The sequence below is a fragment of the Streptomyces acidiscabies genome (assembly GCF_020010905.1).
Lineage (GTDB): Bacteria > Actinomycetota > Actinomycetes > Streptomycetales > Streptomycetaceae > Streptomyces > Streptomyces acidiscabies.
On sequence record NZ_JAGJBY010000002.1, the window covers coordinates 1267004 to 1322493 of the forward strand.

Below are 55490 nucleotides of genomic sequence, written 5' to 3' on the forward strand. Positions count from 1 at the left end.
TCGTGATCTTCCGGCTGGCCCAGTTCTCCGACAGCACCAGCCTCATCGACGAGTAACTCGCGGGCTGAACAGGAAGGTTGACAGACAGCCATGGCAACAGGTGACGCTCTTTCCACCCACGTCTTCGGCGTACAGCTCGGCGGCTATCTCGTGGAGTCCATCCAGGAGATCAGCGGGCTGACCGTCGAGGAAGAGGTCGTCGAGGTCCGCCAGGTCAGTGCCGAGGGCAAGCAGATCATCCGCAAGCAGCCGGGTGCCCGGCAGGCCGGCGAGATCACGATCACCCGAGGGCTCGACCAGAGCAGCGAGTTCACTTCGTGGATCAAGGAGACGCTCAACAACGGAGCCGTCAACTCCGCGCGGCAGAACCTGACGATCGAGATCAAGGACACCGAGGGCAACACGGTCCGCCGTATCCAGCTCATGCAGGGCTGGGCGTCCAAGTGGGAGGGTCCCTCCCTCAAGGCGGGCGAGTCGGCCGCGGCCACCGAGTCCGTGACGATCGTGTTCGAGGAGATCATCGTCGAATGAGGCGACGTACGGTCACGGCCGGGAACCTGGAGGAGATCCTCCAGGCGACCGCGCCTGCGGCAGGTCAGACGCAGCCGCACTCGCACTCGCCGGAGCAGGCCGCCGTGCCCGCTCCGGCGCCGGTCCGGGCTGCCGCTCAAGACACCGGTCTGCGCACCGAGTTCGAGTTCGAGCTGCCTCGTGGGTACGTCGATGAGGCGGGCACCGTCCATCGGTACGGCGTGATGCGGCTCGCCACCGCCCGCGACGAGCTGCGTCCGCAGATCGACCTGCGGGTCAAGGAGAACCCGGCGTATCTCAGCGTCGTGCTGCTCAGCCAGGTCATCACCCGGCTCGGCACGATCAGTGATGTGCACGCGGGCGTCGTCGAGCGTATGTACGCCACCGATGTCGCCTTCCTCCAGGACTTCTACCGGCGCATCAACAGCGAGGGGCACACCCGCGCGGCCGTCACCTGTCCGCACTGCGAGGGCGGCTTCGAGGTCGACCTCTCGGGTGGGCGCCTGGGGGAATCGTGACGTACGCGCTTCCCCGGCTCCGGGAGGAGATCGCGTACGTCGCCTATCACTTCCACTGGCAGCGCGAGGAGATTCTCGATCTGACGCATGATGAGCGGCGGCAGTGGGTTGCTGAGATCGCTCGGATCAACACGCGTGTCAATGAAGGCGGTTGAGTAGATGGGGTGGCGGGACTGGCTGGGGCGCCGGGCCGTTGCGCAGGGATCGTCCGGCGTCGAAGGGTCTGATGCGGGGGGCTCCGCTGAGGGCTCAGCCGTGGGGGGCGGTGAAGCTGCGGCGGGTGGGTCTGTGCTGCCCGGGGACTGGGATGGGGGGTGGCGGCGTACCTCGCCGCCTTTGCTCACTGTTTCTCGGGCGCCGCTTGGGGTTAGTGATGGGCTGACGTTTCGGTCTGGGTTGGCTTCTTGGCAGGATCCGTCCTTTGATTCTGGGCTGGGGCATTCTGTGTTGCCTTCTGCGCCGGGGGGGTTGGTGCGGGGGGTTGCTCGGGTGGGTGGGCCTCGGTCTGCGCCGGTTGAGGGTGGGCCCCTGTTGTTGCGGGCTGTGCAGCGAGCTGAGGGGGAGGTTGGGTCTGAGGGGGGTTCTGTTGTGGGGGCCTCTGGGGCTCCGGTTGTGCAGCGGGTTCAAGAGAGTGTGCATTCCGGCCGGGCGGGGGTGGGGGCTGGGGCTGTTCGCGGGGCGGCGGGTGGGGTTTCGGTTCCGGTGGTGCGGCGGGTTGCTGTGGTTCCGGGTGCGGGTGGTTCGGGGGCGGGGGCTCGTGATGGGGGTGGGGACTCGGGAGTGGGGCCGGCTGCCGGTGGGGCTCCTGTTCAAGTGCGGGCTGCTGGGGCCTCGTTGACTGTGGCTCGGCGGGTTGGGGGGCCTGTGCGGCGGGTGGCTGCTGTTGTTCGGGCGGGTGCGGGTGCGGGTGCGGGTGCGGGTGCGGGAGAGGGCTTGGGTTCGAGTCCGGGCTCGGGGTCTGTGGCGTTGGGTTCTGCGACTTCGGTGCCTTCCTCCGAGCGGGCCGTGCAACGCGCTGCCTCGCGTGAACTGGGTTCGCTGGGGGCGCCGTTGGGGGAGTTGCCTGCCAATGCCATACCCCTGACGCCGGATGCGCCTTTGAGTGGCGGAAGGGGTGAGGGCGGGAGCGGTCCGGGTCTGCCTGTTGTGCAGCGGCAAGCGGAGGGTGTGGCTTCCCACGAGGGGGGTTCCGGTGACTCTCCTGTGGTGCGTGGGGATTCGGGGGTTCGGGCTCGGGGTGGGTTGGGGGCTCCTATGAGTTCGTTGCCTGCTAGTGCTGAGGTGCCTGGGGTTCAGCGGAGTGCGGGGCGTGGGGGAGCTGTTGGGGCTGGGGCTGCGCCGTTGCTTGGGGAAGGTGGGGTTCAGCGTCGGCTTGCGGGGGGTGTGGAGGCTTCGGGTGGGGGGTCGGTGGCGGATGCGGCGCCGTTGGTTGTGCCGTTGCGGGGGGCTGGGGACAGTGGTGGTCGTGGGGCGGGGGTGGAGGGTCGTGCTGCCGTGCCAGGGGAAGGGCGTTCTGGGGTGGCGGGGGAGTCTCGTACTGCCGTGCCGGGTACGCCTGTTGTTGCTCGGGCGGTTGAGGGGGCGGGGCGTGAGTCGTCGCGGGCGGCGGGTTCGGGGGCCGTTGTCGGTGGGTCGGGTGCGGGTGATGAGGGTGGGGTGCGTTCGTCGTCTTCTCGGAGTGGGGGAGGGACGGTTGCGCGGGGCGGGGGCGCCGGGGACGGGACGGGTGTTGTGCAGCGTGCTCCGGCTTCGGGGAGTGGTGCGCCGTCCGGTGGTCAAGCTTCGGGGAGTGGTGCGCCGTCCGGTCATCAATCTTCCGGGAGTGGTGCGCCGTCCGGGCGTCCAGATTCGGGTGGTGGTGTTCAGGCTGGGCGTCAACTTCCGCAGGGGAGTGGGGAGTCCGGGATTGTTGTGACTCCGGTCGAGGTGGGGTCCGGGTCTGCCGGGGTCCATGCGCCGGGGGGTTCTGGTGCTCCCGGGCCGGTTGTTGTTGCTCGGGCTTCGGGTGAGGGTGACTCCGGTGGTGGTGTCGTTCAGCGGGCTGAGGCATCGACTGGGGCTGGGCAGAGTGGTGTTCGCGGTTCGGCGGGTGCCGACAGTGGCTCGGGCTCCAAAGGAACTCGTGCTCAAGGTGCGGTTGTTGTTCCGGCTGCTCCGGGGGATGCCGGGGATGCTGGACCCGGTGGTCCGGGGCCCGTTGTTGTTGCTCGGGCCTTGGCCGACGGTAGTGGTTCGCAGGGGGCGACAGCCTCAACTGCGTCTGTTCGTAACTCCGGTGAGGGGTCCGTCGTCGTTCCGGCCGCCAGTCCTGTCGCTTCCGGTGGGGGCGGTGCTCCTGGGCCTGTGGTTGTTGCTCGGGCTCTTGCTGACGGGCCCGGGGCGCAGGATGCGTACGGTTCGGCTGGCGCCCGGAGTGCTGCCAAGCCCGGGGTTCGCCGTACCCCGACGCCGGGGGCCCCAACTCCCGTCGTCGTAGCCCGATCCGTGACCGACAACTCTGTCATCAAGGACTCCGGGCACCGGCAATCCCGAGGCCCCGTCGGGCCGTTGGTCGTCAATCGTGCGCCCGCTGATCTCACGTCCCGCGCTCTGCCCCTGCTTCCTTCCCGGCCCCTCGCCCTCAACACCCTTACCGCACAAGGCATGGCGCCCTCTGCTGCTCCGGCTTCCAGTCGTCGTCCTGTTGTCGCCGCGCGTTGGGCCAACGCCACCGGGAGTGAACCGGCGTCCGTGCAGCGGGCCCAGGGGGCGGCGGCGCCGGGTGCGCGGTCGGGGTCGGGGTCGGGGTCGGGGGCTTCAGGCTCGTACGTACAACGAGCCCCCGCTTCCGCGCCGTCCGCTTCCGCGCCGTCCGCTTCCGCATCGCCTGCTTCTGCCTCCCCCACCTTCGCGTCGCCCGCTTCCACGCCTCGCGCTCCTGCCTCGCCCGTTTTCACTTCGCCCGCTTCCACGCCGCCTGCTTCCGCGTCGTCCGCCTCCGCGTCGCCCGCTTCGACGCCGGGCGCTCCTGCCTCGCCCGTCTTCACTTCGCCTGCTTCCGCGCCGTCCGCTTCCGCGCCGTCCGCTTCCGCGCCGTCCGCTTCCGCGCCGTCCGCTTCCGCGCCGTCCGCTTCCGCGCCGTCCGCTTCCGCGCCGTCCGCTTCCGCGCCGCCTGCTTCCGCCTCGCTCGCCTTCGCGTCGCCCGCTTCCGCGCCGTCTGCCTTCACTTCACCCGCCCCAACCCCTCGCGGGCCCGCCCCAGTTCAGCGTGTCCCCGTCGTCCGGCCCGCCCCTCCCCAGCAGGAGCCCGCTCCCCGGATCGTGCCCGCGCGGCCCCTTCCCGCCGTCGCGCCGCAGGTGGACGCCGCGCCTGCGGTCGTGCCTCCGCCCGTTCCCGTTGTTGCGCGGACCGTCTCCGCCAAGGCTCCCGCCGTGCAGCGGGACGCGGCTGCGGTGAAGGCGCCGGCGCCTCGGGCCGATGTGCAGCGGAGCCCCGCGAAGGAGGCCGGTGGTGCCGCTGCCGCGCACGGTAAGGGCGGGGCCGGTGATCCCGATCTCGACGATCTCGCCCGGCGGCTCATCGATCCCGTGTCCCGGCTGCTGCGTACCGAGTTGCGGCGCGGGCGGGACCGTACGGGGCGCCCTTATGACGGTCGCCGCTGAGGCATGGAACGGATGACGGACGGATGACGGACAGCATTTTCGCGACGAGTGTGTACTTCCGGCTCGCGATCGGCGGCAATGATCTGGGCGCGTTCCACACGTGTTCGGGCATGGGCGCCGAGGTCGAGATGGAGACGTACGCCGAGGGCGGGAACAACGACTTCACCTGGCAGCTCCCCGGCCGGGTCACGTGGACGAACATCACGCTGACCCGGCCGGTGACCGCCGACACCGCGAAGATCGCGCGGTGGCTGGACGAGACGCTGCGGCGGGTCGAGCCCAAGGACGGTGAAATCGTCGCCCTGCGGCCCGACTTGAGCAAGATCATCAGCTGGCAGGTGTTCGGGATCGTGCCCGTGCGCTGGCAGGGGCCGTCCTTCGACCCGGCTGATTCGTCGGCGGCCGTCGAGACGCTGGAGATCGCCCACCAAGGGCTCCGGCCCTCCTGAATCGCACAACCACCCTAGAAAGAAAGGAGGTTCGGCATGGCTTCCGCCCGATCCAGCCGCGTCAGGGCCCAGTTGACGCTGAAGGAACCACCGTCGGCCGTCGGTGCCAAGCCCGGCGGGACCATCGCGCGCCTGGACCTCCAGTTCAACCCCTCGACGCTGCAACTGAGCAAGTCCACCGAGTGGCGCCGTACGCCGTCCCGGATGGCCGGGCAGTCCGCGCTGCCGGAGTTCGTCGGAAGTGGCCCGCGTACGTTGAGCCTTGAGGTGTTCCTCGACGCGACCGCCAAGCACGACAAGTCCGTCGAGCAGGCCGTCGAGAAGCTGATGAAGGCGTGCGTGCCGACGCCGACGAGCCTCGGGCGCAAGAAGCCCGCGAGCCCCTGGGTGCGGTTCGAGTGGGGCTCGGCGCGCACGACGTCGTTCGACGGGGTGCTGTCGAGCCTCTCCGTCTCGTACACCCTCTTCGACGTGGACGGCACGCCCCTGCGGGCGACCTGTTCGCTCACGATCGAGGAGGCGTCCGTCGACCCGGCGGGCCAGAACCCGACGTCCGGCTCCCGAACTGCCCGCTCCACGCACACCGTTGTCGCCGGTGACAGCCTCGCCATGCTGGCCTGGCGGGAGTACGGCGACGCGACGGCGTGGCGGGCCATCGCCGAGGCGAACGGGATCGACGACCCGATGGCCCTCGTCCCCGGCACCGAACTCGTGGTGCCGGGACTGCGGGACACGGGCGCGGAGGAGGAACAGTGAGCGGACCAGGATCGGGCGAGCGTGGCGGACGGGCCTTCGCCGCCGACCCCGTCATCGAGACCCCCGGCGAACTGCCGCCCACCTGGGCCGCGCAGGTGGTGAGTTGTGTCGTCGACGAGAACGTCGGCCTGCCCGACGCCGCCGTCATCACCGTCCGCGACCCCGACCACGAGTTCCTCACCGCGACCAACATCACCATCGGTACGCCGCTGAAGGTGTCCGTCGTCACCGTCTCCGGGCAGGCCCGCGAGCGGCTCTTCAACGGCGAGGTGACCGCGCTGGAGATCGACCGGGACAGCACCGGGTCGTTCACCGTCGTGCGCGCCTACTCCAAGGAGCACCGGCTCCAACGCGGCCGTAAAGTCGTCGCGTTCAGGAACATGACCGCCTCGGCGATCGTCCGGAAGGTCGCCGCGAGCGCCGGGCTGGCCGTCGGGACGGTCCAGGCCGCGCCGATCACCTACAAGCAGCTCTCCCAGGCGAACGTCTCCGACTGGGACTTCCTCCAGTTCCTCGCGGCCGAGAGCGGTTGCCAAGTCCGGGTGGACGACAAGGGGTTGCTCCAGTTCACCAAGCCGAAGAAGGCGTCCGCCGCACCCGCGCCGTCCACCTCGGCCGTCAACAACCCGCTGGTCCTGGAGTACCCCCGCAACCTGTTCACGCTGCGGGCCGCCCTGTCGACGGCCGACGGCGCCTCCCAGGTCGAGGTGCGGGGGTGGGACGTCACCAACAAGAAACCCCTGGTGTCCCCGAAGCCCTCGGTCGTCAGCGACACCGTGCTCCCGGGTCTCGCGCCGTCCTCCGCCGCGAAGTTCGGCACGGCGAAGCTGACGGTCACCGACACTCCGTACCGAACTCTGGCCGAGACCAAGGCAGTTGCCGACGCCGTCGCCGATCACGTCAGCGCCGGGTTCGCGGAGCTGGAGGTCGTCGCCGAGGGCAACCCCCTGCTGCGGGTGGGCAAGCCGGTCGCGCTCGGCAACGTCGGCAAGGCGTTCTCCGGCAAGTACACGCCGTCGGCGGTCCAGCACGTCATCGAACCGCACGGCGGCTACCGGACGACCGTCTGGGTCAGCACCAGCCCCGACCGCTCCCTCAGCGGCCTCGTCACCGGCGCGAACGCGCCCTCGCGGGGGCCGCGCATGCCGGGGCTCGCGATCGGGGTCGTCACCGACGTGCGCGATCCGGCGGGCGGCGAGCGGGGCGCCGTCCGGCTCAAGTTCCCCTGGCTGGACGACACTTACGTCACCGACTGGGTGCGCACCGTGCAGTGGGGCGGCAAGGGCGGGGGCGGCGTGGTGAGCCCCGAGGTCAACGACGAGGTGCTCGTCGGCTTCGAACAGGGGCTGCTCGACAGCCCTTATGTCATCGGGGGGTTGTACAACGGGGTCGACCAACCCTCCCCGCACGACGTCCCGTTGGTCGACAAGTCGAGCGGGAAGGTCAACCGGCGTTCCGTGGTGTCCCGTTCGGGGCATCGGGTCGAACTCCTCGACGCGCGGGCGCCCGGACCCTCGGGGCTCCGGCTGCGTACCGCCGACGAGCGGCTCGAAGTCTTCCTCGACGACCGGCGCAACCGGATCGAGCTGACCGTGTACGCGCGCGGGAAACGGAAGTTGACGTCCGTCGTCCTCGACGACAAGGGCATCACCCTCGACGCCGGGCGCGGCGACGTGAACGTGTCCGGGCGGAACGTGGACATCAAGGGCCAGCTCGGCGTGAAGATCGACGGACGGAACGTGAGCGTCAACGGCACCACGGGCGTCACCATCGACGGCGGTCTGCTCGGCGTCCTCAAGGCGAAGCTGATCCGGATCAACTGACCTGTGCTGAAGGAGAGTTCTATGCCGGCCGCAGCCCGTACCGGTGACCCCACCGACCACGGCGGGGTGATCGCCACACCGCCGCCCGCCGCCGCGCGGTCCGTGGTGACCGTCCTCATCGGCGGCCGTCCCGCAGCCGTCGTCGGCAGCCTGCACACGTGCGCGATGCCGCCGCACCTGGCGCTGGGCCCGGCGAACGTGGTCATCCCCAACCCGGCCGGGCTGACCTCGGGCGTCGTCCTCATCGGCGGGCTGCCCGCCGCGAAGGCCCGCGACAAGACGGCGTGCGGGGCGACGATCGTGATGGGTGCGATGAACGTGCTGATCGGGGGCGTGTGATGAACGAGCGCTTCATAGGCCGGGGTTGGGCCTTCCCCCTCCGCGTCGGTCCCACCGGCGGCATCGCCCTGGTCGAGAAGGACCAGGAGATCGAGGAGGCCATCCGCCTCGTCCTCGGCACCGCCCCCGGCGAACGCCCCATGCGCCCCGAATTCGGCTGCGGCATCCACGAGTACGTCTTCGCCCCCGGCGACGGCGCCACCGCCGGCCGCATCGCCCAGCAGGTCCGCGAGGCCCTGGAACGCTGGGAGCCGCGCATCGCCGTGGACGAGGTCGTCGTCGCCTACGACGCCGTCGAGGCCGGCACCCTCTACATCGACGTGCACTACTCCATACGCTCCACCAACGACCGGCGCAACCTGGTCTTCCCCTTCTACACGATCCCCTCCGAGGAGGGGGCCGAGGAAATGGTCGCCGACTGATGGCCCTCCCCTCCCCGAACCTGGACGACCGGCGTTTCCAGCAACTCGTCGACGAGGCGAAGCGGTACGTCCAGCAGCGCGCGCCCGAGTGGACCGACCACAACGTCTCCGACCCCGGGGTCACCCTCATCGAGACGTTCGCCTACCTGGTCGACCAGCTCCTGTACCGCCTCAACCGCGTCCCGGACAAGAACTACACAGCGTTCCTGGACCTGTTGGACATCCGCCTCTTCCCGCCGACGGCCGCCTCCGCCGACGTCGACTTCTGGCTGTCCGCCCCCCAGCCCGAGACGGTCACCCTCCCCGCCGGCACCGAGGTCACCACCGCGCTCGGCGAGACCTCCACCAGTGACGACTCCGTCGTCTTCACGACCGTCGACGAACTCCGCATCATCCCCAGCGAGTTGATCCGGCTCGTCACCGCGCCGCGCACCGGCGAGCAGACCGACCGGACCCGCACGCTCGCCGAGGGCGGCGACGTACCCGCCTTCCAGGCCGCGCCCGAACCCGGTGACGCGCTGCTGTTCGGCCTCCCAACCGCCGTTCCCCGCTGCATCGTTGCCGTCAATCTCGACAGCCGCGTCGAAGGCATCGGCGTCGACCCCCGTCAGCCTCCGCTCGTCTGGGAGGCCTGGGACGGGGCCCGTTGGCAGGCGTGCGAGACCGGGTCCGACACGACCGGCGGGCTCAACCGGCCCGGCGAGGTCGTCGTCCACGTGCCCGCCGGGCACACCGCCTCCGTCATCGGGGGGACCCGGGCGGGGTGGCTCCGGTGCCGGGTCACCGAGGCCGAGCCCGGGCAGCCGTTCTACTCCGAGTCGCCAACTGTCCGTGAGGCGACCGTCTTTACCGTCGGCGGGACCATGGCCGTCGAGCATGCCGAGACCGTTCTCGACGTACCCCTCGGCACGTCCGAAGGCGTCGCCGGGCAGTCCTTCCGGCTCGACCGGCCGCCCATTCTGCTCGACCGGTCGTTGCCCGAGGTCGAGGTGTCCTCCGCCGAAGGGTGGCAACGCTGGGACGTCGTCGAGCACTTCGGGAGTTCCGGGCCCTCCGATCGGCATGTCCGGGTCGACGCCACCAGCGGGGAGTTCACCTTTCCGCCGGTCCTCCGGGAAGCGGACGGGACGCTTCGGCAGTGCGGGGCCGTACCGTCAAAAGGCGCTCAGATCAGGGTGGTTCGCTATCGCACGGGTGGCGGGCCCGCCGGGAACGTCGCCCGGGGTGCCATCTCCGTCCTGCGCAGTTCCGTTCCGTACGTCGCCCGAGTCATCAACCGTGAGGCCGCGCTCGGGGGCGTCGCCGGGGAGACCCTCGACAACGCGAAACTCCGTGCGCCTCGGGCGTTGCGGATGCAGGAGCGGGCCGTGACCGCCGAGGACTACGAGATCCTCGCCCGGCAGGCCGCGCCCTCCGTACGCCGGGTCCGATGCCTCCCCGTCGCCGGAGAGGTCGGTTCCGTACGGGTGCTGGTCGTTCCCGACGCCGTCGCGGACGAGGGGGACGACCGGCTCCGGTTCGAGCAACTCATCCCGTCCGAGCAGGTGTTGACGTCGATCACCCGGACGCTCGACGAACGGCGCCTGATAGGTACGCGGTTGGTGGTCGAGCCGCCTGTGTACCAGGGCGTGACGGTCGTGGCTCGGTTCGCCGCGCCCGCGTCGGAGATCGACCGGGTTCGCGAGGACGCGCTCGACGCGTTGTTCCGATACCTCAATCCCCTCAACGGCGGTCCCGACGGCACGGGTTGGCCGTTCGGGCGTCCCGTCCAGTACGGGGAGATCTTCGGGGTTCTCCAGCAGGCCACGGGGAACGTGCTGGTGGAGGATGTGCGGTTGTTCGCGGCTGACCCGATCACGGGGCGGCGGGGGACACCTACGGATCGGATCGACGTGGGGGCGGGGGCGTTGGTGTTCTCGTATCAACACCAGGTGGTTGTCACGGAGTTGGAGTTGGGGGTCGGGGGATGAGCGTGCGGTGGGTATGGGTTGAGGCTGGGGCGGAGGTCCCGAGATGAGTAACCGTGCCGCCGTACCCGGACTCCCCAGCCGGTACCCCATCGGTGAGCAACTCCCCGCCCTCTACGCCGAAGACGACTTCGCGCAGCGCTTCACCGCCGGGCTCGACACCGTCCTCGCGCCCGTCTTCGCGACCCTCGACAACCTTCCCGCGTACCTCGATCCCCGCGTCGCCCCCGCCGACTTCGTCGACTGGCTCGCGTCCTGGGTCGGGGCCGAGGACGATCCCCGCTGGCCGGTCGCCCTCCGCCGCGAGGCGGTTGCCCGCGCCGTCGAACTCCACCGGTGGCGGGGGACGGCGCGCGGTCTGGTCGAGGCGTTGCGGCTCGCCCTCGGCGTGGACGCGGTGGTGACCGAAGCGGGCGGTGCGGTCTGGTCGTCGTCCCCCGGCGCCGAGCTCCCGCCTCCCGCCGGCTCCCCCCTCGTCCGCGTCTGGCCCGACCGGGCCCCGTCCGTCGACGCCGCCCGCGTCCACGAGATCGTCCGGGCGATGTGCCCGGTCCACACCCTCTGCCGGGTCGAGATCCTCTCCGGCCCACCCAGCGACGAAGGAAGGTGACGCCGTGCGTGCGTGTCCCGCGTGCGGGGCGTCCAACGGGCCGACGGATGATTTCTGCGGCAACTGTGGGACGTACTTGGGCTGGTCGGAAGGTACGGATACGGGGAGGGTGGGGCGAGGGGGGTCGAGTGACGCCGACTTGGACGCGCTGACGCCGGACGAGCCTGGGGGGAGTGAGGCGACGGAGGGGTCGGGCACGGGCGTGCCTGGTTCGAGCGGGTCGGGTGCGGGTGTGCCTGGTTCGAGTGGGTCGGGAAGCGGCGAGGCTGGTTCGGGCGGCTCGGCTTCGGCTACGTCCGGGACGGGGGGCTCGGCTGCGGTCACGTCTGGTTCGGGCGCGGGTGTAGCCGGTCCTGGCAGGTCGGCCGAGAGTGCGTCCGGTTCAGGCGTGGGCGGATCCGGTTCGGTCGGGTCCGGCTCGGGTGGGTCGGCTGGCGGAGCGTCTCGTTCGGGTGGGTCGGGTTCGACCACGTCCGGGGTGGACGGGGCAGCTGCGGTTACGTCTGGTTCGGGCGGGGCGGGCGCTGGCCTGTCCGGTTCGAGTGGGTCGGCTGGCGGCACGTCCGGCGTGAGCGGATCGGCTGCGGCCACGTCCGGTTCGGCCGAGGGCGGGTCCGGTCCTGGCAGGTCGGTTCCGGGTACGTCCGGTCCGGGTACGTCGGCTGCGGGCTCGCCGAGTTCGGATACGTCGGCTTCGAGCGCGGAGGCTCAAGGAGCACCGGCGTCGTTGGCCACGACCCCTTCGGATACGGCGGCTTCCGGGTCGTCGGCATCGGGCGCACCTGCTTCGGGTACGGCGACTTCGGCGTCGTCCGCGTCGGGTACGCCTGTTTCGGGATCGCCGGCGTCAGGCGCGCCCGCTTCGAGCACGGCGACTTCGGGACCGTCGGCGTCAGGCGCGCCCGCTTCGGGTACGGCGACTTCGGCGTCGGGTACGCCTGTTTCGGGATCGCCGGCGTCAGGCGCACCCTCTTCGAGCCCGGCGCCTCCGGGATCGTCGGCATCAGGCGCGACCCCTTCGAGCCCGGCGCCTTCAGGGCCGTCGGCAACAGGCGTGCCGGCTTCGGAGACGTCCGCTTCAGGTGCGTCGGCGTCGAGCACCCCACCCTCGGAGACCCCGGACAACCCCACCCCGAGCGCGCCGGACCCAGCCGTACCGCCCTCGACCACCTCACCCCGTACCTCCTCCCTGCGAGCCCGCCTCACCTCCCGCACCCGAACCGGAGCAACGGGCCGGACGACACCCCCCACCCCTCCGGTACCTCTCACCCCTCCAGTACCCCCCACCCCTCCGTCACCCCCCTCCACCGAAGCGCAGACACCACCCCCCACCCCCCAACTCCCGCAGTCCCCACCACCCCTGCGCCCCACTGCCCCCCGCCCCAACCCGGTAGGCCCCCGAACCCCCACCACCCCCGCCTCCGAACCCCCCGCCCCCATCCAACCGGTGCTCCCGGCCAAAGCCACCACCCCCCGCCCCACAGTCCGCCCGGTCCCCGCCGAGGACGAGATAACCGGCCCCCCCTGCCCCGTCTGCGGCACCCCCAACCCCCCAGGCCGCCGCTTCTGCCGCCGCTGCGCAACCCAGCTCACCGCGACCGAGCGCCCCGCCGCCCTCCCGTGGTGGCGCACGGTCTGGCCCTTCCGCCCCCGCCGGGTACGAGCCAGCTCGGGCCGACTGACCCGGTTCCTCGTCATCCTGGCCGTGATCCTCGCCCTCTGCGCGGCGGTCGTCTTCTTCCTCCCCGCAGGCCGAGCCCTCTTCGAAGACACCCGGGACAAACTCAGCTCGGCGCCACCCATCACCCCGGTGGACATCAAGGCGTCCACCCAAACCCCGAACCATCCCCCGACAAATACCTCGGACGGAATCAGCAACAACTTCTGGGGTGCCGCCCCCGGAGCCACGATCACCTACACCTTCCGCGCCCCCTTCCGCCTGGTGGAAACGATCATCACGAACGGCGCAAGCGATACCCCCAAGGAATACAACGCCCAGGCCCGAGCCCTGGAAATAACCCTGGAAGCAACAACCTCCTCCGGTGAGAAGAAGACCAAAAAAATAACCCTCAACGACAAACCGGGCGACCAAAAATTCCACACGCAAGTCAGCGACGTAAAAACCATCACCCTCACCCTGAACTCCCCCACAGGCCTGACCAAGGGCCGCCAACTGGCCCTGGCAGAAGTGGAGTTCTTCAAACGAGGCTGAGATCGCCCGCTTCTCATCACCCACCGCTTCGCGACCTGAGGTACTTAGGTACCATGTTCCTGAGGTGATGACCATGACGACCACTGCGAAGACCGCGCGGCAGGCCCCCCTGAAGGTGGACCCTGAGACGGACCAGCTGATCAGCCAGGGTGCCCACTTCCTGGGCCTGACGAAGAAGGACCTTGTCGCCGAGGCGGTGCGGGTCTACCTGGAGCAGCGCCGGGAGGACCTGCGAGCCGGCATGGCCGAGGCGCTCCAGGTGCTGGACGGTTCCTTGAAGTCGGACGTGATGTCGCTGACCGGGCTGACCGCGGAGGAGATCGACGCGGTCGGTGGGATTGACGAGTAGCGAGAGCCGAGAGACACGAGAAGATGCGACCCGCCCGCCCCACGCTGCGCTGCCTCCGCGAGGATCTGGAACTGCCGTTACCCCCAGTCACGGTCCCGCTGGACGAGGTCGCGCATCCGGCCCTGCGGAAGGCGGCGGAGCAGTTCGCCGACGCCGAGATCAAACACGAGAGGATCCGTTCGGTCGATGACCGGGTCCTGTTCAAGGTGAAGGTGCAGCGCTGGCGCGGAGCGGTCTGGGTAGGGGAGGACCTGCCCTGGCTGGTCGCGGCCGGCCGTCGCGAGGACGGCTCGGGTGACGACTTCTACGCGGCGCTGGAGTCGGATGCCAAGGCGGCGCGGGCCCGGTACAACGCGGCTCACGCGGAGGGCCTGAAGGCCGCGACCCGCACCGACCACCTCCTGCCGACCCGCGAGGACCACATCCGCTACCGGGCCGAGGCGGCCGTCCGCTTCGTACGGCGCCTGCGTGCGGCCCTCCGGCAACTGACCCGGGCTACTTTGTGCGACGGCCGTGAGCACGTCCAGGACTTCGACACCTTCACACTCGGTCTACAGGTCCGCGCGGACGACGGCCACGAGACCTACCTCGCGATCCGCATCACCGGTTCCGTCCCCGCGAACCTCACGGCCGTGATCCTGGCCAACGTCCCGGGCTGCGAGAAGGACGGCTGGTACCCCGAGTACGCCCTACCGGAACGCGATCTGCTGCCTGCCGAACAGGCCTGGTCGAACCTCATGGATCCACGCGAGGCGGCTGGGGTACTGACCGACGACGAGTCCTGAGAGGGCTGGTACGACGCTGGCGTCCCGCTCGCTGAGAAGTGCCGCCAGCCACACCTGATCGACCTCGGTACCAGGGAACGCGAGTGACCACCGTCCGCTTCGCGCTCAAGCGGATCCAACAACCACCCTGAGCCGGTCCAGCTGCCCGGCTGAGACTGGCCTGCTCCCCGCCCCCGGCACCACGCAGTTCCCGGGAGCCGCAGAGGAACCGGCAGTGTGATGCCGGTCATGCCGTGTCACGGGCGCGGCGGGGGCGGTGTCTTGTGGGCATGACCGACACGAAGCAGTCCACAGTCCTGATCACCGGTGCCAACAAGGGGCTGGGCCACGAGGCCGCCCGGCGTCTCGGAGTGCTGGGGTGGAAGGTGTTCCTCGGCTCCCGGGACGAGGTTCGCGGTCGCGCGGCAGCCGAGAAGCTGGCCGCCGACGGCATCGACGTCGTCCTGGTTCCGCTGGACGTCACCTCGGAGGAGTCCGTGGCCGCCGCCGAGGAACTCGTGCGCGCGCACGCCGACCACCTGGACGTCCTGATCAACAACGCCGGCGCACCGGGCCACGCGGTCCACCCCGGTGAGGCGACGGTCGCGGAGGTCCACGCCGTCTACGACACCAACGTCTACGGCCCGATCCGCGTCACCCATGCTTTCCTGACGCTGTTGCAGGCCGCCGACCACCCCCGGGTGGTGATGGTGTCCAGCGCCGTCGGAGCGTTCTCGGTGGTGACCGATCCGCAGCAGCCGGTGTCGAAGATGCACGAACTCGCCTACAGCTCCTCCAAGGCGGCGCTGAACATGCTGACGGTTCGCTATGCGCAGGCGTTCCCCGCGATCAAGTTCAACGCCGCGACCCCCGGAGAGGTCGTGAACCACACTTTCGCGGCCACCGACATGAACAACAACATGGGCCAGCTGACGGTGACAGAGGGCACCGACTCGATCGTCCGCTTGGCGCTGCTGGACCCCGAGGGCCCTAGCGGGACGTTCACGGATCGGCTCGGCCCCATCGAGTGGTGACCGTCAGACGCTGCGGAGGAAGTCGGCCCAAGTGGTGCGGGGGAACGTGAGCTTCGGGCCGGTGGGGTTCTTGCTGTCCCGGAGTGCACGGTTCCCGTCGGGGAGGGTGGCTATCTCTACGCAGTTGTCGTTGTGGCCGGAGTACGAGGACTTGACCCATGTCAGGGGGGTGGTCGCAGGCTTCATTGATCCTTCACGTGGTTGATGGCGTCCTGGATGAGTGCCCGGGACTTGCTGATGTTCGCGGCGGCCACGTTGAGGCGCCGGAAGAGTGTGGTGTACGCCTGTACGTCCTTCTCTTCCTCGTGGAACAGGCTGGTGGTCGCCGCTTCGGTGTAAGCGAGGTCGCTCTCCACCACACCGGGGAAGCTCATGATGACGAACGGCCCCACCAGGCAGGCGTTGAGGGGGTCTTCCCGAGGCAGTACCTGAAGCTCGATGTTCTGCTTCCTGCCGGCTTCGATCAGGGATTCGAGCTGAGCCCGCATGACTTCGGGACCGGCGACCTGGTGATAGAGCACGCTCTCGGTGATGATCACCCAGAGGCGCAGGGGATTGTCCCGGGTCAGGATGTTCTTGCGTTCCCGCCGGACCTCGATCCCCGTCTTGATCTCTTCCTCGGTCGCGTCGGGAGCCTGAAGCCTGATCAGGGCCTCGGTGTAGTCCGGGATCTGGAGGAGGCCGGGCACCATGCTGGTCTCGACGTTGTAGATCTCCGAGGCGTCGGACTCGACGGCGGCGTACGTTGCGTAAGCCGGTTCGATCACGTCCGTGTGCTGATTCCACCAGCCCTTCTGCTTGGCCTCGCGGGCCAGCTTCTCCAGGGCTGCGCGTTCGGTCGGGTTGGTGACGTTGTACGCGTCCAGCAAGGCGCGCAGGTCGGGGAGCCGGATGCCGGACTGGTAGTTCTCGATGCGTCCGATCTTGGACTCCGCCGACCCCAGCACCTTGGCGACGTCGGCGTGCGTCAGTCCCGCAGCGGTCCGCAGTCCTCGGAGCGTGCGGGCGAGTCGCCTCTGACGGAACGTCGGGTTGGGCTTGTCGGGCACGGGTCGAGCCGCCTTCCTGCTTCTTCTCGCAGGCCAAGTGTGCCGTCCACCCCGCACTACGAGCAACTGGTTCTGGTGACTACTCAAAATGGTGACTTGACAGTTTGGATGCTACTTAGCGTACTGTCATCGTTACGGCAGTGTCGGCGTGAGGGGCTCAAGTATGGCTGAAGTCAAGTCGTTTCAGGTGTGGTACCGGAGGTTTCGCCCGTCCGTGTCAATAGCTCGCGCCGAGGCGAGGGACCTCGCTAAGCTGTGGGGCTTACCCCAGTTGATCGACCCTCTTGAATGGGTAGTCACCGAACTGGTGGCCAACGCCATCATTCACGGCCAAGCCATGCGCGGCAGCCACGTCGCGGTGACCTACCACCTCGACGACACCCGCCTCCGCGTCGAGGTCCGCGACGCCGCCACCGGCGTACCGACCCTCACCCCGCCCCTCCTCGGCGACGAGGACGCCGGCCGAGGACTCCACCTCGTCGCCGCCCTCTCCGACACCTGGGGCGTCAAGCGCAACGTCATCGGCAAGACCGTCTGGGCCCACCTCGCCGTCACCCCCGAGGAGCCGCCCGATGCCCGATGACGTGATCGTCGGCTATCTGCGCCGACTCGACGGCACCGACGACGACGCGGTACGCCAACTCGTCCTCACCATGCGGAACTTCGCCGACGCCAAGCGCCTCGTCCTGACGATGGTCTTCGTCGAGCAGGAACCCGGCGTCACGTCCACCCTCGGGACGATGACCCGGTACTGCCTCCGACACGGCATCCGCCAGGTCGTCGTACCGAGCGAGCCGCACCTCAACCGCCTCCCCGGACTCGCCGCCCTCTCCCGGGAGTTGCTCGCGCAGAGCATCGGCGGACAGGTTTGGATCGCGACGGAAGGCGAGGACACATGACCGTCCCCCTCCTGGTCGCCTCGGTCAGACTCGTCGCCGCCCCCCTCGCCGTCTCCGTCTCCCGCCTCGTCGTCCGGCACAGCCTCAAGGTCTGGGACCTCGACGACCACACGGACACGGCAGGCCTCGTCATGAGCGAACTGGTCACGAACGCGGTCAAGGCGACGAACGACCCCCACGGAGTGATCGGCGTCCAACTCTGCGCCGTGGCAAGCAGCTTGTACGTAGAGGTCTGGGACACCAAGGCCGACACCCTCCCCGTACGCAAACGCCCCAAGACCGACGCGGAAGGCGGACGCGGCCTTCTCCTGATCGACGCCGTCGCGGAGAGCTGGGGCACCGAACCCTCCCGAACTGGCGGCAAGATCGTCTGGGCAGACCTAGGCCTCGGCTGGCCCCTGACGACACCCCCCTCCGGCACACTCCACCCGCCCCTGCAACTGCCGCCCGGCAGCAGGGCGTTGCGGGGGAGGGCAGAGGAACAGGCGAAACGAGCGCTGTACGAACGGGTGTTGACGACCGTGGGGAACGCGGTCAGCCCTTGAGGACCAACGGCAGAAACACCTCGTCCACGATCGCCACCAAGTCCCCCTCCGTCACCCCCTCCAACCGCACCAGCATGTCGTACCGCAACAGATCCACCGGCAAGCTGACCACCCGCCGAGGAAGGTCCGCCGTAGGGATCTCACCCCGATCAGCAGCGCGGGCCAGCAAAGTCGCGAGTACCGTCCGCATCGCCTCCGAAAAGTGCGGATCCATGTCCGCGACCTCCGCCAGCAACCCCCGGAACACGTCCTGCCCGATCTCCCGCTGACGCTCCAGCGTGAACCGCATCAACGCCAGCACATCCCCCCGAAGGGTCCCCGTGTCGGGCACCTGGTCGAGCAGGGAACCCCGCCGGTGGCGGAGAGCCGCGACGATCAGCTCCGCGCGATTGCTCCAGCGGCGGTACAGGACCTGCTTGCCCGTGCGGGCCCGCAGCGCCACCCCCTCCATCGTCAGGTGCGTGTAACCGACGGACCGGAGTTCGTCCCAGGCCGCGTCGAGGAGGTCGGCTTCCAGGGCGGCGCCTCGGCGGCGGGTGGGTTCCATGCGGGCTCCTCGGGAGACCTTGCGTCTCTTGTGCGGGTGAGCCTATCGTCGTAACAAGAGACGCACCGTCTCTAAAATCCAGGGCTCCGCAAAAGCCCCGAAAAGGGGGGAGCCGTATGCCCGAGGTCGCCACCCAACCCCGCACAAAAGACCGCCTCGACCCCGCCCTCCTCAAACTCGCCGTCGTCCTGGTCCTCGGCGCCCTCGCCCCCCTCCTCGACAGCACCATCGTCGCCGTAGCCATCGACACCCTCGGCAGAGACCTCGACGTATCGACCGCCACCGTCCAGTGGGTCAGCACCGCCTACCTCCTCGCGTTCGCCGTCGTCGTCCCGGTCAGCGGCTGGGCCATCGAAAGGATCGGCGCCCGGAAGGTCTGGCTCGGCGCGCTCGTGCTGTTCCTGGCCGGGTCCATGCTGTGCGGACTCGCCTGGGACATCTGGTCGTTGGTGGCGTTCAGGGTCGTCCAGGGCATCGGCGGCGGGATGTTGATGCCGGTGCTCCAGACGGTGATCCTGCGCGCGTCAGGCGGCAAGAACGTGGGGCGGCTGATGGCCGTCGTCAGCCTGCCGGCGCTGATCGGGCCGATCCTGGGGCCGGTCGTGGGCGCGCTCATCATCGACCACTTCAGCTGGCGGTGGATCTTCTACGTCAATCTGCCCGTCTGCCTGCTCGCCCTGGCCCTCGCCTGGCGTACGGTGCCTCGTCAAGAAGCGTCCCCCGCGCACACGTTGGACGTCACCGGCCTGCTCCTGATCTCGCCCGCACTGGCCGCGCTGATCTACGGCTTCTCACAGCAGAGGACCGCCCTCCCCGTCGGCGTCGTCCTCCTCGCCGTGTTCGTGTGGCACGCCCTGCGGCGTGCCCAACCCCTCGTGGACCTACGGCTGCTCCGCAACCGTTCGCTGGCGGTGTCGGCGACGCTGATGTTCCTGAACGGGCTCACCCTGTACGGCGGGATGTTCCTGCTGCCGCTGTACTACCAGCAGCAGCGCGGCGCGGGCGTGCTGGAAGCGGGGCTGCTGCTGGCGCCCCAGGGCGTCGGGAGCCTCCTCGCCCGGGTCGCCGGCCCGCTCGCGGACCGCCTCGGACCCCGGCCGGTGATGTTCACGGGGCTGCTGCTGACCGCCGTGACGACGATCCCGTTCACCCTGGACAACCCCTCAACGCCCCTCCTGGCCACGGCCCTTGTCGTGCGCGGCTTCGGCATGAGCGCCGTGAACATCGCGATCATGGTCGGCGCCTACGCGGACGTACCCGGCGAGAGGGTCCCGCACGCCAGCACGATCGTCCGCATAGTCCAGCAACTCGGCGGCTCTTTCGGCACGGCGGTCCTGGCGGGCTTTCTGACGCAAGGTTTCCCGTACGCGTTCGCATGGGCGACCGGATTCACGGTATTCGCGTGCGCGATAAGCATGTTGTATCCGGCGGCGACAAAAAACGACTGAAGCCGAACATGCCAAAGGGGCGGCAGGACCACGAGTCCCACCACCCCTCAGCACACACCCAACGAACTACCTGGACTGCTGAGCCGGCACCCCACGAGAGATCGGCTCGTCGTCGACGACCGGCGCACTCGCCGCCGCGACAGCCGCACCCGTCAACGTCGCCAGCATCTCGCGGACGTTCGTCAGCTGAGCGTTGATCGAGTCGCGGCGGTTCGTGAGCGCCGCCAGCTCGCGCTCGGACTCCGAACGGATCCGGTCCGCCTTCGCGTTCGCGTCCGCGACGATGTCCTCGGACTGCCGCTGAGCCGTCTCGACGGTCTGCCGCGCACGGCGCTCCGCGTCGGTCCGCAGCTTCTCCGCCTCGAGACGCAGCTGCTCCGCGCGGTGCTCGATCTCGGCGAGCCGCTTCTCGGCCTTCTGCTGGCGCGCCGCGAGGTCACGCTCGGACTGCTCACGCCGCTTCGCGAGGTTCGTCTCGAAGTCGGCGGCGGCCTGCGCGGCCTTCGCGCGGGTCTCCTCGAAGAGCGCGTCGGCCTCCTCACGCTTGGACTGCGCGTCCTTCTGCGCCTCGGAACGCAGCTGAGAAGCGTCGGACTTGGCCTTCTCGACGATCCGGACGCCCTCGTCCTCGGACTTGGCCTTGCGCTCCGACGCGAACGACTCGGCGTCGTTGCGGACCTGCTGGGCCGCCGACTCGGCGAGCTCGCGGTGCTGCTCGGCCGCGCGCCGCGCCTCCTCGCGCAGGTCCTTCGCCTCCTCCTCGGCGAGGCGCAGGATCTTCTCGACGCGCGCGCCGAGACCGGCGTACGAAGGCTCGGCGTCGGAGACCTGCGCCTGCGCGTTCTGCGTTTCGAGGTGGAGTTCCTCGATGCGCTTCTCGAGCGCGGTGATCCGGGCCAGAGCGCTGTCACGGTCGGAGACGAGCTTCGAGATGCGTTCGTCCACCTGAGCGCGGTCGTACCCACGCCGCACAAGCTCGAAGCCGTAGGGGGAAGTGTCGCTCATGGGGTTCCTGTCGAATGAGACCGGTGAGGTGATAGGTGGAATCCTAGGGGCCGAAGCGGTGTGTCATCGAGCGGATGCGTGTTTGATCTGGAGAATGACGCCCCTTTCGAGTGGCTGATCGGCCGCAGGCTTGCCAGAGTGCCGGTCGAAGTCCCCGTATTCCCGAAGACTTCAGAACAAAGCCCCCAGATTTCCCCGGAACCTGCACACTCCGCTACCCATCGGTCTGCTTGCCACCCGAACGAGGGGACCCTACCGCCGCTCCCGCCTTGACGCCCCCGTCCTTCGCGGACGACGGTGCCTCGAAAGACTCCAACGCCTCAAGGACGTCCTGGACACGGGAGATCTCGGCCTGGATGTCCTCGCGCCGCCGGACCAGCACCTCCAGCTCGCGCTTGCCCTCCTCGACGCTGCGCATCGCCTCGCGGATCGCCTCGGCCTTCAACTCCTCGGCCTCGCGCACCAGCTGAGACTTCTTCAGCTCGGCCTCCTTGAGCAGGCCCTCCGCCTTCTTGACCGCGGCGATCCGCACCTTGCCCGCCTCGGAGTTGGCCTCGGAGACCAGCTCCTTCGCCTTCGCCTGGGCCTTGTTGAGCTGCTCCTCGGCGGCCGTGATGAGCGCGTCGCAGCGGTCGCCGGTCGCCTTCATCGTCTCGGCGGCCTCGCGCCGGGCACGGTCGTGCAACTCTTCGATCTCGGATGTGATGCGGTCGCGCAGCTCCTCCGCGCGCTCCCTTATCGCGGTCGCGTCCCGGCGCGCCCCGATGAGGAGTTCGTCCGCGTCCGTACGGGCCTTCTCCACCCGGGAGTTGCCCTCCACGGTCGCCTCGCCGACCAGCCGGTCCGCCTCGGCGCGCGCGGCCCCGACCATCGAGTCGGACCGCTCCTCCGCGTCGGCCGTCATCTTCTGCGCCTGCTCCTGCGCCTCGCCGAGCAGCTTGTCGACCTCGGCGGTCGTCTCCGTGATGAGCGTGTCGACCTGCTCGGCCGCCTCGGAACGCCGCTTGTTGGCCTCCCGGCGCACCTCGTCCAGCGTCCGGTCCGCCTCCTCGCGCGCCGAGTTGAGGAGCCGCTCGGCCTCCGCCTCGGCCTCGGCCCGCTGCCGCGCGGACTCCGCGCGCATCCGCTCGGCGTGCTGCTGGGCCGAACCGACCGTCTCCGACGCCTCGGCGCGCATCCGCTCCGCGTCCGCGTGCGCGTCCCCGCGCACCCGGTCCACCTCGGCGGCCGTCTCCATCTGGAGCCGCTCCGCCTCCGCGAGGGTCTCCGACTGGAGCCGCTCGGCCTCGTTGCGGGCCTCGGTGATGAGGGTGTCGGCCTGCGTCGCCGCGTCCGACCGCATCCGGTTCGCGTCCTCCCGGGCCTCCGCCCGGGTGCGCGACGCGTCCTGGTCGGCCTGCGCGATCGTGTCCGACGCCTCGGTGCGCACCCGCTGGGCGTGCGCGGAGGTCTCCGTACGCAGCCGCTCGGCCTCCGCGATGGCGTCGCCGACCGTGCGCTCGGCGAGCGCCTGCGCGGCCTCCGACTCGTCGCGCGACTGCTGCCGTACCCGGGAGGCGTCCTCGGCGGCCCGCTCCCGCTCGGCGTACGCGTCGGCGCGGACCCGGTCCGCCTCCTCCTCGGCCTCCCGGCGGGTACGGTCCGCCACGTGCTCGGCGGCCGAACGCAGACCGGAGATCTCCTCCTGCGCCTGCTCGTGGAGCCCCGCGACCGAATCGCGCACCTGCTGGGCGTGCTGCTCGGCGGCGGAGACCATCTCCGAGGCCCGCCGGTCCGCCTCCTCGACCAGCCGCAGCGCCTCGGCCTGCGCCTCCTCGACCCGCTTGCGCGCCGACGCGAGAAGCTCCTCGCTCTGCTCGCGGGCCCGCTCCCGCTCCTGGTCGGCCTCGGCACGCGCCGTACCGAGCGTCTCCTCGGCCTCGCGACGGCGTCGTACGGCCTCGTCCTGCGCGGCGGCGAGCGCGTCCGACGCCTCCTCGGCGAGCCGCTCGGCGGCGGCCTGCGCCTCCGCGCGGACCCGGGTCGCGGTGTCCTGCGCCTCCTGCTTGAGCCGCTCCGCCTCGGCCGCGGCGTCCGAGCGCAGCCGTACGGCGATGGACTCGCCCTCGGCGCGGGACGCGGACGCGTCGGCGGCGGCCTCGGTCCGCAGCCGGTCCGCCTCGTCGGCGGCCTGCTGCTGCAACGTACGGATCCGCTCGGCGGACTCCGCGCGCAGCCGGTCGTTCTCCTCGGAGGTCTCCCGGCGGATCCGCGCAGCCTCCTCGCGGGCCTCCGTGAGGGCCTGCTCGGCGGAGGCGAGCCGGGTCTCCGCCTCGGTGTGCAGCCGGGTCAGCTCCTCGGCCGCCTCGGTCTGCCGGGCCGCTATGGCGCGCTCGGCCTCCTCGCGCATCTCGCGCGCCGCGTCCTCCGCGTTCGCGGTGATCGTCTCGGCGAGACCCACCGCCTCGTCGCGCTGGCGCTCGGCCTCGGCGCGGGTGCGCTCCAGCGTCTCCTCGGCCTGCCGGCGCAGCGACGTCGCCCGCTCGATGGCCTCGGTACGGACCTTCTCGCTGTCCGTCGTCGCCTTCTGGCGCAGCTCGTCCGCGTCCGCCTTCGCCTTGGAGAGCAGCTCCTCGGCGCTCTTGGCGGCCTCCTCGATCTGCTGGACGGCCTCCTTGCGGGCCTCCGCGCGGATCTTCTCGCCCTCGGCGACCGCCTCGGACCGCAGCTGCTCGGCCTCGCCCCGCAGCCGCCGCGCCTCCTCCTGGAGCTCGACGGTCTTGGCGCGGTACTCCTTCGTGTCGTCCTTCGCGGACCCCTTCAGCTGCTCGGCGATGTCGTGCGCCTCGGCCCGCAGCCGGTCCGCCTCCGCCTCGGCCTCGGTCCGGACCCGCTCGGCCTCCTCGGCGGCGGCCGTGATCGTCCCGCGCGCCTCTTCCTGCGCCTTGTTGAGGACGTCCTCGGCGGTCTTCGCGGCCTTCGACAGCTGGGTCGCCGACTCCTCGGCGGTGATCGTACGAGCCTTCTCGGCTGCCTCGGCGACGATCTTCTCCGCCTCGGCGCGGGCGTCCGCGACGACCTGCTCGGCGTCCGACTTGGTGGCCTCCGCCTCCTTCGTCGCCTCGCTGACCAGCCGCGCCACCTGCTCCTTCGCGGTGCGCGTGCGCTGCTCGTTCGCCGACTCGGCGCTGGAGAGCGTCTTCTCGGCGGACGTCTGCGCCTCGGTGAGGACCTTCTCCGCCTCGGCCTGAGCCTTGCGCAGCGCCTCCTCGGCGTCCGCCATCCGCTGCTCGGCCGCCCGCGACAGCTCGCTCGCCTGCCGACGCGCCGCGTCCGACTCCGACACCGTCGACGTACGGAGCTGCTCCGCGTGGTCCGTGGCCTCCTGGGCCTGCGCGCCCGCCGCGTTCAGCAGACGCTCCGCGTCCGCGCGGGCCCGCAGCATGATCTGCTCGGCCTCGGTGCGCGCCGCCTCCGCGTCGCTGGTCAGGCGCTGGCGGGCCTCGTTCGTCAGGCGCTCCGCCTCGGCGCGGGCCGCCGCGAGGGCCTGCTCGGCCTCGGCGCGCGACTCGTCCATCAGCCGGCGGGCCTGGGCCTCCGAGCGGGCGCGGAGCTGCTCGGCCCACGCCACGTTCTCGTTGACGTGCGACTCGACGGTCTGACGGCGCTCCGCCAGCTCCTGGTCGAGCTGCTGGCGCCGGGTGACCGCCTCCTGGTGCAGCTCCGCCTGGAGCCGGGCCGCCTGCTCCGCGTGCTCCTGGAGGATGCGCTGGGTCTGCGCCCGGGCCTGGCTCAGCTCGCGCTCGGCGTCCTGGCGCACCTGGTCGGCCTGCATCTGCGCGTTCCGCAGCAACTGCTCGGCCTGATAGTTCAGGTCGCCGCCGTCGAAGGCGGGCCGGGTCATGATGGTGCGCCGCGCCTCGTGCAGCTTGGCGCGCAGCACCTCGACCTGGTAGCCGAGGTCCTCGGCGTGCTGGATCGCCTTTTCCCGCTCGGTCTTCAGCCGTTTCATCTCGGCTTCGAACCGAGTGAGGTGGTCGACGTCAGCCGCCGGCTCTCGCTCCTGGCTCTCGTAGCCCCGCACTGCGCGGTCCCATCCGTCCCCTGGTCGCAAGCTTCTCCAACGAGCTCCCGTCCATCCGCCGGACGGGGCCCCCGGGGAATGGTGTCAGATCATCGGCGGGCCGCGGACTTCCGTCCGCCTCCCGCACCCCCGAAACCCGGACCCCGGCATAGCGGTTGCCCCACCCTGCGGCGGGCAACCGCCCCCAACCCTACCGGCCCTTATGTACGTGGGTCAGTGCTCGTCGGACTCAACAGGCGCCGAAGTGACCAGTTCTGTCAGGACACCGTGGCAATCCTTCGGGTGCAGAAACGTGATCCGTGACCCCATGGAACCGCGCCGCGGCTCTTCGTAGAGGACCCGTACGCCCTTGTCCCTGATGGCCTCCGAGTCGCTGTCGACGTCCGCCGTACCGAAGGCGATGTGGTGGACGCCCTCGCCGTTCTTGTCCAGCCACTTCGCCACCGTGGAATCCGGGCGGATCGGCTCCAGGAGCTGGAGGTAGGAGGCGCCGCCGTCCGACGTATCGTTGATCTTGAGCATGGCCTCGCGCACGCCCTGCTCCTCGTTGACCTCGGTGTGGAAGACCTCGAAACCGTAGGTCGCGCGGTAGAACTCGACGGTCGCGTCGAGGTCGTGGCAGGCGATCCCGATGTGGTCGATTCGCGTCAGCATGGGTTCAGTGGAGCGCTGAAAGGGTGGTTGCGCAACGTGCGGGCGATCACATCGACGGCCGGGTGACGCAGTGACCTACTCCTCAGTACTTTGTCGGTAAACCCTCGTTCACATTCCTCGGCCCGTGCGGGGCCGGTAAGGGGATCGCAGCTCATGACCACATCGGTGATCGTCGCAGGTGCGCGCACTCCCATGGGGCGCCTCCTCGGCTCCCTCAAGTCGTTCTCCGGGGCCGATCTCGGCGGCTTCGCGATCAAGGCCGCGCTCGACCGGGCCGGGATCTCCGGCGACCAGGTCCAGTACGTGATCATGGGCCAGGTCCTCCAGGCCGGCGCCGGTCAGATCCCGGCCCGCCAGGCCGCCGTCAAGGCCGGCATCCCGATGAGCGTCCCGGCCCTCACGATCAACAAGGTCTGCCTGTCCGGCCTCGACGCGATCGCCCTCGCCGACCAGCTCATCCGCGCCGGTGAGTTCGACGTCGTCGTCGCCGGCGGCCAGGAGTCCATGACCAACGCGCCCCACCTGCTGCCCAAGTCCCGCGAGGGGTACAAGTACGGCGCGATCGAGATGCTCGACGCGATGGCGTACGACGGGCTCACCGACGCGTTCGAGGGCGTCGCGATGGGGGAGTCCACGGAGAAGCACAACACCCGGCTCGGGCTGAACCGGGAGGACCAGGACTCCGTCGCCGCGCTCTCCCACCAGCGGGCCGCCGCCGCGCAGAAGAACGGGCTCTTCGAGGCGGAGATCACGCCCGTCGAGATCCCGCAGCGCAAGGGCGACCCGATCCTGTTCAGCCAGGACGAGGGCATCCGCGCCGAGACGACCACCGAGTCCCTCGGCAAGCTGCGCCCGGCGTTCCTGAAGGACGGCACCATCACCGCCGGTTCGTCCTCGCAGATCTCCGACGGCGCCGCCGCCGTCGTCGTCATGAGCAAGGCGAAGGCCCAGGAGCTGGGGCTCGACTGGATCGCCGAGATCGGGGCGCACGGGAACGTCGCCGGGCCCGACAACTCGCTCCAGTCCCAGCCGTCCAACGCGATTCAGCACGCGCTGGGCAAGGAGGGGCTCGCGGTGGCGGACCTCGACCTCATCGAGATCAACGAGGCGTTCGCCGCCGTCGCCGTGCAGTCGATGAAGGACCTCGGGGTGTCGCCGGAAAAGGTGAACGTCAACGGCGGCGCGATCGCCCTCGGGCACCCGATCGGGATGTCCGGGGCGCGGCTGGTGCTGCATCTGGCGCTGGAGCTGAAGCGGCGGGGTGGCGGGGTCGGGGCTGCGGCGCTGTGCGGGGGCGGCGGGCAGGGGGATGCGTTGATCGTGCGGGTGCCGAAGGCGTGAGCTTTGTACGGTGATGAGGTTGCCGGTCCGATGATCCGACCGTCGGGCCGGTGGCGGGTCTACTGAACGGAGCTGTGATGCAGGACGTCCCTTCCCTGATCGCCCAGGCCCGTGAGGGCGGGCCGCGTGCCGTGGCCCGCCTCATCTCCCTGGTCGAAGGGGCGTCTCCGCAGCTCCGCGAGGTGATGGCGGCGCTGGCCCCGCTGACGGGGGGTGCGTACGTCGTCGGCCTCACCGGGTCTCCGGGCGTGGGCAAGTCCACGTCCACCTCCGCGCTGGTCAGCGCCTACCGACGGCAGGGCAAGCGGGTCGGCGTCCTCGCCGTCGACCCGTCCTCGCCGTTCTCGGGCGGGGCTCTGCTGGGGGACCGGGTGCGGATGTCCGACCACGCCTCCGATCCCGGCGTGTACATCCGGTCCATGGCGACGCGGGGGCACCTCGGGGGGCTCGCGTGGGCGGCTCCGCAGGCGATCCGGGTGCTGGACGCCGCCGGGTGCGACGTCGTCCTCGTCGAGACGGTCGGGGTCGGGCAGTCCGAGGTCGAGATCGCCGCCCAGGCGGACACGTCCGTCGTGCTGCTGGCCCCCGGCATGGGCGACGGCATCCAGGCCGCCAAGGCCGGGATCTTGGAGATCGGGGACGTCTACGTCGTCAACAAGGCCGACCGCGACGGCGCCGACGCGACCGCGCGCGAGCTGAACCACATGCTGGGGCTGGGGGAGGCGCGGACGCCGGGGGACTGGAGGCCGCCGATCGTGAAGACGGTCGCGTCGCGGGGGGAGGGGATCGACGAGGTCGTCGCGGCGCTGGAGAAGCATCGGGGGTGGATGGAGGAGCGGGGGGTGCTGATCGAGCGGCGGCGGTCTCGTGCGGCCCATGAGATCGAGATGATCGCGGTGACGGCGTTGCGGGAGCGGATCGGGGATCTGCGGGGGGATCGGCGGGTGGGGGTGCTGGCGGAGAGGGTGGTGGCGGGGGAGCTGGATGCGTACCGGGCGGCGGACGAGCTGGTGGCGGGGGTCGTGCGGGAATAATCGTTCGGCAACTCCTGCCGCACGTTGCTAAGTTGACGCGCATGTTCCTCCCCTGTGCGTAGAGCGGTGCCCTCTCGCGGTCCTGGCCGACCGCGGTTCCGGCGACCCCTCTTCCACCTCTCCTCGTGAGGAACTTTCGCGTGTCCACGCCTGTTTCGCGGCCGTCCTACCGTGCCGTGCTCCAACTCCCCTACGCCCTGCGTACGTTCGGCTCGGCCCTGCTCGCCCGGCTCTCCTACGGCCTCGTCTCCCTCTCCGTCCTCCTCACGACCGTCGACGCGACCGGTTCCTACACGACGGCCGGTGTCGTCATGGCGGTCTTCGGCGGGACGATGGTGGTTCTGACGCCCTTGCGCGCGACCCTGGTGGACCGCCACGGGCCGCGCCGCGCGCTGCCGCCCATGGTGTTGCTGTACGTGACGTTCCTCTGCGGGTTCGCTTTCACGGCGGTCCGCCCCGGCCCGTCCCCGCTGGCACTGGGCACCCTGATCGCCCTGGCCGGCGCGTGCGCACCACCGCTGGGGCCCACGATGCGCGCGGTGTGGTCCGAACTGGCGCCGGGGAAGGGGATGTTGCAGCGGGCGTACAGCTTGGATGGTGTGGCGGAGGAGCTGTTGTTCGTTGTCGGGCCTGTGTTGGTGGGGGTGTTGGTGGGGGTGGCTTCGCCGGTGGCGGGGGTGGTGGCGAGTGCGGGGGTGATGGTGGTGGGGACGTGGGGGTTTGTGCGGTCGCCGGGGGTGCGGGGGTTTGGGGGTGCGGGGGCTGGTCGTGGTGCTGAGGGGGAGCGCGTGGGGGCTGAGCGTGGCGCTGAGGGAGGGCGCGTGGGGGCTGGTTCTGGGGCTGGGGGAGGGCGTGCGGAGTCCGGCCTCGGCGCCGGCGGAGAGCGTGTGGGGGCTGATCGTGGCGCTGGGGAAGCGCGCGTGGGAGCCGAGGGTGGCGTCGGGGGAGGGCGTTCGGGTTCCGGGGTTGAGGGAGGGCGTGCAGGGTTCGGTGCCGGCGTCGAGGGGGAGCGTGTGGGGGCTGATCGTGGTGTTGGGGAAGTACTCGCGGGAGCTGATCGTGGCGCCGGGGGAGGGCGTGCGGGGTCTGGTTCCGGGGCCGGGGGTGAGCGCGCGGGGGCCGGTCTCGGCGTCGAGGGGGATCGCGTCGAGTCCAGTGCCGGTGAGTCGTCTCAGGCGTACGCCGGTGGCGCGTGCCGTACGTCGGCGAGTCCCCGGGCTCTGCTTGTTCCCCTTGCTCTCACCGCCGCCACCGGGCTGGCGCTCAGCGCGGCCGACCTCCTCGTCACCGCGTTCGCGGACCAGCACGGGTACGCGCCCGGCGCGGCGGCCTGGACCCTCGCGGCGCTCTCGGTGGGCAGCGCGGTCGGCGGGCTCCTGAACGGCGCGGTCGACTGGCGCACCCCCGCACGGACCCGCCTCCCCCGCCTCGCGGCGACCCTGGGCGTCCTCCTGATCGCGGCGGGCGCGTCCCCCGACATCGTCACCCTCGCGGCTCTGCTGGCCTTGGCGGGCGCCTTCGTGACGCCCGTCATCACCACGTCCTACCTGGTCGCGGAGGAGACCACCGCCCCCACGGCCCGTACCCGGGCGGGCGCGTGGATCAACACGGCGGTGAACGCGGGCAGTTCAGCAGGCGCGGCAGGCGCGGGCCTCCTCCTGGCGAGGGCCCCGCTGGGGGTGTGCTTCGCGGCGGCGGGGGCGGTCGCGCTGGTTGCGGGGGCGGGAGGGGCTTGGGCGGAGCGGAGGTAGGGGGCGCCGGGTACGGGACGGGGGACGGGGCGCGGAGGTGCCCGCCGCTCGGCCCGCATCCGCCCGGCTCGCTTCACGCTGCGACGGCTCGCGCCGGGGACGGGACGGGGTACGCGGGACGGGTTGCCCGCTTCTCGGCCCGCATCTGCCCGGCTCGCTGCGCTGACTCGTGCCGGGTACGGGACGGGGCACGGGGGACGGGGTTGCCTGCTTCTCGGCCCGCATTCGCCCGGCTCACTGCGCCGACTCGTGCCGGGTACGGGACGGGAAGGGGCGCGTGGCACGGGGTTGCCCGCTGCGGTGTCGGTATCTGCCCGGCTCGCTTCGCGCTGTGCCGACTCTCGCCGGGTACGGGATGGGACGGGGTGCGCGGGACGGGGTTGCCCGCTGCGCGGTCGGCATCCGCCTGGCTCGCTTCGCGGTGCGCCGACTCGTGCCGGGTACGGGACGGGGCATGCGACACGGGGTCGCCCGCTCTTCGATCGGCATCCGCTCGGCTCACTGCGCGCTGCGCCGACTTGCGCCGGGTACGGGACAGGAAGAGGCACGGGGTACGGGGTTGCCCCTCCCCGGCCCGTGTCCGCCCGGCGCGCTGCGCCGACTCGCGCGGGCCAGCTTCCCGCGCTGTCCCGGGGGCACCTCTTGCGAGGCTCCGGCTCACCCTCGGTCGGCCACAGCCCTGCTGCGCGAGCCGCGCCGCGCCGGTATGGACCGGGAGCCGACCGTCTCGCGCTCCCGGTGCGTCCTGGCCCGTCCTGGGCGACTCTGCCGTCCCCTGCCTCAGTCCTCCCGGTCCGCCGACCGTCTCGCGTCCCCGGTGCGTCCTGGCCGGTCCTGGGCGACTAAGGCGCCTCCTGCCTCAGTCCTCCCGGTCCGCCGACCGCCTTGCGTCCCGGGTACGTCCTGGCCCGTCCTGGGCGACTCCGGCGCCTCCCGCCTCAGTCCCCCCGGTCCGCCAGCCGCCTCGCGCTCCTGGCACGTCCCGGCCCGCCCTGGCCCACTCCGCCGCTCCGGCATTCAGAAACCCCGCACTCAGTCCTCCCGGTCCGCCGTGACCGTCCCGTTCTTCGCGTTCACGTTCCAGTCCCGCTCCTTGCCCTGGGCGTCGCGGGTCTCGACCTCCCAGACGCCGCCGTGGTTATTGTCGGAGTCGACCGAGACGACCGTGCCCTTGGGGGCGGCGGCCTCGGTGGCCTGGCGGGCTGTCAGGCCCTCGGGGACACGGCGGTCGTCCGCGTCGGTGTCCCGGTCGACCTGGGCCGCGAGGACCTTGCCCGTGGCCGGGTCGACGCGGACTTCGTACGTCTTCGTGTCCGAGGCGAGGATCTCGACCTCCCAACCCCGGTCCGCGTCATCGGTGTCGAGATCGGCGGAGAGAACCGTGCCGGGGCGGGACTTGAGGGCCGCGTCGATGGCCTGGGCGACGGTGAGGCCCGAGGTGGTTACCGTCGGCTGGTCGGCCCGGTCGGCGTCGTCCGTCTGCACCGCAACCCGCACCTGCTCCACCCCCTCGCGTGACTCCCCGCCCCGGCCCTCACCGTTCGTGAGGGCGAGTGCCGTTCCGCCTGCGAGGGCCGCGCTCACGGCGACGGCGGTGATGGTGATGCTGCGCTTCATGAGGTTCCTCCGTAAGGGTTCGTTGCGATGTGAGCCACCCTCGCCGACCGACCCTGAAGGCAACCTGAAGCCACCTGAAGGGATCTTCAGGTTGGGTTTGTCACCCTGGGCGTATGCGCCTGCTGATCGTCGAGGATGAGAAACGCCTCGCCCTGTCCCTCGCGAAGGGTCTCGCCGCCGAGGGCTACGCCGTGGACGTCGTGCACGACGGCCGGGAGGGTCTGCACAGGGCGACGGAGACCCCGTACGACCTGGTGATCCTCGACATCATGCTCCCCGGCATGAACGGCTACCGGGTCTGCGCGACCCTGCGCGCGGCGGGCCACGACGTCCCGATCCTGATGCTGACCGCGAAGGACGGCGAGTACGACGAGGCGGAGGGCCTGGACACGGGCGCGGACGACTACCTGACGAAACCGTTCTCGTACGTGGTCCTGGTGGCCAGGGTGAAGGCGCTGCTGAGGAGGAGGGCAGGGCGGGGCGCCTCCCCCGTCCACGTCCTCGGTGCCTTGAGGATCGACACGGCCACCCGCAGGGTCCACCTCCACGACACCGAAGTCACCCTGACGGCAAAGGAGTTCGCGGTCCTGGAACACCTGGCCCTGCGCCCCGGCGAGGTCGTCCCGAAGGCCGACATCCTGGACCACGTCTGGGACTTCGCGTACGACGGCGACCCCAACATCGTGGAGGTGTACGTCAGTTCACTGCGCCGCAAGTTGGACCCGGCGCTCATCAGGACGGTACGGGGGGCGGGTTACCGCCTGGAGGCGACGCGATGAGACCCCGTTCGGTACGGGCCCGCACGACCTTCGCGGCGACGACGGTCGTGGCGCTGGCCCTGATCGCGGCCGGCGCCGTAGTCGTCCTGTCGCTGTGGACGAACCTCCGCGACCAGGCCGACACCACAGCGGAGCGCACGGCCCGCACGGTCGCAGCCCAACTCGCCGCCGGTACGCCCTACGCCAAGCTCGACCTGGACGACGACGTACCGATCCTGGTCGAGACGGCGAACGGCGACATGGTCGCGCGCAGCGAGGAACTCGGGCCCGTCACCTCGAAGTTCGCCACCACGGACGACGACGTAGACACCGGCGAGACCGGGGAAGTCTCATACTCCAGCGGCGCCGCATCCCTCGACGGCGACAGGGAGGACTACCGTTTCGCGAGCCTCACCGTCGGCACCCCCGCCCAAGGCGCGCTCACCGTCCACGCAGGCGCCCCTCTCGCCACCGAACAGTCCGCAGTCCGCACGGCGTTGACGGTCCTCCTGGTCGCCCTGCCCCTGCTGCTGGCCCTGGTCGCAGGAGTCACTTGGCTGGTCACCCGGCGTGCGCTGCGCCCCGTCGAAGGCATCCGCCGAGAGCTCGCCACGATCACCGCATCCCAGGACCTGACCCGCAGAGTCCCCGAACCCCCGGCCGACGACGAAGTCGCCAGGCTGGCCCGCACGACGAACGAAACCCTCGCCGCCCTGGAAGCCTCCGTGGACCGCCAGCGCCGCTTCGTCGCCGACGCCTCGCACGAACTCCGCAGCCCCATCGCCTCGTTGCGCACGCAACTCGAAGTGGCCGCCGCTCACCCGGCCCTGCTGGACCTGGACGGCGCGGTGGAGGACACGGTCCGCCTCCAGCACCTCGCGGCGGACCTCCTGCTGCTGGCCCGCCTGGACGCCGGCGAGACCCCGAACCGCACTCCGGTGGACCTGGGAGCTTTGGCGAGGGAGACGACGGCACCTCGAAAGGGAACGCGTCTCGACACGGCACCCGGCGTCGAAGTCACCGGCTCCCGCAGCCAGTTGACCCGAGTCCTGGCCAACCTCCTGGACAACGCGGCCCGTCACACCCGTACGGAAGTGGAAGTGACGGTCCGCACGGAAGGCGAGGACGCCGTCCTCACAGTCACGGACGACGGCCCCGGAGTCCCGCCGGAGCACAGGTCCCGCATCTTCGAACGCTTCGTCCGCTTGGACGACGCCCGCAGCAGGGACGAGGGAGGCGCGGGCCTCGGCCTCGCGATCGCCCGCGACATCGCCGTACGCCACGGCGGAACCCTCACGGTGGGGGAGGCCCCTGCGGGCGGCGCGAAGTTCGAACTGCGCCTGCCCGCAAGGGGTTTGAGGCGCCCGTAAAGGACTAGGGCCGGCCCCGGTTCTCGCGGAGGTGCTCGGAGACCGGCCCCAGCGCCGCGGACAGCTGCGCCATCCCCTCGGGCGAGAGCAGATCGATGAAGTGGCGGCGGACGGACGCGACATGATGCGGCGCGACCTGGCGCATCATGTCGAGCCCCTGATCGGTGAGGACCGCGTACAGCCCCCGCCGGTCGGACTCGCAGTTCTCCCGGCGGACCAGGCTCGCGTTCTCCATGCGGGTGATCTGGTGGGAGAGGCGGCTCTTGGACTGGAGGGTGGCGGCGGCGAGGTCGCTCATCCGCATACGGACGTCGGGGGACTCGGAAAGGTTGACGAGGATCTCGTAGTCGTTCATGGTCAGCCCGAACGGCTGGAGATCCTTCTCCAGCTGGTGCATCAACAGCCTGTTGACCTCCAGCTGGGTGCGCCAGGCGCACTGCTCCGCCTCGGTCAGCCAGCGCGTGGCCGTCTCGGTCTCCATAGAAGAAGTCTACCTAAAAAGTTGAAATGTTAATGAGAAGAGTGTGACGCCGCGCACCCGTTCGACGTCACACTCCGCAGGTTACCGCTCACAGCCCGAAGCGACGCTGGAGATCGCCGAGCTGTCCGGGAAGGCGCTGTGTGCCCTGCTGCCCGCCGTACCCCTGCCCGGGGTGCGCCCCGCCGCCCGGCACGCCCGGCTCGGACGGCACGACACCCGTCGCCTGCTCGGCCATGAGCGCCTCGGAGGACTGGAGCAGGACGGTCCCGGCGCCCACGAACTCGAACTGGTGCTCCTCGCCCGAGGCGCCGCCCAGGCCCGTCATCGCACGTAGACCGCCCAGCAGGCCCGTCATGTAGCCGTGGTCGTAGTGGTGGCACGGCGAGGGACAGTCCGCCCAGCCGATCAGCGCCTGCGGGTCGACCCGGATCGGCGGCTCCATGAACACCACCGGACCGTTGGACGCGGCGACGAACTTCCCTGTCCCGATCAGCGTCAGGAACCCCGGCACGATCGACTGCTTGAGCGCCAAACTTGGCTGAAACGCGAGGAGGTTGCCGGAGCGAATGGTCAGGTTGCCGTCTTCGAGGTCGTACGAGTTGACGTCGAACGCCCGGTCCGCGAGGAGCATCTTGCCCGAGCCCTCCGCCACCACCCAGTCGCTCGCGTGCAGAGGCGAATGGAACGACGTCCGCACCAGGCGGTCGAGGCGGCCGTGCCCGATGCCGTTGAAGTCGATCGACCCGTAGTAGGCGATCATCTTCCCCTTCTGGAGGAACCACTGGCTCCCCTTCAGCTCCACACAGAAGGTGTACGAGTTGACGTTGTCGTCCACCGGCAGCGTCATCGGGTCGTAGACCACCGGGCCCGCGCCCGCGTAGTGGTTCACAGCTTCTCCTCGGAGGCCTGGACGTACACCGCGCCGTTGCCGCTCAGTTCGAGCTGGAAGGCCTCGCCGGAGCCCCGGCCGACCATGTCGCGCCAGCCGAGGGCGGTCGAGAGTTTGTTCCGTACGTCGCCGTGGTGCGCGACGTACGCCTGGGGGTCCACGTGGACCGGGCGCTGCGGGGTGATCGGGACCTCGAAGACACCGCCGTGCGCCATCACCGCCACCGCGCCGTGCCCCTTCAGTGTGGTCGTGAACAGGCCCTGGCCGCTGACCTGGCCCCGGACCATGCCCATGACGCCGCCCTGGGAGCCCAGGAACATCGTCCCCTGCTGGAGCGTGCCCTCGAAGGCGAGCAGGCGGTCCGCCTCCACGCACAGGGTGTCCCCGGCGAGGTTGATCACCTGGACGTGGTGGCCGCCGTGCCCGAACAGGACCGTGCCGCTGCCCTCGACCGTCATCAGCGGGGTGTCCTCGTTCGCCAGCCTGCGGCCGATCATCGACATGACGCCGCCCTGGCCGCCCTGGATGTTCGGCGTGAACGACACCTCGCCCTTGTACGCGAGCATCGCGCCGCGCTGGCTGAACAGGCGCTGGCCGGGGGCGATCGTCGCCTCGACCATCTTGGAGTTGAGCTCTCGGAAGGTCATCTCACACGTCCCCCGCGATCGTGTTCCGCTCGCTGGGCTGGACGTACACCAGGCCGTCCCCCTCGAAGCGGATCTGAAAGGCCTCGCCGCCGCCCTCTCCCATGAACGTGCGGAACGTCACACCCGCCTGGAAGGACTGGCGGAGGTTGCCCTGGTGCGCGACGTACGCCCCCGGGTCGACGGTCAGGGGGTACTGGGGAGTGACCCGCAGGACCACCGCCGGGCCGTCCGACGTGATCGCCGCCTGGCCGTGGCCCTCGACGGTGGTCGTGAACAGGCCGTTGCCCTGCGAGGCGCCGCGCAGGCCCGTGAACGTCGTGCCCGTCCTGAGGCCCGCGTCCGTCGCGAGCAGGTTGCTCGACTCGACGTACAGCTTGTCCCCCTGGAGAGCTACGAGGTTGATCTCCGAGGCGCGGTCCGCGAACCAGCAGACCCCGTGTCCCTTCACCTCCATCACCGTCATCTGCTCGCCGGTCAGCCGCCGGGTCACCATCCCGCGCAGACCCTCACCGCCGCCGGAGAGCTTCTTGAACGCCATCTGTCCGTCGTACGCGACCATCGAGCCGTTCTTGGCCTTCACGCCGTCGCCGGTCATCTCGACGGCCAGCACCTTGCTGCCTTGCAGTCGGAACATCGCCACGACGCCGAAGGTATCCGGCCGGGGGGTGGAGAGACCAGGGCCCACGGGTGGATATCGGGTGGATCTCGACCCTGAGAGAACCCTTAGGCGGGGGGTTTGCCACAATGGGCGAACGCTTGTGCGTGCGTTCACAAGGCGCGCGGCAGGTGTGCGGCGCAAACCGCCAGCTCAGCACCGTGACGACCCCCTTCTTTAAGGTGACCCCGTGGACCTGAAGACAGCCTCCGCCCTCCGCCGCCTCCGCCTGGTCTCCGCCCCCGAGGCCATCTCCTTCCTCCTCCTGCTCGTGTGCTCCGTCCTCAAGCGGACCACCGACTTCAACGCGGTGCCGGTCATGGGCATGGTCCACGGCGTGCTGTTCATCCTGTACGTGATCTTCTGGGCCGACGCGTGGAACCGTACGAAGTGGCCCCTCAAGACGGGCCTCCTCTACTTCGTCCTCTCCGTCCTGCCCCTCGGCGGCTTCTTCGCCGAGCGCAAGCTCCGCGGTGAGGCCGAGGCTGCGGTGATCGCCTCCCGCGCCGGCCAGGAAGGTGCCGTGAGCGCATGATCGTCGCCTTCTCCGTCACGCCGCTGGGCGTGGGCGAGGACGTGGGGGAGTACGTCGCCGACGCGGTCCGCATCGTCCGCGAGTCCGGCCTCCCCAACCGCACCGACGCCATGTTCACGTCCATCGAGGGCGAGTGGGACGAGGTCATGGACGTCGTGAAGCGTGCGGTGGCCGCCGTGGAGGAGCGCGCCCCCCGCGTCTCCCTGGTCCTCAAGGCGGACATCCGTCCCGGGGTCACGGACGGGCTGACGTCGAAGGTGGAGACGGTCGAACGCCACCTCGCGGGTTAGACGTACGCCCGGATCTGCCGCACGGGATGCCCGAGCGCATCGGCGAGAGCGCCGAGCTCACCGTCGTCGAACCACCGCTCGGCATCCCACACGGCAACCCGAAACCGAGCGAACCCACAGGGATCGTCGAAGTCGAGACGGTCGAGGGGGAGCACGGCCCCACAGCAGGGCACGGCGGCATCGAGGCTGGTGAACCCGGTGTCGCTGTGAGCTTCTTCCAGGTCGAACCACCAGTCCAGATCGACCTCTTCACCGCACGCGGGACACCCGATGCGATCGAGATTCTGCCCGCTGCTGACGGCCGTGATGGTCTCGTACCACGTCATCTCGACGTACGTCGCTGAGCCTTCCGGAAACCACGAGGCGACGAGTGCGTGGGCACGCTCGGCGGCCTTCTTACCGGGCTGCCAACGGGGATCGGCTGGGACGACGGAGAGAACGTCCTGACTCATGCGGCGAACTCTAAACGGACGTTGAGTCGCGGTTTTTTAGGGGCGCGGGGAACTGCGCGACCAGCCACAACGAACCCGCACCCGGCAACTCACCGCTCCTGCCTCGAAGTCCGCCGCAAATACTGCCGCACAGCTCGCTGAGAAATCGGCCCCAACTCCTCCAACGCCCCCACCAGCAAACCAAGTTGCTCAAGCGCGCCCAATGCCGAAGCAGCCCCCTCCGAGTCCACCCCCTCATACAACTCGATCCCCACGAACGCCGCCGCCACCGCCCGCGCCAGCCCCGCAGGGTCCGTGAACTCACCGAACGGCGTCGTAGCGAGAACCCGCCGCAACACCGCCTCGATCTCAACGATCCACAGATCGAGCCCCGCAGCAGTGGCCGGCCCCAACGCAGGATGCGTCTGCGCACCCGCGAGCAACTGCCCCAACCGAGCCACATGCCCGAACCCTTGCTCGGCGGCATGGATCTCCCGCCCCAGCGCAAGGAGTTCGGACAACGACCCCACCTCCTCGAACCGCCCCCGATACCGCGAGACGGACTGCTCGGCCCCGTACCGGCAAGCCGCAGCAAGCAGTTCGTCGACCGACCCGAAGTGGTAGAAGACCAACGCCTGATTGACACCGGCAGCAGCGGCAACAGACCGCGCCGAGGTCTTGGCGATCCCCTGTTCCGTGAGAGTCCTCAGCGCCCCCTCCAACAACTTGACCCGGGTCTCCTGCGAGGGACTCATACGCGTGCTTCCTCTCTCACCGGCCGCAGCCCGGCCCGTACTCCGCAGTCTCGTACGTCGCTGTACGCCGCCCGGAACCACCCCTCGTACCCGAAGAGCGGCCCGAACCACCGGTTGACGACGCGGACTTGGATGCGGAACACCCCGGCGCCCTCGTCGTACGACTCACGGACCTCCGCGTCGGCGCCGACGAGTTGAGGCACCCGGACGTCCACGGGCCCTTCGCGGAACCGGTGTTGGCCGGAGCGGATGAGGAGGGAGCCGTCGGGCTCGGCGTGGAAGCGGAGGTCGGTGGCGAGGTGCTGGTGCGTGCCGAGGTAGTCGAGGATCGTGCTGCCCGAACCGAGCACCATCTGCGCGTCGAACCGGTGTTGCCGCGAGGGAAAGCTGAACGTCCGTACGAACGTGACCGTTTCACGGCCGTAGGAGTCGAGATAGGGGACGTTCTCGATCACGAACGGGACATCGCGGCCCGCGCGGGGCACGAGGATGTTGCGGGTCGTGCCGAGCGCGAGGAACGGCTTCACGAACGCGGGCCCGTGCCAGATACGGGACATGACACCCCGCCCCGTGCACGCCTCACCGCTCGCGAGGCCCACGGAGAAGCGGCGGCGCAGCTCGGGGTGGAGGCGGGAGAACGCGGCGTCCCCCATGGCCGTACGGAAGATGGAGGTCATCGCGGGGTCTCCAGCGCACGCATCAGCCGGGGCGTCCGCGCGCGTTCAGGTGCGCGGCGGATGCAGCGGCGGGCGGCCGGGACGCAGGACAGGGGCGCCTTGAAGACGGCCATGCAGGCGGCGACCAGGAGGAGTTGGGGGATGAGGTAGAACAGCGGCGGGGCGTAGGGGGCGAGGGGGCCGAGGCCCAGGCCCGTCGCGGCGGTCGCCAACACGGCCACCCGGAGGGCGAGTTCGGCGATCCAGTTCCACAGCGCCCGTTCCGGGGTGATCCCCTTCTCCAGCCACAGCCGGAGCCGGTCGAACGACCACGCCGTCGCCCACACCATCAGCGGGCGGAAGAGGAGACGGTCCGCGCACCGGCCCGCCCACCCCCAGCGCGGCCGGTAGTCGTACCCCGTCAGGAACCGCACGCCGTCCCGGTCCGGGACGTAACGCCAGTACCCGCTGCCCTCCTTGAGGAGCGACAGCGGATGCGGGGAGGCGAAGCGCAGCGCCGACGTCCGTGTGCCGTCCGGGCGTTCGCGTTCTCCGGCGGTGACTCCCGTACCGGAGACGGTCACGAACGGCAGTACGCGGGTGGCGTACCGGAAGCGCTGCGGCTCGCCTTCCGCGCTCGGGAGGTAGTCGATTGTGGTGAACCGGAGGTCCCAGCGCTGATGCTGGGACGGGGTCTGTGTACGGGTCCACAGGTCGTCCATGTCGGCGCGGATGTGCGCCTCTATGTAGAGCCCCATCGGTAATCCCCCAGGTGGAGACGGAGTTTGAGCACTCGCTCAAACTCTCTGCGCGTGACGGTACACCGGTTTGAGCGATCGCTCAACGCCGGTTTCCGGGTGAACTGGGCTGTGTGTGAACGCGGTTAGGATCTGCCGCGTTCGTCACGAGGCCGGATCAGGGGAGGCGTCGCAGTGCTGGGGCTGCTGGGCAGGGTGGGGGCGGTGGTCGTGCTGCTGGGGTCGCTGGTGGCGAGCCGTCCGGCGGAGGGGACCGTGGTGTACGAGCGGGAGGCGACCGAGGCCGCGGGGGTGCAGGAGCCCGGTGCCGTCGTCGCGCGGGCCGCCTGTGCGGACACGGCGTACTCGACCGCCGGGCACAAGGAGTACGGGACGTACCTCTGGCATGTCGGGGACGGGGCGATGCCCGGTGGGTTGTCCCGGGATGCCGCGCGCAAGGTGTTCGAGGAGGCGATCTCGACGATCACCGGGGAGCGCAACGACTGTGGGATCGGTGGTGGGGGTGGGCCTCGGGCGCGGTTCCTGTCGGCGACCGGGCGGGAGGCCGGGATCGATCGGGAGGGGCGGTGTTCCTCGCGGGACGGGGTGAGCGTGTGGGATGCGGGGGAGCTGCCCGAGGATGTCGTCGCCGTCACGTGTTCGTGGGCCGTGACCATGCCGGACGGTGGGGCGAACGATCTGATCGAGGCGGATGTTCGGTTCAATACGCGGCATCACCGGTTCACGGATGCGCCGGGGGTGCGGTGCGCTGACGCGTATGACGTGCGGGCGGTCGGTACGCATGAGGCGGGGCATGTGTTCGGGCTGGGGCATGTGGGGGTGGGGCACGAGAACCTGACGATGTACACGAACTCGTTCGCGTGTTCTTCGCGGGCGAGGAGCTTGGGGCGGGGGGATGTTCTGGGCCTGCGTTCCCTGTACCGGTGACGCCTGTCGGGGTGCCTGGTTCTGTCGTCTGGCGGGTGCGGCGCCATCGTGGCTTGTCGCGCCCGCGCGGCGGTAGCCGCAAATCGATACAGCCCCGCGCCCCTGAAGAGCGCGCCTTCGGCGCGCATATAACCCCCCGTTGGACGAAAGTCCCACCCGGCTGGCCCCGCCCCGTTCGACAGTGTCCGATATGTCCATTTTCGTGTGGGTATTGGCCCGTCACGTTCACCCTGACAAAAACCACTCAGCGCGAACCCCCGGGCCTCGACCACTCCCACTTCTTGGAGGGCGTTGTGCGGCCTGAGGGCTACGACTACGACACCCACAGCAGGCTGGCCGGGCCGCTCACGGAGCCGGCCGCGTCGTACCGGGTGCAGTACATATCGCTGCTCTCCCGCGAGCCCCACCGAATACGCGCGATCCTGCTGATGAGCCTCGCCCCGGTGCTGACGGCGCTGCTGCTCGTGTACCTGGTGTGGCCCAGCCACTGGGTGGAGCGCGAGGGCGGGGACGAGTGGATGGTCGGCCTCGACATCGCGATGCTCATAGCCATCGGGCTGATCGAGCTGTTCATGGTCGTCAACGTCGCGTCCGTGGCGCACGCGACCCTGGTCGCCAGGGACCCCGTACCCGTCATACCCGAGAGCGGTACCCGCGTCGCGTTCCTGACGACGTACGTCCCCGGCCGCGAGCCCCTCGCGATGGTGCGGGCGACTCTCGAAGGCGCCGTACGCATCCACCACCGAGGGCCCCTGGACGTGTGGCTCCTCGACGAGGGGGACGACGAGCAGGCCAAGGCGCTCTGCGCGGAGCTGGGGGTGCGGCACTTCACGCGGAACGGTGTCCCGGAGTGGAACCGGCCCAAGGGGGTCCACAAGGCCCGCACCAAGCACGGCAACTACAACGCCTGGATCGCCGCGCACGGCGACGAGTACGAGTTCTTCGCCTCCGTCGATACCGACCACGTACCCCACCCGGACTACCTCGAACGGATGATGGGGTACTTCCGGGACCCGGACGTCGCGTTCGTCGTAGGACCCCAGGTGTACGGGAACTACCACCATCCGGTGACGAAGGCCGCCGAGTCCCAGCAGTTCCTCTTCCACGCGCTGATCCAGCGCGCGGGCAACCGCTACCGGGCGCCGATGTTCGTCGGCACCAACAACGTCGTACGGATCGCGGCCGTCCAGCAGATCGGCGGACTGTACGACTCGATCACCGAGGACATGGCGACCGGGTTCGAGCTGCACCGGCGGCGCAATCCGGTGACCGGGCACAAGTGGCGGTCGGTGTACACGCCGGACGTGCTGGCCGTCGGCGAGGGGCCCGCGTCCTGGACGGACTTCTTCACGCAGCAGATGCGGTGGTCGCGCGGGACGTACGAGACGCTGTTCAAGCAGTACTGGAAGGCGCCGTTCACGATGCCTCCGGGGCGGCTGTTCTCGTACACGATGATGCTCGTCTACTACCCGATGACGGCCGTCAACTGGCTGCTCGGCATGGTGAGTTGCGTGCTGTTCCTGTGGTTCGGCGCGTCCGGCACCCAGGTCGCCGCGTCCGTGTGGCTGATGCTCTACAGCGACGCCGCCGCCCTCCAGATCGGCCTGTACCTCTGGAACCGCCGCCACAACGTCTCCCCGCACGAACCCGAGGGCTCCGGTGGACTCGCCGGGATGGGCATGTCGGCCCTCTCCGCGCCGATCTACCTCAAGTCCTTCGGCGCGGCCCTGCTGCGCCGCCCCAGCCGGTTCGTCGTCACCCCGAAGGGCGCCGGCGTCAGCGCCGACCGGCTCATGACCTTCCGTATCCACCTCTTCTGGGCGGCCGTCCTCATCGCGTCCCTCGCCGCCTCCGCCGTCCTCGGCCACACCCACGTCGCCATGCGCACCTGGGCGGTCCTCGCGACGGCGATCTCCCTGGCGCCGGTCGCGGTGTGGATCGGCACGGCGGTGCGGGAGCGGCTCGCCCGGCCCCGTACCCGTAGCTCTCTGGTAGTAGAGGCGCCCGCAGCCGAACCCGCCCTCGCCCCCGTCTCCGGCACCCCGACAGGAGGCAACTAGCCATGGCCTTCCCGCAGAAGACCAAGAAGACCGTCCTGGGCATCGGCGGCGTCGTGATCCTTGCCAGCCTGAATGCGCCCGCCGCGCTGGACTTCGTCGGCGAGCAGTACCACGCGTACAAGATCGCCCAGCCCGAGTACCGGGCCAAGTACGGCAGTTGGGCCCAGGTCGACATCCCCGAGCAGTACCGCACCAACGCGATCCACGCGGCGCTGCTGCACACCGGGAAGGTCCTCATCGTCGCCGGGTCCGGCAACGAGCAGAAGAAATTCGACGCCGGGTCCTTCGACACGGTGCTGTGGGACCCGAAGACCGACACCTTCAAGAAGATCCCCACCCCCGAGGATTTCTTCTGCTCCGGGCACGCCCAACTCCCCGACGGGCGGCTCCTGGTGGCGGGCGGCACGGCCCGCTACGAACTCCTCGACGGGGAGATCGACCGGGCCGCCGGCGGGATGCGCGTCAAGAACGAGAACCCCGACAAACCCATCGTCCTCAAGAAGGGCACCCGCTTCCGCTCGCCCGCAGGGGTCGAGTACGTCAGCAAGTTCGACGTCACCGTGCCCAAGGCCAAACGCGGCTTCAAGGTGACATACAACCGGCGCGGCGTCATGCAGCCCTGGCAGACGCAGGTCACCGCCAGCGAGGTCCGCGTCTTCGTCGAGGCCGCCGAGGGCGGGCCCATGTCCGTCACCGAGAAGCGGGCCCAGTACGAGATCGTCGGGCTCACCGGCAAGGACGCGGACAACACGTACGGGCTCAGCGAGAAGATCACCTTCGCCAAGCAGGACTTCCAGGGCATCCGCGCCGCCTACGAGTTCGACCCCCTCGCCGAGCGGTACATCCCCGTCGACCCGATGAAGAAGGCCCGCTGGTACCCGACCCTCGTCGGCCTCGACGACGGGCGTGTCCTCGCGGTCTCCGGGCTCGACGACGTCGGTGTGGTCGACCCCGGGGACAACGAGATCTACGACCCGCGCACGAAGAAGTGGACGCCGGGGCCCAAGCGGTACTTCCCGACGTATCCGGCGCTGTTCCTCACCAAGGGCGGGAAGTTGTTCTATCCCGCCTCCAACGCCGGGTACGGGCCCGCCGATCAGGGGCGGGAGCCGGGGATCTGGGACCTGAAGACCAACACGTTCCAGAAGGTGCCCGGCCTCAAGGACGCGGACGCGACGGAGACTTCGGCGTCCGTGCTGCTGCCGCCGGCGCAGGACCAGCGGGTGATGATCCTCGGCGGCGGGGGCGTGGGGGAGTCGAAGAAGGCGACGCCCCGGACGGCCGTGGTGGACCTCAAGGCGGACAACCCGGTGTTCAAGGAGGGCCCCAATCTGCCTCAGGGGACCCGGTACTTGAACAGCGTCATCATGCCGGACGACACCGTCTTCACCTCCAACGGCTCCTCCGACTACCGGGGGCGCAGCGCCAGCAACATCCTCAAGGCGCAGTTCTACGACCCCAAGGGCAACGTCTTCCGGGAGGCCGCCGAACCCGTCGTCGGCCGCAACTACCACTCCGAGGCCCTGCTGTTGCCCGACGGGCGGGTCGCCACGTTCGGCTCCGACCCGCTCTATGACGACCAACAGAACACGAAACTCGGGCACTTCGAGCAGCGCATGGAGGTCTTCACGCCGCCCGCGCTGCACAAGAACGGCAGGGACCGGCCCGTCCTCGACGACGGACCCGGGCTCCTGCCCGACGACCGCAAGGTCACCTACCGCACCGCACACCCCGAGCGGATCGTCTCCGCCCGGCTGATGCGGCCCAGCGCCGTCACCCACACCACCGACGTCGAACAGCGGTCCATCGCGCTGGAGTTGACGAAGGAGGGACGGGCCGTCACGTTCACCGTGCCGGACGATCCGGCGCTGGTGCCGCCCGGCTGGTACATGCTGTTCGCGACGGACGCGGCGGGGACACCGTCGGAGGCGAAGTGGATCCAGGTCAAGTGAGCGGCGTCCACTGCGAGTTGCTCTATCTGGAGTTGCGGGCCAGTTCCAGTGCGTACGTCGGCCACCACTGGCCCGCGTCCGGTCCGCCCTCGCACGTGCCGTCCGATTCACCCGGCCGTTTGATCCACAGGTAGGCATCCAGAGCGGGTTCCCCGGTTTCGGTGGTCGGCCGGGTGCCCAGGGCCCGCCCCGGAGGGTTGCACCACACCCCCGGGAGCGGGCCGTTGCCGTTGCGGCTGGTGTCCACCACGAAGTGTTTTCCGCCCAGTTGGGACGACAGGTCGAGGCCGTAGCGCTTCACCGCGTCGTCCGGCTGGAAGTTGGAGACGTTCAGGGCGAAGCCGTCGGCCGCGTCGACGCCGGACCGCTTCAGCGGCTCGACCAGCTTCCAGGGTTCGCGGATCCAGGAGGGGTTGCCGGCGTCCAAGTACACCTTCGTACCGGGCTGTTGCTTCAGCCGCGTGATCGCCGCCGCCAGCAACTGCTCGCGCTCGCCGTGGTACTCGCCCGGCGTACACCCGTCCACGATGTGCGCGACCGCGTCCGGCTCCAGGACCACCAGCGCCTTCGCGTCCCCGATCGCCGACGCGAACCTGCCGATCCACGCGAGGTAGGCGTCGCCGTCCGCCGCGCCGCCCGCCGAGTGCTGGCCGCAGTCGCGGTGGGGGATGTCGTACGCGACGAACAGCGCCGTACGGCTGTCGCGGGTCGCGGCCGTCGTCGCCGCGGTCACCGCCGGGCCGGGGTCGATCTCGCCGGCCGGCCACAGGGCCACGGGCTGGTCGGCGATCCTGCGCAGCAGCTCCGCGTCCGAGTTGCGGCCCTCGCGCTTCCACAGCTGGATCTGCCGGGCGGCATTGCTGTCGGGGTCGACCCAGAAGGCCTGGGCGCCGGCCCGCTTCTTCGGCGGCGCGGCGACCGACGCCTCCTCGGTCGTGGAGGAGGAGCAGGCGGCGGTGAGAGAGAGGACGACGAAGGCGACGAGTGCGTGGGCTGGACGGGACATGCCGCTCCCTGCGAACGAAGGTGGGGACCCTCGTTGCATAGCGTGTGAAAAGTGACGTACCAAGTCAAATCGCCGCCTGGTCCGGGAACTTCGCTCAGGAAGCCGTTTCCGGACCGGTGCGTGAGACGTGGCTGACCGGAATGTGACCGGCGGGTAGGGTCTGGTGCCGTGCCGAAGCCCCTCAGTCTCCCCTTCGACCCCATCGCCCGCGCGGACGAGCTCTGGAAGCAGCGGTGGGGGAGCGTGCCGTCCATGGCCGCGATCACGTCGATCATGCGGGCCCAGCAGATCCTGCTGGCCGAGGTCGACGCGGTGGTGAAGCCGTACGGGTTGACGTTCGCGCGCTACGAGGCCCTGGTCCTGCTGAACTTCTCCAGAGCCGGCGAACTGACCATGTCCAAGATCGGCGAACGCCTGATGGTCCACCCGACGTCGGTCACCAACACGGTCGACCGCCTGGTGAGATCCGGCCTGGTGGCCAAACGCCCCAACCCCAACGACGGCCGCGGCACCCTCGCGTCCATCACGGACAAGGGCCGTGAGGTGGTGGAGTCCGCCACCCGCGACCTCATGACGATGGACTTCGGCCTCGGCGTCTACGACGCGGAGGAGTGCGCGGAGATCTTCGCGATGCTGAGACCCCTGCGGGTGGCGTCGGGGGACTTCGAGGAGGAGTAACCGCCTCCGCACCCCGTTTCCCCGCAGCACGTTTCCCTCGTGAGGGTGACCGTCGTCCGCTCCGTCGGGCTTGAACGTTCATGCAGGGGGAGGGCGTGCCAGCCTGTGCGGCCTGACAGCGGGTCGACGACAGGAGACACCCCGTGACGAGGACGAAGACGCGCCGTGTGGTGCGCGGAGCGCTGGCGGGACTGCTGGCCGCCGCGACGACGCTGGGGATGCCGGGAACGGCGACCGCGAGCGCCATCGGCACGACCGCGATCGGGACGTTCAGCTACGAGCTGCGTGGTGCCGGTGTGAAGGTTCCCGTGGGGTGTTTCCTCACCCACCGCATCGATGGGGCCGGGCGGCGGATCACCGGTCAGCGCGCGGGAGTCGACTGTGTCGGCCTGGCCGCGGCCTTCTCCCGGTTCTGCAACTGGCGTATCGACTTCACCTACGCGGACACCGACGACCGTACGTATCTGACGTCCCGGGGTGCCACGCACACGGAGTGTGGTGCGGGGCTGCTGCGCAAGGGTGCCGCACGGACCTTGCCGAAGTACGGCAAGGCGTGTGCGCGGTTTCATGTCAACGGCAAGCTGCGGGCCATGCAGTGCCACTTCGTGACGCGGTGAGGTTCAGACCGCTGCCGGCTTCGTCGCCTGGTCGTCGACGACCAGCGGGGTGATCTCGCGGGTGATGCGGCGTTCGACGAAGAAGGCCGCCGTCGGGATGGTGCCGGCGAGGAGGACCCAGGCGAGGCGGGGGAGGGGGAACTTCGCCTTTGTGCCGAGGTCGAACGCGAAGATCAGGTAGACGATGTACAGCCAGCCGTGAGCGACGCCGACCACCGTCACGAAGCTGCCGAATCCGTCCAGGTCCAGCACTCGCTTGCCGATCACGCCGATCGTCAGCAGGACGAGGAGTACGGCGGTGACGTAGGCCATCACCCGGTAACGGGTCAAGACGCTCTTTTTCATGGCGTCGAGCGTAGCCGGTGGCCCTCACCCGCCCGCGCGCCGGGACCCCCTTGACTTGGCGATCTCTTTACCTCACGCCGTAGCCGCAGGCAGTCCGCCCAGCAGCAGCCGTGTGAACGTCCGCACCCACTGCTCGTCCGCCGGCTCCGCGCTCACCAGCGTCCGGTGGACGACCGCCCCGGCGACGACGTCGAAGATGAGGTCGACGGTCCGCGCGGACTCCGCCGGATCGGCCTCCGCCGGCAGCTCCCCGCGCGTCTGCGCCCGCGACCGCCCTTCGAGGACGAGCCGCTTCTGCCGCTCGACGATGGACCAGCGGATGCGTTCGCGCAGCGCGTCGTCCCGCGTGGACTCGGCGACGACGGCCATGAGCCCACTGCGTGCCTCCGGCCGCGCCAGGATCGCCGCGAACTGGAGTACCACCCCCTCGATGTCCGCCGTGAGGCTGCCTCGGTCCGGCAGGCGGAGTTCGTCGAAGAGTTCGGCCACCGCGTCGACGACCAGTTCGTTCTTGCCGGTCCAGCGGCGGTAGAGGGTTGTCTTCGCGACGCCCGCTCGGGTGGCCACGTCCCCCAGCGTGAGTTTGGACCAGCCCAGGTCCACCAGCGCCTCCCGCGTCGCGGCCAGGATCGCGGCGTCCGCGGTGGTGCTGCGTGGACGGCCCGGACGGGGGGCGGGGCTGCGGCTCTGCATCGGACGACCATAGCGGCCGTACGTAATTCGGTGGAGCCCTGTGAACGGGTGCGGTGAAGATGGTGGAGTCGTGAGGGAGATCACCGGGAAGGACTCCCGTGAGGGACACGGCGCGCATTACGCTACGGGTCGTAGCGAAAGCTCGGCAGGGGACCGGCGCAGCCCGCGACAGACGTACGCGAGCGGTGCGGGGACCGGAGGTCCGGACGGCACGCGGGGTGGGGACCCCGGCGTCGTACGGCGGACCGCTCGGGTTTTCGAGACCGGTGGACGCGTGCCCGCGAACCCGTCGGGGCAAACGCGGCCCCGGCGTAACGAGGTTCACGGACCGCTTTTCGCACAGGCGCCGGATCGGGGGAGGATAGGCGTATGCAGCCACGGAACATGTCCATGAGCGGAGTCGTCGACCTCGCCGCGGTGAAGGCGGCCCAGGAGGCCAAGTCGAAGGCGGAGCAGACGCGCGCCGAAACGGCCCGCCAGGGCGGCGCGGGGGCGATCTCCCCGGCCGACCTCGTGATCGACGTCGACGAGGCCGGGTTCGAGAGCCAGGTCATCCAGCGGTCCGCCGAGGTCGCGGTCGTCATCGACTTCTGGGCCGAGTGGTGCCAGCCCTGCAAGCAGCTCAGCCCGGTCCTGGAGCGCCTCGCGGTCGAGTACGACGGCCGCATCCTGCTCGCCAAGATCGACGTCGACGCCAACCAGATGCTGATGCAGCAGTTCGGCATCCAGGGCATCCCGGCCGTCTTCGCCGTGGTGGCCGGCCAGGCGCTCCCGCTCTTCCAGGGCGCCGCCCCCGAGGAGCAGATCCGCCAGACCCTGGACCAGTTGGTCCAGGTCGCCGAGGAGCGCTTCGGCATCACGGGCCTGACGGTCGACCCGGACGCGGAGCCCGGCGCGGCCCCCGAGGCGCCGGTCCAGGCCCCGGTCGGGCCGTACGACGCGCTGCTCGCCGCCGCCGTCGAGGCGCTGGACGCCGGGGACCTGGGCGGCGCCGTACGGGCGTACCAGAACGTGCTGGCCGACGACCCGGGCAACGAGGAGGCGAAACTCGGGCTCGCGCAGGCCGAGTTGCTCCAGCGCATCCAGGACCTCGACCCGCAGGCCGTACGCCGGGACGCGGCCGAGAAGCCGGGCGACGCGGCGGCCCAACTCGCCGCCGCCGACCTGGATCTGGTGGGCGGTCATGTCGAGGACGCGTTCGGGCGGCTCATCGAGACGGTCCGGCGCACGGTCGGTGACGACCGGGACGCCGTACGGGTCCGGCTGCTCGAACTCTTCGAGGTGATCGGTCCCGACGATCCCCGGGTCGCGGCGGCGAGGCGCGCGCTGGCCCGCGCGCTGTTCTGACCAGTCGCTAAACCTGCCGGTACCGAGGTACCGGAGGGAAAGTTCGGTCGGCTGGGCGCTTTTGCGGCCACGCTTTGCCAAATCTTGGTAAACGTGGCCGCTGTTACTTCCAGTAAGTCGAAGCCGTTGGTCTGCCGGATTCTGTCCCCCTGTCACATGTTTTGTCCTGGGCAGGGATGTCGCGCTCGGTCGTCGGTCGAGACCTGTGGGTCGTCGGACGGTTATCCGGCCGTTACTAGCCAGTAACGAACCCCCTTGTGCGGGCGGCGAGAATGCACCACGATCGGCGACGCTCGGTCCATTCCCGTTCCCCGGCAGCCGGTCGGGACACGGGCCTGATGGGTCCCCACCGGGCAGGGCCGACGGCGACGCCGACGGTCCTCAGGGCAGGGGGGTCTTCGCCTGCGGGTGGAGCCTGTCCGGCAAGGTTGCGCATGATGCGTGTCAGGCGCGACCGAGTGGTAGTCGCTCGGGGGTGATCGCCGGTGATCTCAGCGCGGTTCGCGCTTTCGAGCACAGGCGCTCCCCTTCCCGAGGACGTAGCACTTCTCCCATCCCTGCCTGGCCGAGTCGCCGTTCCACGGGGCTCGTCGGAGCGGGATGTACGTCCGAGAAGGAGGAAATGATGGAGTCCCAGGTGCGTGGCGGGACCAGATGGAAGCGGTTCGCTGTGGTGATGGTGCCCAGCGTCGCCGCCACGGCGTGCATAGGCGTGGCCCTCGCACAGGGCGCGCTCGCGGCGTCGTTCAGCGTTTCGGGCCAGTCGTTCAAGGTCACGGCCGACGTACTGGACGGTAAGGGCTTCAGCCAGTACGGCGCGGTCGACACGGGGTACACCCTTACCGGTCAGAAGGCCGCTCACCCGGTGGCGGTCTCGTCGTTCAAGTCGGCGACGATCAAGAACTTGTGCCAGTCGGTCGTGACCCCCGACATCCCGCTCGTCGGGTCGGTCACCCTGACGCTCAAGGCCGGTGACAGCGATGACAAGGAGCAGCAGGTTTCTGCTGACCGCTTGTTCATCGACGTCGAGGATCTGGAGACCACGAGCGCGACGTTCGGGCAGATCGATATCGGTGTTGCGGCCGGTGACACAGGTAACCCTGACAAGGGTGGCAAGAGCACCGGCATGAAGGGCGGCAAGGAGCAGGCCAATCCGTACGGCTTCGCTCAGCAGGCCGACACCGCCCTGCTGACCGGTGTGAAGCAGACGGCGTGGGCGACCACCGCCGGAACCTTCACGCTGCCCCATCTGAAGATGAAGCTTGCCCTCGGCTCGGGCCCCAAGGTCGAGTGCTACTAGGCGCGAGGTGACGGGCGGGAGTGCCATTCGGCCTCCCGCCTGTCTCGCTCTCCCGCCGAATTCACACTCCCCTCGCAAACGCGACACAACTTTCACCACAGCAAAGCCGCACCAGGGAGCTGTTTTCCATGAGCGCCATCTCTGCCGCCCCCGGCCTGTTCGCCCGAGGGAGGTCGCGGTTCAAGGTCTGGCGGGGCACCCGGCCGTTCTGGGCGGGCCTCTATGTCATGCTCAGCGGTTTTCCGATCATGTACTTCCCGTACGCGCACGTGCGGATCGGTCATCTGACGGTGGCGATGGCCACCACCGCGGGCGCCGGCTCCCTGATCATCGGGGTGCTCCTCGTCACCCTGGGGATCAGCCTCTGGTTCCAGCAGCACATCCGTACGTTCGCCGGTGTCGCCGCGATCCTGCTGGCCCTGGTCTCCCTCCCGGTCTCCAACTTCGGCGGCTTCGTGGTGGGCTTCCTGTTCGCGCTGTTCGGCGGCGCGATGGCCGTGTCGTGGGCGCCGGGCAAGCCGGCCGAGGCGTTGCCGGTCGAGGAGAGCGCGCCGGCCGTCGACGAGGCCCCGCAGGCGGTCGCGGAGGTGCCGGAGCCGCGCGGCGAGACCGGCGAGCCGAAGGACCTGTCAGGAACGAGCCCGGCCAACGGGGCGAACGGGAGGCGCAGTGCCGACTGACGAGGGCACCCACGGGGTGGACGCCGACGAGGCCCAGGAGAGAACCGGACCGCGCCACGCGGCCCCCAGGAAGCCGCTGTTCGCGCGGCTGCACGTGCCGGCGGGCAAGGCGATAGCCCTGGCCGCGATGCCGACGGTCCTCGTGGGGATGGGTCTCACGTCGACGCTCGCGCGGGCCGAGGGGCAGCAGCCGGTCTCCTCCTCGAACAGCATGACGGCCGAGGAGTACAAGGCGTGCGTCGCGGCCATGGCGAAGGACCCGGAGGCGTCGCCGTCGCCGTCCGCGAGCGAGTCCTCGAAGGACGAGACGAAGGACGAGAAGAAGGACGAGGCTTCCGGCAAGGACTCGGCGGCGTCGGATTCAGGTTCCGACGAGAAGAGTTCGGCCGAGCAGGGGGCCGGGGACAAGGGGTCCGGCGGTAAGGAGCCCTCGCCCTCGCCGTCCGCCTCCGACGGCAAGACCGAGGAACCCGGCGGTGGCGCCGCCGCCTCGCCGAGCCCGTCGCCGTCGGCCTCCGCCTCCGCTGCCGAGGAGTCCAAGGGGCTCCTGGAGTCCATCGGGGACGCGATCACGGACGTGTTCACCGGGGGCGACGGCAACGGCTCCACGCCGTCCGCGAGTCCGAGCCCGTCGGCCTCGCCGAGCGCGGACAGCGCTGCGGGTGCGGACAGCGCGGGCGCGAAGAAGGAGACGACGGAGAAGGCCGCCGACACTCCCGAGGACACCACGAAGGAGTCCCCGGCGGCAGGCGACGACAAGGCGTCCCCGTCGCCCTCGCCGTCCGCGAGCGGGTCGCCGGCGCCGGACTCCTCGGACTCCCCGGACGACGAGAAGAAGGACGACGCCTCCCCGAGCCCCTCGCCCAGCGCGAGCACGAACCTGGACGACTGCCCGGCGGCCACCGACGACGAGGTGGGCGGCATCGACAACAAGATGCGCCTGCCGGACGACCCCTGGTACCTCAACGCGAGCGGGCTCACCCTCAAGGGCGCCGACTACCAGGGCATCGTCAAGGTCAAGACCGCCAACGGCACCGTCAAGGAGGTGCTGAAGTACGTCATCTCCGACGGGACCGACATCGACGACCTGCACCAGACGGTGAACGACAAGCAGGCCGGCAAGACGTACCACGTCAAGGGTGCCAAGGGCTCCAAGTCCACGATCACCGGCGGCGACACGATCATGTACACCGAGAGCATCTCCGGCAACCTCTTCGGCCTGCTCCCGGTCACCTTCAGCCCCAAGAGCCCGCCCCCGCTGAACATCCCCTGGATCTACTTCAGCAATGTCAAGGTCGTCCAGGCCGGCCAGTTCGGCGGCACCTTGACCATCCCCGGGATGTCGCAGTCGATCACCTGATCCCCTGAACCCCTCCGGGAGCCGCACACGAGTGATGGCCCGGTTCTCCTCGATTTCGCCGGGGGAGCCGGGCCATCACTCTTTGTCAAGCTCATGATCATTTTGTAGAGGGCTGTTCACTTTTCAATTCTGTTTACATCCTTCACGGTTTCTCCATAGGGTCACTCTTGTTGCAGACATGACCACTCTGCGGCGTCATCGCGACGAGGGGGGCCTCGCACGTCATGCTCACGTTTCTCGACCGGCCACTGCGCAAGGCGGCCGGACTCATGGCCGTTCTGGCCGTGACCACGGCCGTCGTACTCACCACCGCCCGGACCGGACCCGCCGAAGAGACCACCGGCGCACCCCTGCTCCAGCAGGCCGCCGGAGCGGCGGGCGGCCTGTCTCCGCTGTTCGCGCGGGACAGGAACGGCCACCTGTGGGACTTCGAACCCACGGGGACCGGAGGCTTCGCCGCGCGCGTCGACCTCGGCGGCGGATACGCCGAGGCGACCGCCATGGCCCAGACCCGCATCTCGCAGAACGGCACCGGCACCGACCTCTACGCCGTACTCGACGACCGGCTCTACTACACCGCCGAGCGCGGCACCGACACCCGCGTCGTCAACCCCGGCTGGGGCGCGTACGACCTGATCGTGTCCGTCGGCGACATGGCCGGCACCACTCACCCCGACCTGCTGGCCCGGGGCAAGGACGGCCAGCTCTGGCTCCACCAGGGCAAGGCCGACGGGACCTTCCTGCCGCGCGTGCGGGTCGGCACCGGCTGGAACGGCATGGACGAGCTGACCGGACGCGGTGACTACACCGGCGACGGCAAGGCCGACCTCGTCGCCCGCTCCACCACCGGCGCGCTCTACATCTACCCGGGCACCGGCAACGCCACGGCCGACGCCGTCGTCGGCGCGCGCCTCACCGTTCCCGGGACGGGGTGGAAGGACTACCCCACGCTCGTCTCCGTCGGAGACAACACCGGCGACGGCAAGCCGGACCTCCTCGCCGTCGACAAGGCGGGCGGACTCTCGCTCCTCAAGGGCACCGGCACGGCCACGAGCCCCTTCGTCATGTACGCGAAGCTCGCCACGAGCGGCTGGACGTCCTACGACCTTTTCTTCTGACGCGCCTTCTTCTCTGGCAGAACGGCTGAGACTTCCTGATGCGTACTCACGCGCGCCGGGGCAGATGGTCGCGCCTCGTGACCGCGACCGCCCTGGCCACCGCCACCGCGATCGCCGTCACCGGCGGTCAACTCCCGGACACCGCACCCCAGAAGACCGCGGCCACCGCCGCAGCAGACGACGACCCCGGCATCCCCTTCGACCTCGAAGGCGCCGCACAGACCCGCAAGGACCAGTGCCTCCTCGGCGGAGTGCTCCGCAAGGGCGGCCCGGCGATGAAGGAGGTCGCCCGCACCGGCCTCGGTGGCAGCGTCGAACAACTGCGCACGGCCGCCGACGACGACTACTGGACCGACACCCCGCTCTCGACGGCCTTCGACAGGGACAAGGCCGCGGCCGACACCAAGCTGGACGAACTGTGGGGCCGACGCTCCGTCTGGCAGACGTCCTTGAACGTCCAGACCCAGCCCGAGGGATACGGCTACACCGGTTTCCGGTGGGTGGAGGACGAGGAGAACCCGTTCTACACCACCAAGCTGAGCGGGTGGGTCGCCGCCCAGTTCTGGCAGTCCGAGGGCAACTTCTACGAGGACCCGCACCCCACCGCGAACAAGGACTCGGTCGACGCGGCGACCGCGATCTACAACGCCCGCTACGACGAGAACGACCACGGTGACTACGAGGCCAACTCGGCATGGCGGCAGATGCAGTTCATGCATCCCGTGTACGCCGACGACGCGCGCCTCTTCCTCCAGTACGGAGGCTTCCCCACCACCGCGCCCGCCCCGGACTCGATGGAGTTCCGGATCGACGTCGAGAACCTCAAGGCGCGGTTCGCGTCCTGCGCGTACACCAACCCGCCGGACCCGTACAAGGCGCTGAAGACCGAACTCGCCGTCGCCGCCACCGAGTGGCAGGACGAACTGGCCGGACAGAAGACCCAGCGGGACACCATCCTGCGGGCCGAGTCCCGGGCGAACACCGACCTCGCCACGGCCTCCCAGGCGCTCGGCGAGGCCCTCGCCCAGTCGCTCATCGCCGACCGGCTCACCGACTGGCAGGCGTACTGGACCAGGCAGAAGCCGGCCGACCACCCCACCTCCTATCCGGAAGCGGTCGAGTTCACCAAGGTCAAGACGTGGATCGCGGACGCCAGGGGCCGCGCCTCGGGACGCCTCTTCGTCGCCTCCCGCGCGGCCCTGTCCGCGAAGACGCAGGCCGACCTCGTCACCAAGGCCCAGGACGAGGCGTACGCCATCGCCGACAGGGCCGGTCTGCCGCGCGGCCGGGGTCTCCTGTACGGCCAGCAGGCCGCGCAGGTCACCAAGGCGTCGGCCGCCGCGGTCGAGGCGGCGGCCAAGGCGACGGAGACCGCCTACCACGCCGCTCGCGCCTCCGCCGCCGACAGCAAGACCCTCAACGCCCTCGCCAACACCCAGGCCCACGCCACCAAGGCCGAGTTCCGCCGCAAGGCGGCCGAGGAGGCGCAGGCCCAGGCGAAGGCCGCCGCCGAAGGCGCCGCCGCCCACGCCACCGAGGCCGCCCGGCGCGCCTCCGAGGCCAAGGCCGCCGAGAACAGGGCGAAGGCCGCCGAACAGACCGCCGAGGCCGCCGCCGACGACGCGAAGGCGAAGCGCCAGAAGGCCGAGGCCGAACGGGACTACGCGGCCTCCCAGAAGAACCTGGCGGAGGCCGAGCGCAAGAAGGCCCAGGACGCGGAGGGCCGGGCGCAGACGCAGCGGCAGGTGGCGGCGGAGCAACTCGCCGCAGCGCAGGCCGCGGGCCGTACGACCGCTGAGAAGAAGGACGGCGC

The 55490-nt window shown here is 70.1% G+C and carries 57 protein-coding genes (2 of these 57 running past the window's edge); 38 read left to right on the forward strand and 19 right to left on the reverse strand.

The window, feature by feature from the left end; all coding sequences use genetic code 11:
• The 12 genes from J8M50_RS32665 to J8M50_RS32725 all read left to right on the forward strand — a co-directional run.
• Positions 1-56, forward strand: partial view of a phage tail sheath family protein gene (locus J8M50_RS32665; protein WP_010353297.1) — the final stretch only. 1486 nt of this gene lie to the left of the window's left edge; the window shows 56 of its 1542 coding nt (coding positions 1487-1542); its start codon lies off the left edge, out of view; its stop codon occupies positions 54-56.
• 34 nt (positions 57-90) lie between these two features.
• On the forward strand, positions 91-531 hold the full coding sequence (locus tag J8M50_RS32670; RefSeq protein WP_010353296.1) for a phage tail protein: 441 nt from the start codon (positions 91-93) through the stop codon (positions 529-531).
• A complete protein-coding gene (locus tag J8M50_RS32675; RefSeq protein WP_010353295.1) occupies positions 528-1049 on the forward strand; it encodes a hypothetical protein in 522 nt (173 codons plus the stop codon). Before J8M50_RS32670 ends, J8M50_RS32675 begins: the two co-directional genes overlap by 4 nt.
• On the forward strand, positions 1046-1204 hold the full coding sequence (locus J8M50_RS32680) for a DUF6760 family protein (RefSeq protein ID WP_010353294.1): 159 nt from the start codon (positions 1046-1048) through the stop codon (positions 1202-1204). Before J8M50_RS32675 ends, J8M50_RS32680 begins: the two co-directional genes overlap by 4 nt.
• A 3145-nt stretch (positions 1205-4349) precedes the next feature.
• Entirely contained in the window at positions 4350-4691 is a 342-nt protein-coding gene (locus tag J8M50_RS32690; RefSeq protein ID WP_010353291.1) for a hypothetical protein, read from the forward strand.
• A gap of 23 nt (positions 4692-4714) precedes the next feature.
• Positions 4715-5140, forward strand: a complete 426-nt coding sequence (locus J8M50_RS32695; RefSeq protein ID WP_010353290.1) for a phage tail protein — start codon at positions 4715-4717, stop codon at positions 5138-5140.
• 36 nt (positions 5141-5176) lie between these two features.
• Entirely contained in the window at positions 5177-5896 is a 720-nt protein-coding gene (locus J8M50_RS32700) for a CIS tube protein (protein WP_010353289.1), read from the forward strand.
• Positions 5893-7719 (forward strand): VgrG-related protein, encoded by a 1827-nt coding sequence (locus tag J8M50_RS32705; RefSeq protein WP_010353288.1) that lies wholly within the window; start codon positions 5893-5895, stop codon positions 7717-7719. The genes J8M50_RS32700 and J8M50_RS32705 overlap by 4 nt, the downstream gene beginning before the upstream one ends.
• Before the next feature lie 21 nt (positions 7720-7740).
• Positions 7741-8058, forward strand: coding sequence for a PAAR domain-containing protein (locus J8M50_RS32710; RefSeq protein ID WP_010353287.1), 318 nt, complete (start codon positions 7741-7743; stop codon positions 8056-8058).
• Entirely contained in the window at positions 8058-8480 is a 423-nt protein-coding gene (locus J8M50_RS32715) for a GPW/gp25 family protein (RefSeq protein ID WP_010353286.1), read from the forward strand. The genes J8M50_RS32710 and J8M50_RS32715 overlap by 1 nt, the downstream gene beginning before the upstream one ends.
• A complete protein-coding gene (locus J8M50_RS32720) occupies positions 8480-10450 on the forward strand; it encodes a putative baseplate assembly protein (protein WP_010353285.1) in 1971 nt (656 codons plus the stop codon). Before J8M50_RS32715 ends, J8M50_RS32720 begins: the two co-directional genes overlap by 1 nt.
• A 43-nt stretch (positions 10451-10493) precedes the next feature.
• Positions 10494-11057, forward strand: coding sequence for a phage tail protein (locus tag J8M50_RS32725; RefSeq protein WP_010353284.1), 564 nt, complete (start codon positions 10494-10496; stop codon positions 11055-11057).
• Between the two features lie 708 nt (positions 11058-11765).
• On the opposite strand, the gene J8M50_RS32730 is transcribed toward J8M50_RS32725, so the two are convergent.
• A complete protein-coding gene (locus J8M50_RS32730) occupies positions 11766-12158 on the reverse strand; it encodes a hypothetical protein (RefSeq protein WP_141655572.1) in 393 nt (130 codons plus the stop codon).
• 604 nt (positions 12159-12762) lie between these two features.
• On the opposite strand from J8M50_RS32730, the gene J8M50_RS32740 reads away from it, so the two are divergent.
• The 4 genes from J8M50_RS32740 to J8M50_RS32755 all read left to right on the forward strand — a co-directional run bounded on the left by J8M50_RS32740 (position 12763) and on the right by J8M50_RS32755 (position 15416).
• On the forward strand, positions 12763-13269 hold the full coding sequence (locus J8M50_RS32740) for an NADase-type glycan-binding domain-containing protein (protein WP_099049003.1): 507 nt from the start codon (positions 12763-12765) through the stop codon (positions 13267-13269).
• A 73-nt stretch (positions 13270-13342) separates the two neighbouring features.
• On the forward strand, positions 13343-13618 hold the full coding sequence (locus tag J8M50_RS32745; RefSeq protein WP_010353281.1) for a hypothetical protein: 276 nt from the start codon (positions 13343-13345) through the stop codon (positions 13616-13618).
• Between the two features lie 23 nt (positions 13619-13641).
• The gene (locus J8M50_RS32750; protein WP_010353280.1) at positions 13642-14403 is read left to right on the forward strand and encodes a hypothetical protein; all 762 of its coding nucleotides are present in this window, start codon (positions 13642-13644) and stop codon (positions 14401-14403) included.
• 269 nt (positions 14404-14672) lie between these two features.
• Positions 14673-15416, forward strand: coding sequence for an SDR family NAD(P)-dependent oxidoreductase (locus tag J8M50_RS32755; protein WP_010353279.1), 744 nt, complete (start codon positions 14673-14675; stop codon positions 15414-15416).
• A 3-nt stretch (positions 15417-15419) separates the two neighbouring features.
• Here the strand turns inward: J8M50_RS32755 and J8M50_RS32760 are convergent, their stop codons facing one another.
• Both J8M50_RS32760 and J8M50_RS32765 read right to left on the reverse strand, forming a co-directional pair.
• Positions 15420-15602, reverse strand: coding sequence for a DUF397 domain-containing protein (locus J8M50_RS32760; RefSeq protein WP_010353278.1), 183 nt, complete (start codon positions 15600-15602; stop codon positions 15420-15422).
• Complete coding sequence (locus tag J8M50_RS32765; protein ID WP_010353277.1) at positions 15599-16465, reverse strand: helix-turn-helix domain-containing protein; 867 nt, start codon at positions 16463-16465, stop codon at positions 15599-15601. The genes J8M50_RS32760 and J8M50_RS32765 overlap by 4 nt, the downstream gene beginning before the upstream one ends.
• Positions 16466-16628: 163 nt before the next feature.
• On the opposite strand from J8M50_RS32765, the gene J8M50_RS32770 reads away from it, so the two are divergent.
• Genes J8M50_RS32770 through J8M50_RS32780 form a run of 3 tightly spaced genes read left to right on the forward strand, consistent with a single transcriptional unit; the run spans position 16629 to position 17909 of the window.
• The gene (locus J8M50_RS32770) at positions 16629-17048 is read left to right on the forward strand and encodes an ATP-binding protein (protein WP_063748052.1); all 420 of its coding nucleotides are present in this window, start codon (positions 16629-16631) and stop codon (positions 17046-17048) included.
• A complete protein-coding gene (locus tag J8M50_RS32775; protein WP_010353275.1) occupies positions 17038-17364 on the forward strand; it encodes a hypothetical protein in 327 nt (108 codons plus the stop codon). Before J8M50_RS32770 ends, J8M50_RS32775 begins: the two co-directional genes overlap by 11 nt.
• Positions 17361-17909 carry an ATP-binding protein gene (locus J8M50_RS32780; protein WP_010353274.1) on the forward strand — a complete coding sequence of 183 codons (549 nt, stop codon included), beginning with the start codon at positions 17361-17363 and terminating at the stop codon, positions 17907-17909. Before J8M50_RS32775 ends, J8M50_RS32780 begins: the two co-directional genes overlap by 4 nt.
• Here the strand turns inward: J8M50_RS32780 and J8M50_RS32785 are convergent.
• Positions 17899-18456: a TetR/AcrR family transcriptional regulator gene (locus J8M50_RS32785; protein WP_010353273.1), complete on the reverse strand. Its 558-nt coding sequence runs from the start codon at positions 18454-18456 to the stop codon at positions 17899-17901. The genes J8M50_RS32780 and J8M50_RS32785 overlap by 11 nt on opposite strands.
• Positions 18457-18572: 116 nt before the next feature.
• Between J8M50_RS32785 and J8M50_RS32790 the strand changes: the two genes are divergently transcribed.
• Positions 18573-19904, forward strand: coding sequence for an MDR family MFS transporter (locus J8M50_RS32790; protein WP_010353272.1), 1332 nt, complete (start codon positions 18573-18575; stop codon positions 19902-19904).
• Positions 19905-19970: 66 nt separating this feature from the next.
• Here J8M50_RS32790 and J8M50_RS32795 read toward each other — a convergent pair whose 3' ends face one another.
• The 3 genes from J8M50_RS32795 to mce all read right to left on the reverse strand — a co-directional run bounded on the left by J8M50_RS32795 (position 19971) and on the right by mce (position 25626).
• Positions 19971-20909, reverse strand: a complete 939-nt coding sequence (locus J8M50_RS32795) for a coiled-coil domain-containing protein (protein ID WP_010353271.1) — start codon at positions 20907-20909, stop codon at positions 19971-19973.
• 214 nt (positions 20910-21123) lie between these two features.
• Complete coding sequence (gene scy / locus J8M50_RS32800; RefSeq protein ID WP_010353270.1) at positions 21124-24972, reverse strand: polarized growth protein Scy; 3849 nt, start codon at positions 24970-24972, stop codon at positions 21124-21126.
• Positions 24973-25185: 213 nt separating this feature from the next.
• Positions 25186-25626 (reverse strand): methylmalonyl-CoA epimerase, encoded by a 441-nt coding sequence (mce, locus tag J8M50_RS32805; RefSeq protein WP_010353269.1) that lies wholly within the window; start codon positions 25624-25626, stop codon positions 25186-25188.
• Between the two features lie 153 nt (positions 25627-25779).
• Here mce and J8M50_RS32810 point away from each other — a divergent pair, with 153 nt between their 5' ends.
• The 3 genes from J8M50_RS32810 to J8M50_RS32820 all read left to right on the forward strand — a co-directional run bounded on the left by J8M50_RS32810 (position 25780) and on the right by J8M50_RS32820 (position 29752).
• Positions 25780-26967, forward strand: coding sequence for an acetyl-CoA C-acetyltransferase (locus tag J8M50_RS32810; RefSeq protein ID WP_010353268.1), 1188 nt, complete (start codon positions 25780-25782; stop codon positions 26965-26967).
• 77 nt (positions 26968-27044) lie between these two features.
• Positions 27045-28001 carry a methylmalonyl Co-A mutase-associated GTPase MeaB gene (gene meaB, locus J8M50_RS32815; protein ID WP_010353267.1) on the forward strand — a complete coding sequence of 319 codons (957 nt, stop codon included), beginning with the start codon at positions 27045-27047 and terminating at the stop codon, positions 27999-28001.
• 140 nt (positions 28002-28141) lie between these two features.
• Positions 28142-29752, forward strand: coding sequence for an MFS transporter (locus J8M50_RS32820; RefSeq protein WP_010353266.1), 1611 nt, complete (start codon positions 28142-28144; stop codon positions 29750-29752).
• 1032 nt (positions 29753-30784) lie between these two features.
• Here J8M50_RS32820 and J8M50_RS32825 read toward each other — a convergent pair.
• A complete protein-coding gene (locus J8M50_RS32825) occupies positions 30785-31369 on the reverse strand; it encodes a PepSY domain-containing protein (RefSeq protein ID WP_010353265.1) in 585 nt (194 codons plus the stop codon).
• A gap of 113 nt (positions 31370-31482) precedes the next feature.
• Between J8M50_RS32825 and J8M50_RS32830 the strand changes: the two genes are divergently transcribed.
• A complete protein-coding gene (locus J8M50_RS32830) occupies positions 31483-32148 on the forward strand; it encodes a response regulator transcription factor (protein ID WP_010353264.1) in 666 nt (221 codons plus the stop codon).
• Positions 32145-33497, forward strand: a complete 1353-nt coding sequence (locus J8M50_RS32835) for a sensor histidine kinase (protein WP_010353263.1) — start codon at positions 32145-32147, stop codon at positions 33495-33497. Before J8M50_RS32830 ends, J8M50_RS32835 begins: the two co-directional genes overlap by 4 nt.
• A 4-nt stretch (positions 33498-33501) precedes the next feature.
• Here J8M50_RS32835 and J8M50_RS32840 read toward each other — a convergent pair whose 3' ends face one another.
• The 4 genes from J8M50_RS32840 to J8M50_RS32855 form a co-directional block, all read right to left on the reverse strand.
• Entirely contained in the window at positions 33502-33978 is a 477-nt protein-coding gene (locus J8M50_RS32840; RefSeq protein ID WP_010353262.1) for a MarR family winged helix-turn-helix transcriptional regulator, read from the reverse strand.
• Positions 33979-34066: 88 nt separating this feature from the next.
• Entirely contained in the window at positions 34067-34867 is an 801-nt protein-coding gene (locus J8M50_RS32845; RefSeq protein WP_010353261.1) for an AIM24 family protein, read from the reverse strand.
• The gene (locus J8M50_RS32850) at positions 34864-35514 is read right to left on the reverse strand and encodes an AIM24 family protein (RefSeq protein ID WP_010353260.1); all 651 of its coding nucleotides are present in this window, start codon (positions 35512-35514) and stop codon (positions 34864-34866) included. Before J8M50_RS32850 ends, J8M50_RS32845 begins: the two co-directional genes overlap by 4 nt.
• Position 35515: 1 nt before the next feature.
• Positions 35516-36148 (reverse strand): AIM24 family protein, encoded by a 633-nt coding sequence (locus J8M50_RS32855; protein ID WP_040836243.1) that lies wholly within the window; start codon positions 36146-36148, stop codon positions 35516-35518.
• A gap of 211 nt (positions 36149-36359) precedes the next feature.
• Here J8M50_RS32855 and J8M50_RS32860 point away from each other — a divergent pair, with 211 nt between their 5' ends.
• Together J8M50_RS32860 and J8M50_RS32865 are read left to right on the forward strand one after the other, a co-directional pair.
• The gene (locus tag J8M50_RS32860) at positions 36360-36704 is read left to right on the forward strand and encodes a DUF3817 domain-containing protein (RefSeq protein ID WP_010353258.1); all 345 of its coding nucleotides are present in this window, start codon (positions 36360-36362) and stop codon (positions 36702-36704) included.
• Positions 36701-36994 carry an MTH1187 family thiamine-binding protein gene (locus tag J8M50_RS32865; protein ID WP_010353257.1) on the forward strand — a complete coding sequence of 98 codons (294 nt, stop codon included), beginning with the start codon at positions 36701-36703 and terminating at the stop codon, positions 36992-36994. The genes J8M50_RS32860 and J8M50_RS32865 overlap by 4 nt, the downstream gene beginning before the upstream one ends.
• On the opposite strand, the gene J8M50_RS32870 is transcribed toward J8M50_RS32865, so the two are convergent.
• The 4 genes from J8M50_RS32870 to J8M50_RS32885 form a co-directional block, all read right to left on the reverse strand.
• Positions 36991-37446 carry a hypothetical protein gene (locus J8M50_RS32870; protein WP_010353256.1) on the reverse strand — a complete coding sequence of 152 codons (456 nt, stop codon included), beginning with the start codon at positions 37444-37446 and terminating at the stop codon, positions 36991-36993. The genes J8M50_RS32865 and J8M50_RS32870 overlap by 4 nt on opposite strands.
• An 89-nt stretch (positions 37447-37535) precedes the next feature.
• Complete coding sequence (locus tag J8M50_RS32875) at positions 37536-38180, reverse strand: TetR/AcrR family transcriptional regulator (RefSeq protein WP_010353255.1); 645 nt, start codon at positions 38178-38180, stop codon at positions 37536-37538.
• Positions 38177-38857, reverse strand: coding sequence for a DUF4166 domain-containing protein (locus J8M50_RS32880; RefSeq protein ID WP_010353254.1), 681 nt, complete (start codon positions 38855-38857; stop codon positions 38177-38179). The genes J8M50_RS32875 and J8M50_RS32880 overlap by 4 nt, the downstream gene beginning before the upstream one ends.
• The gene (locus J8M50_RS32885; RefSeq protein ID WP_010353253.1) at positions 38854-39594 is read right to left on the reverse strand and encodes a hypothetical protein; all 741 of its coding nucleotides are present in this window, start codon (positions 39592-39594) and stop codon (positions 38854-38856) included. The genes J8M50_RS32880 and J8M50_RS32885 overlap by 4 nt, the downstream gene beginning before the upstream one ends.
• Positions 39595-39768: 174 nt before the next feature.
• Here J8M50_RS32885 and J8M50_RS32890 point away from each other — a divergent pair, with 174 nt between their 5' ends.
• The 3 genes from J8M50_RS32890 to glxA all read left to right on the forward strand — a co-directional run bounded on the left by J8M50_RS32890 (position 39769) and on the right by glxA (position 44533).
• On the forward strand, positions 39769-40521 hold the full coding sequence (locus J8M50_RS32890) for a matrixin family metalloprotease (RefSeq protein WP_010353252.1): 753 nt from the start codon (positions 39769-39771) through the stop codon (positions 40519-40521).
• Positions 40522-40814: 293 nt separating this feature from the next.
• On the forward strand, positions 40815-42581 hold the full coding sequence (locus tag J8M50_RS32895) for a glycosyltransferase family 2 protein (protein ID WP_010353251.1): 1767 nt from the start codon (positions 40815-40817) through the stop codon (positions 42579-42581).
• A gap of 2 nt (positions 42582-42583) precedes the next feature.
• The gene (gene glxA, locus J8M50_RS32900; RefSeq protein WP_010353250.1) at positions 42584-44533 is read left to right on the forward strand and encodes a radical copper oxidase GlxA; all 1950 of its coding nucleotides are present in this window, start codon (positions 42584-42586) and stop codon (positions 44531-44533) included.
• A 22-nt stretch (positions 44534-44555) separates the two neighbouring features.
• Here glxA and J8M50_RS32905 read toward each other — a convergent pair whose 3' ends face one another.
• Positions 44556-45539 carry a glycoside hydrolase family 6 protein gene (locus J8M50_RS32905; RefSeq protein ID WP_010353249.1) on the reverse strand — a complete coding sequence of 328 codons (984 nt, stop codon included), beginning with the start codon at positions 45537-45539 and terminating at the stop codon, positions 44556-44558.
• Positions 45540-45707: 168 nt separating this feature from the next.
• Here J8M50_RS32905 and J8M50_RS32910 point away from each other — a divergent pair, with 168 nt between their 5' ends.
• On the forward strand, positions 45708-46217 hold the full coding sequence (locus J8M50_RS32910) for a MarR family winged helix-turn-helix transcriptional regulator (RefSeq protein WP_010353248.1): 510 nt from the start codon (positions 45708-45710) through the stop codon (positions 46215-46217).
• Between the two features lie 143 nt (positions 46218-46360).
• The gene (locus J8M50_RS32915) at positions 46361-46834 is read left to right on the forward strand and encodes a hypothetical protein (RefSeq protein ID WP_010353247.1); all 474 of its coding nucleotides are present in this window, start codon (positions 46361-46363) and stop codon (positions 46832-46834) included.
• Between the two features lie 3 nt (positions 46835-46837).
• On the opposite strand, the gene J8M50_RS32920 is transcribed toward J8M50_RS32915, so the two are convergent.
• Both J8M50_RS32920 and J8M50_RS32925 read right to left on the reverse strand, forming a co-directional pair.
• Complete coding sequence (locus J8M50_RS32920; RefSeq protein WP_029183792.1) at positions 46838-47179, reverse strand: DUF3817 domain-containing protein; 342 nt, start codon at positions 47177-47179, stop codon at positions 46838-46840.
• 72 nt (positions 47180-47251) lie between these two features.
• The gene (locus tag J8M50_RS32925; RefSeq protein ID WP_010353245.1) at positions 47252-47872 is read right to left on the reverse strand and encodes a TetR/AcrR family transcriptional regulator; all 621 of its coding nucleotides are present in this window, start codon (positions 47870-47872) and stop codon (positions 47252-47254) included.
• Between the two features lie 369 nt (positions 47873-48241).
• Between J8M50_RS32925 and J8M50_RS32930 the strand changes: the two genes are divergently transcribed.
• From J8M50_RS32930 to J8M50_RS49820, 6 genes are all read left to right on the forward strand, one after another.
• Positions 48242-49219: a tetratricopeptide repeat protein gene (locus J8M50_RS32930; RefSeq protein ID WP_010353244.1), complete on the forward strand. Its 978-nt coding sequence runs from the start codon at positions 48242-48244 to the stop codon at positions 49217-49219.
• Positions 49220-49844: 625 nt separating this feature from the next.
• Positions 49845-50519 carry a DUF6230 family protein gene (locus J8M50_RS32935; protein ID WP_010353243.1) on the forward strand — a complete coding sequence of 225 codons (675 nt, stop codon included), beginning with the start codon at positions 49845-49847 and terminating at the stop codon, positions 50517-50519.
• Between the two features lie 128 nt (positions 50520-50647).
• The gene (locus J8M50_RS32940) at positions 50648-51199 is read left to right on the forward strand and encodes a DUF6114 domain-containing protein (protein ID WP_010353242.1); all 552 of its coding nucleotides are present in this window, start codon (positions 50648-50650) and stop codon (positions 51197-51199) included.
• Positions 51189-52559: a hypothetical protein gene (locus J8M50_RS32945; protein ID WP_010353241.1), complete on the forward strand. Its 1371-nt coding sequence runs from the start codon at positions 51189-51191 to the stop codon at positions 52557-52559. Before J8M50_RS32940 ends, J8M50_RS32945 begins: the two co-directional genes overlap by 11 nt.
• 224 nt (positions 52560-52783) lie before the next feature.
• Entirely contained in the window at positions 52784-53677 is an 894-nt protein-coding gene (locus tag J8M50_RS32950) for an FG-GAP repeat domain-containing protein (RefSeq protein WP_010353240.1), read from the forward strand.
• 77 nt (positions 53678-53754) lie between these two features.
• Positions 53755-55490, forward strand: the 5' end (the start) of a protein-coding gene (locus J8M50_RS49820; protein ID WP_059045532.1) for a polymorphic toxin type 27 domain-containing protein. 2710 nt of this gene lie beyond the right edge of the window; only the first 1736 of its 4446 coding nucleotides appear in the window; it begins with the start codon at positions 53755-53757; its stop codon lies beyond the right edge, outside the window.

What these genes read in the sequence shown, in the direction of transcription:
- J8M50_RS32950 (WP_010353240.1), top strand. Translation starts at nt 52,784, where the DNA reads ATGCTCACGTTTCTCGACCGGCCACTGCGCAAGGCGGCCGGACTCATG.
- J8M50_RS32785 (WP_010353273.1), bottom strand. Translation starts at nt 18,456, where the DNA reads ATGGAACCCACCCGCCGCCGAGGCGCCGCCCTGGAAGCCGACCTCCTC.
- J8M50_RS32725 (WP_010353284.1), top strand. Translation starts at nt 10,494, where the DNA reads ATGAGTAACCGTGCCGCCGTACCCGGACTCCCCAGCCGGTACCCCATC.
- J8M50_RS32840 (WP_010353262.1), bottom strand. Translation starts at nt 33,978, where the DNA reads ATGGAGACCGAGACGGCCACGCGCTGGCTGACCGAGGCGGAGCAGTGC.
- mce (WP_010353269.1), bottom strand. Translation starts at nt 25,626, where the DNA reads ATGCTGACGCGAATCGACCACATCGGGATCGCCTGCCACGACCTCGAC.
- J8M50_RS32700 (WP_010353289.1), top strand. Translation starts at nt 5,177, where the DNA reads ATGGCTTCCGCCCGATCCAGCCGCGTCAGGGCCCAGTTGACGCTGAAG.
- J8M50_RS32810 (WP_010353268.1), top strand. Translation starts at nt 25,780, where the DNA reads ATGACCACATCGGTGATCGTCGCAGGTGCGCGCACTCCCATGGGGCGC.
- J8M50_RS32885 (WP_010353253.1), bottom strand. Translation starts at nt 39,594, where the DNA reads ATGGGGCTCTACATAGAGGCGCACATCCGCGCCGACATGGACGACCTG.
- J8M50_RS32855 (WP_040836243.1), bottom strand. Translation starts at nt 36,148, where the DNA reads ATGTTCCGACTGCAAGGCAGCAAGGTGCTGGCCGTCGAGATGACCGGC.
- J8M50_RS32670 (WP_010353296.1), top strand. Translation starts at nt 91, where the DNA reads ATGGCAACAGGTGACGCTCTTTCCACCCACGTCTTCGGCGTACAGCTC.
- J8M50_RS32935 (WP_010353243.1), top strand. Translation starts at nt 49,845, where the DNA reads ATGGAGTCCCAGGTGCGTGGCGGGACCAGATGGAAGCGGTTCGCTGTG.
- J8M50_RS32825 (WP_010353265.1), bottom strand. Translation starts at nt 31,369, where the DNA reads ATGAAGCGCAGCATCACCATCACCGCCGTCGCCGTGAGCGCGGCCCTC.
- glxA (WP_010353250.1), top strand. Translation starts at nt 42,584, where the DNA reads ATGGCCTTCCCGCAGAAGACCAAGAAGACCGTCCTGGGCATCGGCGGC.
- J8M50_RS32880 (WP_010353254.1), bottom strand. Translation starts at nt 38,857, where the DNA reads ATGACCTCCATCTTCCGTACGGCCATGGGGGACGCCGCGTTCTCCCGC.
- J8M50_RS32930 (WP_010353244.1), top strand. Translation starts at nt 48,242, where the DNA reads ATGCAGCCACGGAACATGTCCATGAGCGGAGTCGTCGACCTCGCCGCG.
- J8M50_RS32695 (WP_010353290.1), top strand. Translation starts at nt 4,715, where the DNA reads ATGACGGACAGCATTTTCGCGACGAGTGTGTACTTCCGGCTCGCGATC.
- meaB (WP_010353267.1), top strand. Translation starts at nt 27,045, where the DNA reads ATGCAGGACGTCCCTTCCCTGATCGCCCAGGCCCGTGAGGGCGGGCCG.
- J8M50_RS32675 (WP_010353295.1), top strand. Translation starts at nt 528, where the DNA reads ATGAGGCGACGTACGGTCACGGCCGGGAACCTGGAGGAGATCCTCCAG.
- J8M50_RS32940 (WP_010353242.1), top strand. Translation starts at nt 50,648, where the DNA reads ATGAGCGCCATCTCTGCCGCCCCCGGCCTGTTCGCCCGAGGGAGGTCG.
- J8M50_RS32780 (WP_010353274.1), top strand. Translation starts at nt 17,361, where the DNA reads ATGACCGTCCCCCTCCTGGTCGCCTCGGTCAGACTCGTCGCCGCCCCC.
- J8M50_RS32865 (WP_010353257.1), top strand. Translation starts at nt 36,701, where the DNA reads ATGATCGTCGCCTTCTCCGTCACGCCGCTGGGCGTGGGCGAGGACGTG.
- J8M50_RS32770 (WP_063748052.1), top strand. Translation starts at nt 16,629, where the DNA reads ATGGCTGAAGTCAAGTCGTTTCAGGTGTGGTACCGGAGGTTTCGCCCG.
- J8M50_RS32850 (WP_010353260.1), bottom strand. Translation starts at nt 35,514, where the DNA reads ATGACCTTCCGAGAGCTCAACTCCAAGATGGTCGAGGCGACGATCGCC.
- J8M50_RS32920 (WP_029183792.1), bottom strand. Translation starts at nt 47,179, where the DNA reads ATGAAAAAGAGCGTCTTGACCCGTTACCGGGTGATGGCCTACGTCACC.
- J8M50_RS32870 (WP_010353256.1), bottom strand. Translation starts at nt 37,446, where the DNA reads ATGAGTCAGGACGTTCTCTCCGTCGTCCCAGCCGATCCCCGTTGGCAG.
- J8M50_RS32905 (WP_010353249.1), bottom strand. Translation starts at nt 45,539, where the DNA reads ATGTCCCGTCCAGCCCACGCACTCGTCGCCTTCGTCGTCCTCTCTCTC.
- J8M50_RS32715 (WP_010353286.1), top strand. Translation starts at nt 8,058, where the DNA reads ATGAACGAGCGCTTCATAGGCCGGGGTTGGGCCTTCCCCCTCCGCGTC.
- J8M50_RS32750 (WP_010353280.1), top strand. Translation starts at nt 13,642, where the DNA reads ATGCGACCCGCCCGCCCCACGCTGCGCTGCCTCCGCGAGGATCTGGAA.
- J8M50_RS32925 (WP_010353245.1), bottom strand. Translation starts at nt 47,872, where the DNA reads ATGCAGAGCCGCAGCCCCGCCCCCCGTCCGGGCCGTCCACGCAGCACC.
- J8M50_RS32760 (WP_010353278.1), bottom strand. Translation starts at nt 15,602, where the DNA reads ATGAAGCCTGCGACCACCCCCCTGACATGGGTCAAGTCCTCGTACTCC.
- J8M50_RS32775 (WP_010353275.1), top strand. Translation starts at nt 17,038, where the DNA reads ATGCCCGATGACGTGATCGTCGGCTATCTGCGCCGACTCGACGGCACC.
- J8M50_RS32720 (WP_010353285.1), top strand. Translation starts at nt 8,480, where the DNA reads ATGGCCCTCCCCTCCCCGAACCTGGACGACCGGCGTTTCCAGCAACTC.
- J8M50_RS32795 (WP_010353271.1), bottom strand. Translation starts at nt 20,909, where the DNA reads ATGAGCGACACTTCCCCCTACGGCTTCGAGCTTGTGCGGCGTGGGTAC.
- J8M50_RS32790 (WP_010353272.1), top strand. Translation starts at nt 18,573, where the DNA reads ATGCCCGAGGTCGCCACCCAACCCCGCACAAAAGACCGCCTCGACCCC.
- J8M50_RS32830 (WP_010353264.1), top strand. Translation starts at nt 31,483, where the DNA reads ATGCGCCTGCTGATCGTCGAGGATGAGAAACGCCTCGCCCTGTCCCTC.
- J8M50_RS32745 (WP_010353281.1), top strand. Translation starts at nt 13,343, where the DNA reads ATGACGACCACTGCGAAGACCGCGCGGCAGGCCCCCCTGAAGGTGGAC.
- J8M50_RS32755 (WP_010353279.1), top strand. Translation starts at nt 14,673, where the DNA reads ATGACCGACACGAAGCAGTCCACAGTCCTGATCACCGGTGCCAACAAG.
- J8M50_RS32835 (WP_010353263.1), top strand. Translation starts at nt 32,145, where the DNA reads ATGAGACCCCGTTCGGTACGGGCCCGCACGACCTTCGCGGCGACGACG.
- J8M50_RS32875 (WP_010353255.1), bottom strand. Translation starts at nt 38,180, where the DNA reads ATGAGTCCCTCGCAGGAGACCCGGGTCAAGTTGTTGGAGGGGGCGCTG.
- J8M50_RS32710 (WP_010353287.1), top strand. Translation starts at nt 7,741, where the DNA reads ATGCCGGCCGCAGCCCGTACCGGTGACCCCACCGACCACGGCGGGGTG.